Origin of the sequence: Leclercia sp. G3L (assembly GCF_021117075.1) — a bacterium.
Classification (GTDB): domain Bacteria; phylum Pseudomonadota; class Gammaproteobacteria; order Enterobacterales; family Enterobacteriaceae; genus Enterobacter; species Enterobacter adecarboxylatus_C.
Map to the genome: position 1 here is coordinate 2,698,375 of NZ_CP088265.1, position 57,671 is coordinate 2,756,045.

Sequence of the window (57,671 nt, forward strand, 5' to 3'; positions counted from 1 at the left end):
TTTTTCCCGCACCCGTGGGCAGGACGATGGCGGCCGGTTCTTTATGCTGGCGAAAGTGGGCGAGGGTGGCGTCCACGGCTTCCTGTTGATAGGGGCGAAGTGTAAAGGTCATGGTTACTCAGCTTTGTTATCTCGCACATAGTATGCCACGAAACTTTTTCCCTTGAGTGGCGCACAGAGCCCGTTATACTGGGCTGTTGTTAACTGCTTCTTTTCCGGGCGCCCCGTCCGGCTCCCGGCACCTTTAAGGCTAAAATTATTTCATGCGACTTGATAAGTTTATCGCTCAGCAACTCGGCGTAAGCCGCGCTATTGCTGCGCGTCTGATTCGCGGCAGCCACGTTACCGTGGATGACGACATTGTGCGAGACAGCGCGTTCAAACTCCAGCCTGAGCATCAGGTGGAATATGAAGGCAATTCACTGACCCAGCAGAACGGCCCGCGCTACTTCATGCTCAATAAGCCGCAAGGCTATGTCTGCTCGACCGATGATCCCGATCATCCGACCGTGCTCTATTTCCTCGACGAACCCGTGGCGCACAAGCTGCACGCTGCCGGGCGTCTGGACATCGACACCACCGGCCTGGTGCTGATGACCGACGACGGCCAGTGGTCGCATCGTATTACCTCCCCGCGTCACCACTGCGAGAAAACCTACCTGGTGACTCTTGAATCCCCGGTAAGCGACAGCACGGCAGAACAATTCGCCCATGGCGTCCAGCTGCATAATGAAAAAGATCTGACCAGGCCCGCCGTGCTGGAAGTGATCACCCCTACCGAAGTGCGTCTGACCATCAGCGAAGGGCGCTACCACCAGGTAAAACGCATGTTTGCTGCCGTGGGAAACCACGTTGTTGGTCTGCATCGCGAACGGATCGGAGAGATTGCTCTCGACCCGGAACTTGAGCCAGGCGAATACCGCCCGTTGACGGAAGAAGAAATTGCCAGCGTTGGCCTCTCTTCTCGCTAATTTCAGGAGCTAACTGTGACCACCAGGCCACACTCGTCGTTCAGCATTGTCTTTATCCTTGGCCTGCTGGCCATGCTGATGCCGCTGTCCATCGACATGTATCTGCCCGCGCTGCCGGTGATCGCTGAGCAATTTGGCGTACCGGCCGGTAGCGCCCAGATGACCCTCAGCACCTATATCCTCGGCTTTGCCCTCGGCCAGCTGCTGTACGGACCGATGGCCGACAGCCTGGGCCGCAAACCGGTAATACTGGGCGGGACGCTGGTGTTTGCCGGCGCGGCGGCGGCCTGTGCGATGTCGCAGTCCATCGATCACCTGATTGTGATGCGTTTCTTCCACGGCCTGGCGGCAGCGGCGGCCAGCGTGGTCATCAATGCCCTGATGCGTGATATCTACCCGAAAGAAGAGTTCTCCCGCATGATGTCCTTCGTCATGCTGGTCACCACCGTTGCGCCGCTGGTGGCGCCGATGGTCGGGGGCGCGGTGCTGGTGTGGTTCAGCTGGCATGCGATTTTCTGGATCCTGGCGCTGGCGGCCCTGCTGGCCTCGGCGATGATCTTCTTCTTTATAAAGGAAACCCTGCCCGCTGAGCATCGGCAGAAGTTTCATATCCGCACCACGCTCGGCAACTTTGCGTCACTGTTTCGCCACAAGCGCGTGCTGAGCTATATGCTGGCCAGCGGCTTCAGCTTTGCCGGGATGTTCTCCTTCCTCAGCGCCGGGCCTTTTGTCTACATCGAGCTTAACCACGTCTCACCGCAGCATTTTGGCTACTACTTTGCGCTGAACGTGGTGTTCATCTTTGTGCTGACGATGATTAACAGCCGCTTCGTTCGCCGGGTAGGGGCGCTGAACATGTTCCGCATCGGGCTGTGGATCCAGTTCGTGATGGCGATGTGGATGGTGGTGACCGCCTTCTTCGACGTGGGCTTCTGGACCCTGGTAGTGGGTATCGCGGCCTTTGTCGGCTGTATATCGATGGTGTCGTCCAACGCGATGGCGGTGATCCTCGATGAGTTCCCGCATATGGCCGGGACCGCCTCTTCCCTTGCGGGTACTTTCCGCTTCGGCATCGGGGCCATTGTCGGGGCGCTGCTCTCCCTGGCGACCTTTACCAGCGCCTGGCCGATGCTGTGGTCAATTGCCCTGTGCGCTACCGGTTCAATTCTTTTCTGCCTCTACGCCAGCCGACCACGAAAAGCGGTCAAATAAGGCACAAAAAAGGTCCCGCCGGGGCCCTTTTTTGATGCCGGTCAACCAAAACAGGTTTCGTTGACGCCATGTTTGTTTCTTTTATGTAAAATATATTTGTGTAAATAGTCACAGCTTTGTACCTAAAAAGGTTGTGTTAGATCACAGAAACGGGTACATATAGCGCCGCCATCGATCTGAAACACTGACAAAAAGCCCTGAGAAATAAGACGCCAGAGCCCGTGGGAACTGGGTGTAAGCGTTTTCTTACTCAAAATAGAGCAAGTGTTTAATGATGTGTTACTATAAATGTAAATAGATTGTGAAGTATATTTTGCTTCCGGGGAACAAACGTGAATACATTACAGCTCTCCATTATCCATCGCTTGCCGCAGAGCTATCGCTGGTCGGCGGGTTTTGCAGGCTCGAAGGTTGAACCGATTCCGCAAAACGCTGCGAACAGTGACAACTGTCTGGTGGCGCTCAAGCTGCTGGGGCCGGAAGAGGGCAACGCATGGCCAGTGATGGAAAAGCTGAGCCAGGCGCTGACGGATATTGAGCTTTACAGCTCGGTCCTGGAGTGCGAAGGCGAGCCGTGCCTGTTCGTGAAAAGCCAGGACGAATTTGCGGCAACCTGCCGTCTGAAAAACTTCGGTGTGGCGATTGCCGAATCCGTAGCAGGACAGGATCCTGTCTGAGCGTCAGCGTAACGCTAATAGCTGACGCGTGTACTCCTGCGTCGGCGCGGCAAACACGCGCTGACACTCTCCTTGCTCGACCACCTCTCCCTGCCGTAACACAATCACCTGGTGACAAAGCGCCCGTACCACCTGTAAATCGTGGCTGATAAAGATATAGGCCAGCCGGTGCTTTTGCTGGAGCTCCTTCAGCAGCGCCAGAATCTGCGCCTGCACGGTTTTATCCAGCGATGAGGTGGGTTCATCCAGAATAATCAGCTCCGGGCGCAGGATCAGCGCGCGGGCAATGGCGATGCGCTGGCGCTGGCCACCGGAGAAGGCGGCAGGATAGCGATGCCGGGTCTGTGGATCCAGCCCCACTTCGCCCATTACCCGAATCACTTCCTCTTCCCGCGCCTTAAGGCTGAGCTCGGGTTGATGCACCCGCAGACCCTCTTCAATAATTTGCTGCACGTTGAGACGTGGATTCAGGGAGGAGTTCGGATCCTGAAACACCACCTGCATCCGGTGGCGGACGGGCAGCATCTGTCGGCGATCCCAGCGTTGCAGCGGCCGGTCGTCAAACACAATCTCCCCTTTCGAGGCGATCAGGCGCAGCAGCGCCAGCCCGGTGGTGCTCTTGCCGGATCCGGATTCGCCCACCAGTCCCAGAGTTTCGCCGGGGCGTAACGTGAAGCTGACGTTGTTCAGCACCTGCTTGTTGTCCACCACCCGCCGCAGGAGGCCTTTGCGCACCGGAAACGCTACCGAGAGATCTTTTACGCTCAATAGCGGTTGCGCAGCGTCCGGCAGCGGAACGGGATCCCCGGCGGGCTCGCTGTTGAGCAGCCGCTGGGTATAGGGGTGCTGGGGTGCGGCAAGCAGCGTCGCGGCCCGGTTCTGTTCCACGCAGCGGCCGTTTTGCATCACCGCCACCCGGTCGGCCAGCTTTTTCACGATGCTGAGGTTGTGGGTGATAAACAGCAGGCTCATGTTCAGCTCGTCGCGCAGCTCGCGTAACAGCTGCAGGATCTGCGCCTGCACCGTGACGTCCAGCGCGGTAGTCGGTTCATCGGCAATCAGCAATTCCGGGCGGGTCAGCAGCGCCATGGCGATCATCACCCGCTGGCGTTCACCGCCGGAGAGCTGATGCGGAAAATCACCGAGCCGTTTTGCAGCATTGCGGATCCCGGTGCGTTCGAGGCAGTCGAGCATTTCCCCGCGCGCCGCCTCTTTACGCATCCCGCGGTGCAGGGAGAGCACCTCATAGAGCTGTTTTTCCAGGGTATGCAGCGGGTTAAGCGATACCATTGGCTCCTGGAAAATCATGGCGATCTTGTTGCCCCGCACCCCGCGCAGGGTACGCTCGTCGGCATGCAGCAGCGACTGGCCATGGAACAGGATATCGCCCTGGGGATAGACCACCGGCGGGGCGGGGAGCAGGCGCAGAACCGAGAGGGCGGTGACGCTCTTCCCGGAGCCCGATTCCCCCACCAGCGCCAGCGTTTCCCCTGCATCTATTTGCAGGGAGATATCGTTGACCACGGTGCGCAGCTCGCCCTGCTGGCGAAAAGCGATGGAGAGAGCGTCGATGTGAAGCAGAGGCTGGGTCATCTTAAACCGCCTTATTCGGATCAAAGGCATCGCGGACCGCTTCGCCAATGAAAATCAGCAAAGAGAGCAGCACGGCGACGGAGAGAAAGGCGGCGATCCCGAGCCACGGCGCCTGAAGATTGTTTTTGCCCTGTAACAGCAGCTCGCCCAGCGACGGTGACCCCAGCGGCAGGCCGAAGCCGAGGAAATCGAGCGAGGTGAGGGTGGTGATGGAGCTGCACAGAATAAACGGCAGGAAGGTCAGGGTTGCCACCATAGCGTTCGGCAACATATGGCGGAAGATGATCCCGCGATCGCTCACCCCCAGCGCCTGAGCGGCGCGGATGTAGTCGAAGTTGCGGGTGCGCAGGAATTCCGCCCGCACGACGCCCACCAGCGCCATCCAGCCAAAGAGCACCGTAATAGCCAGCAGCCACCAGAAGTTGGGCTGAACCACGCTGGAGAGCAGAATAATTAAGAACAGCGTCGGCATCCCGGACCAGACTTCGATAAACCGCTGCCCCCAGAGGTCAATCTTCCCGCCGTAATAACCCTGAATCGCTCCGGCCAGTACGCCCATCACGCTGGAAAACAGGGTCAGCAGCAGGCCAAACAGAATGGAGATCCGCGTCCCGTAGAGAATGCGCGCCAGCACATCCCCACCGTTGGCATCGGTGCCGAGCCAGTTTTGCGCCGAGGGCGGAGACGGGAACGGCATGGTGGTGGCAAAGTTAATGCTGGTGGCGCCAAAGCGGACCGGCGTCCACAGCACCCAGCCGTGCTCGCTAAGCTGCGCCTGCAACCACGGGTCCTGATAATCCGCTGCGGTGGCAAAAGGACCGCCAAAATCGCTTTCGCTGTACTCTTTCACCACCGGAACGTACCAGCGATCGTTAAAGTGCACCAGCAGCGGCTTGTCGTTGGCAATGAGTTCCGAACAGAGGCTCAGGGCGAAAAACAGGGCGAAAATCCACAGCGACCAGTAGCCGCGGCGATTGTCACGAAAGCGAGCCCAGCGGGCCTGGTTGATGGGGCTTAAGCGCGGCATCAGCGACCCTCAAAATCAATACGCGGATCGACCAGCGTATAGCAGATATCGCTGAGGATATTCAGCAGCAGGCCAATCAGGGTGAAAATATAGAGCGTGCCAAACATCACCGGATAATCCCGCGAGACGGTGGCCTCGTAGCCCAGCAGCCCCAGGCCATTGAGCGAGAACATCACCTCAATGAGCAGGGAGCCGGTAAAGAACATGCTGATAAAGGTGGCAGGAAAACCGGCGATCACCAGCAGCATGGCATTGCGAAAAATGTGTTTCCACAGGATGCGTCGCTCGCTCACCCCTTTGGCGCGGGCGGTGACCACGTACTGCTTGCGGATCTCGTCGAGGAAAGCGTTTTTGGTCAACATGGTCAGGGCCGCAAAGCCGCCGATCACCGTCGCCAGCACCGGCAGGGTGATGTGCCACAGATAGTCGGTGATCTTCTTGTACCACGGCAGGCTGCTGAAATCGGTCGACACCAGCCCGCGCAGCGGGAAGATATCGAAGTAGCTCCCGCCGGCAAAGAAGACGATCAGCAGCACGGCAAACAGGAACGCCGGGATCGCATAGCCAACAATAATGAAGGTGCTGCTCCAGATATCGAACCGGCTGCCGTTATCCATCGCTTTGCGGATGCCGAGCGGGATCGAGACCAGATAGATAATCAGGGTGCCCCATAGCCCCAGGGTGATGGAAACCGGCAGGCTCTCTTTAATCAGATGCAGCACCGAGGCGCTACGGAACAGGCTGTCGCCAAAATCAAAGCGCAGATAGTCCCCCAGCATTTTGAAGTAACGTTCGTGGATCGGCTTATCAAAGCCGTAGCGCTGGGTGATCTCGGCGATCACCTCCGGATCCAGGCCGCGCCCGCCGCGATAGTGGCTCTCATTGATATTGCCGACCCCGGTGCGGGCGTGGCTGGCGCGCATGCCTTCATCGCCCCCGCCGGGCATCGTCCCGCTGTTACCGAATTCGATGGCGGCAATCGCCTGATCCACCGGGCCGCCCGGGGCGATCTGCACGATAAAAAAGTTGATGGTGATGATCGCCCACAGGGTGGGGATCACCAGCAGTAAACGACGAAGTAAATAAGCGCCCATTGCGTATCCTTAACGCCGTTCGGCGGGTAATTTCGCCGCTCTGTTAACGTCATACCACCAGTTTTCAAACCCGAGAGCATAGACCGGGCGCTGGGCAGGAAGGGCGAACTTATCCCAGCGGGCCACCCGGTCCTGGCCCATAAACCACATTGGCAGCATGTAATAGTTCCAGGTCAGGACCCGATCCAGCGCCCGCCCGAGGGGTAGCAGCTTCTCTTTATCGCCCTGCGCGGCAACGATCTGCGCAATCAGGGCATCGACCGCCGGGTTTTTCACCCCCGGCGCATTATAGGTTGAGTCAATGTATTCTGAGGACCATGAGATCTGCAGGTCAGTCCCGGGCCAGGGCATCGCCCGCCACAGGCGCGGCATCATATCGTAATCGCGGTTGCGCATCCGGTTGGTGGCTTGAGAATTATCCACCTGGCGGATGTTCATGGTAATGCCCAGCCGTTCAAGGTTGTGCTGGAACGGCAGCACCCACTGGTTATTGCCGCCGGAGGCCAGCAGCAGTTCAAAGCTGAGCGGTTTACCGGTTTGCTTGTTGACCCGCTGCTTATTTTTGATTTCCCATCCGGCCTCATCCAGCAGCTGGCTGGCCTTCAGCAGGTTGTTGCGATCGTAGCCGTCGCCTCCAGAGACGGGAGGCCGGAAGACGCGGGTAAAGACCTCCGGTAGAATAGCGCTTTTCAACGGCGCGAGAAGCGTCAGTTCTGCGGCATCCGGATAGCCCTTCGCCGCATACTCCGTGTTCTGGAAATAGCTGTTAACCCTGCTGTATGCACCGTAGAACAGCGCCTTGTTCATCCACTCAAAATCAAAGGCGAGGGTAATGGCCTCGCGGACGCGGCGATCGCTGAATACCGGGCGCTGAATATTAAACGCCAGCCAGCGCGTGTCCTGAGCGGAGTCGTTTTTCAGCGCCTCTTTCACGATAAAGCCGCGGTCAAAGTTTTTCCCGGTGTAGCGCGTGGCCCAATTTTTGGCGCTGCTTTCGACCCGCATATCAAAGGCACCCGCTTTAAAGGCTTCGAAGGCCACGTTGTCGTCCAGATAGTAGTCGTAGCGCAGGGTGTCAAAATTCCAGCGGCCCCGGTTCACCGGCAGATTGGCCGCCCAGTAATCTTTCACCCGGGAGTAGATCAGATACTGTCCCATCCGCCAGTGGGTGATGCGATACGGCCCACCCGCCAGCGGTGGGGTGGCGAGCGGATCGCTGAGCTTGTGGTCTTTCCAGAACTTTTCGGGCATCACCGGCAGGGTCAACAGGCTCAGCATGTCCTCTTTATTGGGTTTAGGCAGCGTGATGCGTACCGTCAGCGGGGCGATGGCCGTCACCATCGCCCCTTTATAGACCAGCCGGAACTGCGGCACTCCTTCGGTCATAAATTTATGGAAGGTGAAGGCCACGTCGCTGGCCTTCACCGGCGTGCCGTCATGAAAGCGCGCCAGCGGGTTGATGGTCAGCTCCATCCAGGAAAAATCATCGGCGTAGCGTGCCTGCTCTGCCACCAGCGGATAGTAGCTGCCGGGCTCATCGTCAGAGGTGGTAAAGAGGGTATCGTAGAGGGCGTCGGTGCGCTCGGCCGCCACGCTGCGCAGGGCGTAGCGGTTGAAGTTGTCGAAGGTGCCAATGGCTGCAAGAGTAACGCTGCCCCCTTTGGGCGCGGCAGGGTTGACGTAGTCGTAGCGATCGAAATTGATGGCATATTTCGGCTCGCCAATCACCGCGAACGCGTAGCTCTCTTTGATGGTTTGCGCCTGGCCGAGTCCACTCATCATCGCCATCAGCAGCACTACTATGCGCACAATCATTCCGCTACGTTTTCCTCTTACAGTCTGGCCGGGCCGGATACCTGAATAATAAGTGACGTAGCGGTGGTTGGGAAATTATTCGCGGTCCAGGTGAACATCAGGCTGCCAGATCTGTAGCTGCTCCAGGCGCATCGGGCGGCTGATCCAGTAGCCCTGCAGCATATTGACGCCGTGATCGCGCAGCCACTTCGCCTGCTCGGGGGTCTCGACCCCTTCGGCGATGGTCACCATGTTGAGTCGTTGGGCGAGGGTCAGCACCGTGTCCAGCACCGGGGAGGTGACGGTTTCCATGCCGATGGCGTTAACGAAGCCCCGATCGATTTTGAGATAGTCCATGGTAAAACGCTCAAGGTAGATCAGGGCGCTGTGCCCGGTGCCAAAGTCATCCACCGCGATTTCAAACCCTTCCAGGTGCAGCCACTCAAACAGCTTTGTTGCTTCCCGCTGATTCAGCATATCGCGCTCGGTAATTTCGAGCACAAGCTGGAAATGATCCGGTGGCAGCGAGGCGGCAAACTTACGCATATCGTCCTTGAAGCTGTCGGCGTGCAGGTGACCCGGGGAGATATTAATCCCCAGCTTCGAACCCGGGGGAAGGCGTTTTTTCAGCGCCGGGGCGTCGCGCAGGATCAGGTCGAAGAGATGCAGGGTCAGCGGCACAATTAATTTCTGCGCTTCCGCAAAGCTAATAAAGGCATCCGGCGGGATCTCGCCAGCGCCTGGATGGTGCCAGCGCATCAGGACCTCCACGCCGCCCATTTGCATGTTAGTCGCGTCCACGACCGGCTGATAGACGACGTAAAACTGATTCTGCTTAATGCCGGTGAGGATCTCTTTACGCGGGTTGGCGCGGTTCATCAGCCCGTAGAAACAGAGCACCCCAATGCTTGAGCCGCACATCAGTCCAAACAGCAGCGCAAATTGCAGATCGGCCAGCGTCCAGGTTTCGGCGTACAGATGAATGGTCAGCGGCAGCCCCTCAATCTGGCTGGCGCGTGCAGGGTGTTCCTTCAGGTCCGAAACAGGGATTAACTGGTTTGAATAGGTCGAAAAAGCGGTCTTGCCGATAATAAGGGCAATACCCGCAAATTCATCCTGGCGGGCGGTATATAACAGATAAGGGGTCAGGTTGAGATTAATAGAGGTAAATACCCCGCCGTTATTCAACAGCGGATTTCGGTGCCATAACACAATGGCCGGTTTTTTCGGCATCATCGGGGTACCGGGCAGCAGGGCCATATCGACCTCTTTATCGACGTCGATATCCGGCACCAGATCGCTGAGCGGGACATGCATCGGCCCGGTTGCTGACGAGCAGAAGGCGATTTTATCTTTTACCAGCAGGAAGGCTCGGACGTTAAGACTGAATGCGGCGCGGGAGGTTAATTCGGCGCTGACCTCGTGGCACTGGCTTAAGGTCAACGGCTGCAGTTCATCAACGGAGACGCGCAGCTCTTTGAAATAATCCGCCATGTAGTCATGGAGGTCGGTAATCAGGTTATCGAATTTCACTTCCCGTTTGTGATAACTGAAAAAAAACTGCATACCGCCGCAGAGCAGGGCGACAATAAGACCGACAAGCACGCTGAGCATCAGCACTTTGCGGCGGGTTGATAAACGGCGGGTAAATATAAATGGTATCGGATCCTGATGTGCCGCCCGCGTTATCATGACGGCTAAACTCACGCAACTATCAGACTATAGCCTGGAACGACCAGACCTGATTTCAATGTTGAGGTACAAAAAAAAGCACTGCATAAGCAGTGCTTTTTTACCATGCTGTCAGCCAAGGGAAACGGACAGCACAGGCGGTTAACTGCGAGTCAGTACACGACGCGCTTCATTGTAGCGCTTCTTCCAGTAGGGCTCGTTCATACTGGAGATCGTTACACCACTGCTGGTGGACGCGTGGACAAACTGGTCGTTACCAATATAGATGCCGACATGACGGCCGGTTGAACCCGCACGGAACAGAACTAAATCGCCGGTGCGTAAGCTGCTACGCGAAATCGATTTGCCCATTTCCTGTTGTTCATAGGTTGAACGCGGAAGTTCTAAACCAAACTGTTCGCGGAAAGTACGCTGTACGAAACCGGAACAATCAATCCCTTTACGTGTTTCGCCGCCAAGGCGATAGCGCACGCCTTTCCAGCTAGCATACTGGTCCATTAATCGGGATTTAATATCCAGATTGCTGACCATTTTTTCAAATTCATCCTGAGAAGCTTGCAGTGAAGAGGCGTCTTCCGACCCCACAACACGCGTCTCAGGATGCATATTCTTTGCGGTATTCGATGCGCTACAAGCTGAAAGCAGAACCGCTACTGCAATCGCCGGGATCACCCGTGAGAAGTATCTCAAAATCGGTTGAGATTTGACCATGTTGTTTATTATCCCTTGAAGTCCTTAACGACAAATATCGTTATAAAAAATGCCAAGCGAGACGAGACTAAATACCTGCGCACTATCAGACAATTCTTTATGGTCAAATCTGTGGCGAATCGCACAAATTTATTTACAACGATAATAATTGTAGCGCTGAGGTAAAACGATTCTGAGAGTACCCGATCGGGCCAGCCATTGCGAGCAAAAATATCCAATTTTTTATAAGAAAATGTGATACCGAAAGTTTGCTGCCGGGATAGCAATATCAGGGAGTAATTTAGGTTAAGGATTGTACAACGCGTTAATTTCTAACGTGATTAATATGACAGGAAGATGACAAGAGCGGGGAGAGCAAGCCGATAATCCATCAGAGATCGGCAATGATCCCTGATGGATACTGTTAATTTCGGTGAGTAACTTGTTTTAAGATTGTTGAATTACCCGGGGCAGGTAGCGATCAAAAAAGGTTATTAAGCGCTCACTCAATGGGGTCATCAGACACCATGGAAGCCCAATCAACGCCACCGAAAGGGATCCGACGGCAATATCGCTGAACCAGTGCGCGCCAATCATTACCCGTGGGAAAGAGAAAACCATAAAAATAATCAGGGCTAATGCGAAAGTCTTATGACCAAAATAGCGCCACATAAACGCGGTGAAAATAAGCAGCATCATCCCGTGATCGCCCGGGAAACTGTCCTTCGAAGCGTCCTTTGTCGAAATATGCAGCAATTCACTGACGCGGTAGATATCCGGGAAAAATAGCGTCGGACTCGCGCGTTTTACCGGAATAAGGGCCTGCGCCAGCTGGTTCAGAACCACCGCGGTCAGCAGCATTACCAGGCCAATCATCAGAATGCGTCGCCGTCCGGCAGCGCTTTCGTTGCGCCAGAAGGTGAGCATCAGGTAGCCCATCGCCAGCAGGGAGCAGACGTCAAAGGCGCGGTTGTTGGTGATCGCCACCAGCCACAGGAAGGCGCGACTCTCCACCAGCTGGTGGTTGAAGAAGTGAAATATCCCGCTGTCCAGCGGGAACCAGAAACCGTGGTTGGCCGGCAGATACCAGGTTAAAAAGAGGGCCAGGCCAGCCAGGTTGAGTAATAAAATGGGTAATAGTCGGGTTTTCATTATCATGCCGTCAGCAGTTAAATCAGGGCAACGTTAGTTGCCCGAACTTAAACGAAGCTTCAACAAGCTCGACTGTAAGGCGTTCCAGTCGGTGTTAACCGCACTAATTAACTCTATTCGGCTATCCGGCGGCGCCACGCCCTGCGTCTCGATGTGAAAATCGGCCCCCTGACGATTGACCTGTAAGAGCCCCTCGGGAATACGCATTACCCCTTTCACGCGCTCAACCGGTGCCAGCCGCACCCACTCGAGCAAACCGATAGTGTCGAAGCAGGTGTCGGCGTCGAACACCCAGCCGCAGGCCTGATGCCCCTGGCCGCTGTTCAGGCTGCGACGCCAGCGCTGATGCGCAGGCAGGCTTAGCGCGGCCAGCCCCTGTTTTTCGCCGTGGCTGTGGGTATGGGCAGCGCTGGCGGGCAACGCATTCAGATTACGCCGCGGCAGGTCAAGCAAGGTATTGTTGATATTCCCCTGAGTGGTATACGCGAGCTGACGTTCACCGCCGAAGTGCTGCCACCAGATATCCAGCGCGGCGCGGCTTTCCGCGGTGGCACGATCCTCTTTATTGGCGATGATGACGTCGGCGGCGGCAAGCTGATCGCGGAAATTCTCGTTCTGGACATATTTCTCGTCCAGCAGCTGACGCGGGTCGAGCAGACACAGGGTAGCGCGCAAATCGATCCAGGGCTCATAGACCGGGGCGGTGAGCAGGTCGAGGATCTGCTTCGGATGGCCCAGCCCGGTGGGTTCAATCAGCAGCCGGTCGGGCTTGCCCTGACGCAGTAGGGTGTTCAGCCCCACCTGCATCGGCAGGCCGTTCACGCAGCACATGCATCCCCCCGGGATCTCCTTCACCAGCGCCCCGTTATCGGCCAGCAGCGCGCCATCAATGCCGATCTCGCCAAACTCATTGACCAGTACGGCCCATTTTTCAGCAGGATCTTTATTCGCCAGCAGGTGTAGTATCGACGTGGTTTTCCCGCTGCCGAGAAAGCCAGTAATGAGATTGGTTTTAGTCACAGGTGCTCCAGGGGTGATAAATGTAATGCTATAACAATTATCAGTAATCCTGACGCAAAAGAACAGCCATGGGAAGGGGGAGGGCGAACGGGAGGCTTCCCGCTCGCCTGCAACGCACCGGTTAAAACTGGAGCGTATCGATAATAGCCTGGCGCGCGCCCGTCTGGCGGATGCGCTGGTAAGCCCCGGTGACAGCCGCCACGAACTGCGGATCCTGCGGCAGGTCGGTGCCGAAAATTTCAGTGAGCGTCAGCAGGGCCGCGACGCGCTCCTCTTCGCTGCTGGTTTCGACGATGGTGCGAATTTTATCGCTCAGCGGATCGCGGACATCAATGGCGTTACCCGCATCGTCCACGCCGCTAACATAGCGCATCCAGCCTGCCACACCGAGCGCCAGCAGCGGCCAGGCGGTGTCGCGCTGGCGGTGAAGACGGATACTCTCCAGCATGCGCTGAGGCAGTTTCTGGCTGCCGTCCATCGCAATCTGCCAGGTGCGGTGCTGCAGCGCCGGGTTGGCGAAGCGGTCAATCAGGCTGTCGGCGTAGGCGGTGAGATCCACCCCGGTGATGCGCAGCGTCGGGGCCTGTTCATCGAGCATCAGGCGACGGGCAGCGTCACGCAGCGCGCTGTCCGCCATGCAGTCGTTGATATGGGCGAAACCGGCCAGATAGCCGAGATACGCCAGGAACGAATGGCTGCCGTTGAGCATGCGCAGCTTCATCTGCTCCCACGGCAGGACGTCCTGCACCATCTGTACTCCGGCTACTTCCCACTCCGGGCGGCCAGCGACAAAGTTGTCCTCGATCACCCACTGGATAAAGGGCTCGCAGCTGATGGCGCACGGATCCTCGACACCCACCTCACGGGCGATTTCTGCAAGAGAGTCGTCTGTGGCGGCGGGGACGATCCTGTCCACCATGGTGCCCGGGAAGCTGACGTTAGCGGCGATCCACTCCGCCAGCTCAGGCGAACGCTTGTGGGCCATGCCCAGCACCGCATTTTTCACCACATGGCCGTTATCGGGAATGTTATCGCAGGAAAGGACGCTGAACGGCGAAAGACCCCGCTCGCGACGGCGATGCAACGCTTCGACCAGGATCCCCGGCGCGGAGTGCGGTTCATCGGGATAGTCCAGATCGTGAATGATGCGTTCATTACGGGTATCCAGCTTGCCGGTGGCCGGATCGATGCAGTAGCCCTTTTCGGTAATGGTCAGGGAGACAATCGCCACCTGCGGCTCGCAAAACTTCTCAATAATTGCCGCCAGCGAATCCAGCTTTGCGTTCAGGCATTCATGCACCGCCCCCACGATAATCGGCTGATTACCTTCAGCGCCTTTTTCCAGCACCGTAAACAGATGATCCTGCGCGCGCAGCTGGCTCATCAGCGTATCGCCGCTAAACAGGCTAATCTCACATATCCCCCAGTCGCCGCCTTTGGCGTTCAGCACCCGATCGGTCAGGAGCGCCTGATGGGCGCGATGAAAGGCACCAAAGCCGAAATGGACGATACGGGAGCGTAACGCCTGACGATCGTACTGCGGCTGTAATACATTAGCGGGTAGCGTGGTGGAGGCAATTGTCTTCATGAAATACACACCTGATTAACCATTAATTAACAATGCCAGTGTAAAGTTATATGACAACAAATTGAATTGGTGAGCCGTAATTATCCGGGAACTGTGAGATGGATCAATCAATATAGCGAGACACGTTGACCTCTCTGGTCAGGCATGTATGGTAGTCGTCATCTCGATAGATAATATTGGTATAACAACTTTAGAGGGTGAATCAATGGAACAAACCTGGCGTTGGTACGGGCCGAAAGACCCGGTTTCTCTTGATGATGTGCGTCAGGCTGGCGCAACGGGCGTCGTCACCGCACTGCACCATATTCCCAACGGTCAGGTGTGGCCGGTGGAAGAGATCAAAGCGCGTCAGGCGCTGCTGGCAGAGAAAGGGCTGACCTGGTCGGTGGTCGAAAGTATTCCGGTTCACGAAGAGATCAAAACCCACTCCGGTGATTACCAGACCTGGATTGCCAACTACCAGCAGAGTATCCGCAACCTGGCGGCCTGCGGTATTGATACCGTGTGCTACAACTTTATGCCAATCCTCGACTGGACGCGTACCGACCTCGAATACGAAATGCCGGATGGCTCAAAAGCGCTGCGCTTTGACCAGATCGCCTTTGCCGCCTTCGAGCTGCACATTCTGAAGCGCGAAGGCGCAGCGGCAGATTACACCGCACAAGAGCAGCAGCAGGCGCAGGAATGGTTCAACAATGCCAGCGATGCCGAGATTGAAAAACTGACCCGCAACATTATCGCCGGCCTGCCGGGTGCAGAAGAGGGTTATACCCTCGACCAGTTCCGCGCGCGTCTGGCGGAGTATGGCAACATCGATAAAGCCCAGCTGCGGGAAAACATGGCCGTCTTCCTGCGCGCTATCGTGCCGGTGGCGGAAGAGGTGGGCGTGCGTCTGGCGGTCCACCCGGACGATCCACCGCGTCCGATCCTCGGCCTGCCGCGTATCGTCTCCACCATTGAGGATATGCAGTGGCTGAAAGAGACGGTCGACAGCATCTATAACGGCTTCACGATGTGTACCGGTTCCTACGGCGTGCGTGCCGATAACGACCTGGTGCAGATGATCGAGACCTTCGGCGACCGGATCCACTTTACCCACCTGCGCGCCACCTGCCGGGAAGATAACCCGAAAACCTTCCACGAAGCGGCGCATCTTGGCGGCGACGTGAACATGGTGGCGGTGGTCGATGCGATTCTGGGGGAAGAGCAGCGTCGCAAGCGGGCGGGCGATCTGCGTCCGATTCCGTTCCGCCCGGATCACGGGCACCAGATGCTGGACGATCTGCGTAAGAAAACCAACCCGGGTTATTCCGCGATTGGGCGTCTGAAAGGGATGGCGGAAGTGCGCGGCGTAGAGCTGGCGTTGAAGATGACGAAGTATCCAGAACTCCTGTAGGTTCAGCTGCCGGGTGGCGGCTTCGCCTTACCCGGCCTACAACAGCACGAATAAAAAAACCGGCTCAATGGCCGGTTTTTTTGTAGGCCCGGTAAGCGCAGCGCCACCGGGCAAATGCCACATTAGTCAGCGCGACCCATATAGCGTTTTTCTTCGATATGGATGCGGATTTTCTCGCCTGCGGAGAGGTATTCCGGCACCTGTACGACCAGACCGGTGGTCAGGGTCGCCGGTTTGTTACGCGCGGAAGCGGACGCACCTTTGATGCCCGGTGCCGTTTCCACGATCTCCAGATCGACGGTCTGCGGCAGCTCCAGCGCCAGCAGGACGCCGTCCCAGGTCAGGACTTGCATATCCGGCATCCCGCCTTCCGGGATAAACAGCAGCTCTTCTTCAATCTGATCTTTGGTGAAGATGTACGGGGTGTAGTCTTCTTTATCCATAAAGACGTATTCGTTGCCGTCAACGTAGGAGAAATCGACATAGCGACGGGTCAGGGTAACGGTATCCACGATATCGTCGCCTTTGAAACGCTCTTCAACTTTCAGACCGGTACGCACATCAGCAAAACGCATTTTGTACAGCGTTGCTGCGCCACGGGCGCTTGGTGCCTGAATATCGATGTCTTTCACAATCAGCAGCTTGCCGTTGTAATTCAGCACCATACCTTTCTTAATTTCGTTCGCTCTTGGCATTGCAGTCATCCTGTTTACGGGAAGGTCAAAAATATCGCGTCAAAGTACTCGCGCGCGGCATTTCAGGCAAGTGGATTTCGTGGCTTTTGCTATCAATACGCAAAAGGTGTTACTGTGCGCGTCACGCCCGCGGGAGCGGCTTTCTTTCAGGTAAAGTACGTTTATGGATTGCCGTCCGGACTGCGGCGCATGTTGCACTGCGCCTTCCATCTCCAGCCCCATTCCCGGGATGCCCAACGGCAAGCCTGCCAATACGCCTTGCGTCCAGCTGGACGCACAGCAGCGCTGCAAAATCTTCGGCTCGAGCTCGCGGCCCAAAGTCTGTGCCGGGCTTCAGCCTTCGCTCGAGATGTGCAGCACCTCGCGCGGGCAGGCCATGACCTGGCTGCTCGAACTCGAGGCGCTCACCGCGCCTTAAATGTCCTTAATGCGCGTCAGGCAGAGCGTGGTGAGGATGCACATCCCCAGCGCAATCCAGAATACCGCGTGATAGCTCCAGAACTCGGCCACCACCCCGGCCACAGAACCGGCGATAATCCAGCCCACACGGGTGGTATTGGTGTACAGCGTCGTCGCGGCACCCGCCTGGCCCGGCATCAGATCCTGGAAGTAGAGCATGCCGATCCCGGCGAGAATGCCAATATAAATGGCGTTCAGCAGCTGTAATCCCAGCAGCACCACCGGTGAGTGAGCGGTAAGCATTCCGACGTAAAACAGCAGGCCCGCGACGGCGGCAACGCGCATCAGGAAACGTTTACCGAAGCGTTTTGCGTAGTAGCCCGCAATCAGCATCGTCGGGATCTCCAGCCCGGCGGCGGTTCCCATCATTACCCCCGCCAGCTTCTCGGACAGATGCAGCTCATTAATGATAAACAGCGGCATATTGATGATGTACAGGCTGTTGGTGCCCCACATTAAGGTGCAAACCGTAAACAGCAGCAGGGCATCGCGCCGGTTGCGGCGAGGGGATTCCAGCACTCCGGTCGCCAGCTTCGGCTCTTTGCGCATCGTCGGCAGGAAAAACCACACCATCGCGCCACAGACCACAAAGGCCACGGCGGCGCTGAGATACATCGCCGTGAAACCAAACCCCATCGCCAGGGCGTAGGCCAGCGGCGGCCCGACCACCCATGCCAGGGAGACCTGGGCGCGCAGGATCGAGCTGAACATCACCGCCTCTCGGCCGGTATGGTCGGCATGCTCCCGGGCGAGGGCGAACAGCTGGGGGTTGGCGGTGGAGCCGAAGCTGCTGAGAAACACGCCGACAAACAACAACACGAAATAGTTACGGTTCCAGGCGAACAGCAGGCAGGCAAACACGCCCATCAGGCAGCAAAAGACGATCAGGGATTTGCGGTCGCCTTTCTTGTCCGAACGCCCGGCCAGAAACTGGCTGACCAGGATGCCGATGATGGCGCTTCCGGTAAAGAAGAAACCGACCATGGCCGGACGGGCATGAACCTCGTTAGTAAGGAACAGGCTCAGGGTTGGAGTTTGTAACGCACCGGCAATCCCGGTAAGGAAGGCAACAATCAAAAACGCCGATGAGGTCAAATCAAATGACTTTGGCGAGGCGGCGGCGGGGGTCGTATGCATGTTTCTGTATCAGTGATATGAAGAGAGGCGGAGTTTACGCCGCTTGTCAGAAAATAGACAGCGCGCAAGGCCACTCATCCCACGAAAAATCAAAATCCCCTTTCAGATTGTTATATGCGTTTGCTGAAGTAGCTGAAACACAGCGGTGAAATTCAAAACAGATAAGAAAAAATGCTTTGTCTGGCAATAAAATGTGCTGCACATCTAAATTTTGTATGCTGAATTGTAACTTTACTTGCAAGCTTTTGTAGAAAGAGCAAGACTTCTTGAAACGTTTCAGCGCTATCGGGTACCTCTGATTCAACCGGAATAGCGTATTTTTTTTCATGTTAGCTGAAACGATTCAATTTCAGCAGGAGTGGAGAACCATGTTCCAGTTATCCGTGCAGGACATTCATCCCGGCGAACAGGCCGGTACTAAAGAAGAGGCCATCCGGCAGATCGCTGCCGCGCTGGTGCAGGCGGGCAACGTCGCCAACGGCTACGTTGACGGCATGCTGGCGCGCGAGCTACAGACCTCAACCTTCCTTGGCAATGGCATCGCCATTCCGCATGGCACCACAGATACCCGCGACCAGGTGCTGAAAACCGGCGTTCAGGTTTATCAGTTCCCGCAGGGCGTGCTCTGGGGCGAAGGCCAGGTGGCTTATGTCGCCATCGGGATTGCCGCCAGCAGCGATGAACACCTCGGCCTGCTGCGTCAGCTGACGCACGTCCTGAGCGACGACGCGGTGGCTGAACAGCTGAAATCCGCCACCACTGCCGAAGAGCTGCGCGCGCTGCTGATGGGTGAAAAGCAGAGCGAAGCCCTGAAGCTGGATAACGACACGCTGACCCTCGACGTAGTGGCATCCGATCTGGTGACCCTGCAGGCGTTGAACGCCGGTCGCCTGAAAGAGGCCGGTGCGGTGGATACCGCCTTCGTGGCCCACGCCGTTAACGATAAGCCGCTGAACCTCGGTCAGGGCGTCTGGCTGAACGACTGTGCTGAAGGCAACCTGCGCAGCGCTATCGCGGTCAGCCGTGCGGCCACCGCTTTTGACACCGCCGGGGAAACCACGGCCCTGCTGGTCACCGTCGCCATGGCGGATGACCAGCCGGTTGAGGTGCTGAAGCGCCTCGGCGATCTGCTGCTGAACAAAAAAGCTGAACAACTGCTGAAAGCCGATGCCGCAACCCTGCTGGCGCTGCTGACCAGCGATGATGTGAATACCGATGAACTGCTGAGCGCCGAATTTGTGGTGCGTAACGAACATGGTCTGCACGCTCGTCCGGGCACCATGCTGGTCAATACCATTAAGCAGTTCAACAGCGACGTCACCGTCACCAACCTCGACGGCAGTGGCAAACCGGCCAACGGTCGCAGCCTGATGAAGGTTGTCGCGCTGGGCGTGAAAAAAGGCCATCGCCTGCGTTTTACCGCGCAGGGTGCAGATGCTGAACAGGCGCTGAAAGCGATTGGCGAGGCCATCGCGGCCGGTCTGGGGGAGGGCGCATAATGAGCAGACGTGTTGCCACCATTACGCTGAACCCGGCTTACGACCTCGTGGGCTTTTGCCCGGAAATTGAACGCGGCGAAGTTAACCTCGTGCGTACCACTGGCCTGCACGCGGCAGGTAAAGGGATTAACGTTGCGAAAGTGCTGAAGGATCTCGGGATCGACGTCACCGTCGGCGGCTTCCTCGGCAAAGATAACCAGGATGGTTTCCAGCAGCTGTTCAGCGAGCTGGGGATCGCCAACCGTTTTCAGGTGGTGCAGGGCCGTACCCGCATCAACGTGAAAATGACTGAAAAAGATGGCGAAGTGACCGATCTCAACTTCTCCGGTTTTGAAGTCACCCAGGCCGACTGGGAGCGTTTTGTGAATGACTCCCTGACCTGGCTGGGTCAGTTCGACATGGTCTGCGTCAGCGGCAGCCTGCCGTCCGGCGTCAGCCCGGAAGCCTTTACCGACTGGATGACGCGCCTGCGCAGCCAGTGCCCATGCATCATCTTTGACAGCAGCCGCGATGCGCTGGTGGCGGGTCTGAAAGCCGCGCCGTGGCTGGTGAAACCGAATCGTCGCGAACTTGAGATCTGGGCTGGCCGTAAGCTGCCAGACTTAAAGGATGTCATTGATGCCGCCCATGCCTTACGTGAGCAAGGTATCGCGCATGTGGTGATCTCGCTGGGTGCAGAGGGCGCGCTGTGGGTTAACGCCTCCGGCGAATGGATCGCCAAACCGCCGTCGATGGAAGTGGTCAGCACCGTGGGTGCAGGCGATTCGATGGTGGGCGGGTTGATTTACGGCCTGCTGATGCGTGAATCCAGTGAACACACGTTACGTCTTGCCACCGCCGTTGCTGCCCTGGCCGTCAGCCAGAGCAATGTCGGGATCACCGATCGTACCCAGTTAGCCGCGATGATGGCGCGCGTTGACTTGAAACCCTTTAACTGACAGCAGGAGAGGCATAATGAAAACGCTGCTGATTATTGACTCTGCACTCGGACAGGCCCGCGCCTATATGGCGAAAACCTTGCTGGGTTCGGCGGGACATAAAGCACACCTTGATTTCATCGACAACCCGGGCGATGCCGAACTGGTTATCGTCCTGGGCGACAAGATCCCGGCCGACAGCTCGCTGAACGGCAAAAAAGTGTGGCTGGGCGATATCAATCGCGCGGTCGCTCACCCGGAACTGTTCCTGAGCGAAGCGAAAGGCCATGCGGCGCTGTATACCGCTCCTGTCGCAGAAGCGGCGGCAACGACTGTTACCAGCGGTCCGAAACGCGTGGTGGCGGTGACCGCCTGCCCGACCGGCGTGGCGCACACCTTTATGGCCGCAGAAGCCATTGAAACCGAAGCCAAAAAACGCGGCTGGTGGGTGAAGGTTGAAACCCGCGGCTCGGTGGGCGCAGGCAATGCCATCACCCCGGAAGAGGTGGCGGCAGCGGACCTGGTGATCGTGGCCGCGGATATCGAAGTGGATCTGGCGAAGTTTGCCGGTAAGCCGATGTACCGCACCTCAACCGGTCTGGCGCTGAAGAAAACTGCCCAGGAGCTGGACAAAGCCCAGGCGGAAGCGAAAACCTTCCAGCCGGCGGGCAACACCGCCTCCTCGGCCTCTGAAGGCAAGAAAGAGTCCGCCGGGGCTTACCGTCACCTGCTGACGGGCGTCTCCTATATGCTGCCGATGGTGGTGGCGGGCGGTCTCTGTATCGCGCTCTCCTTCGCGTTTGGTATCGAGGCCTTTAAAGAGCCGGGTACCCTGGCGGCGGCATTGATGCAGATTGGCGGCGGCTCGGCGTTCGCGCTGATGGTGCCGGTGCTGGCAGGTTACATTGCGTTCTCCGTCGCTGACCGTCCGGGTCTGACCCCGGGCCTGATCGGCGGTATGCTGGCCGTAAGCACCGGCTCTGGCTTTATCGGCGGGATCATCGCCGGCTTCCTCGCCGGCTACGTGGCGAAGCTGATCAGCTCGAAGCTGAAACTGCCGCAGAGTATGGAAGCGCTGAAACCGATCCTGATCATTCCGCTGTTCTCCAGCCTGGTTGTTGGTCTGGCTATGATCTACCTGATCGGTAAGCCGGTCGCAGGTATCCTCGAAGGCCTGACCCACTGGCTGCAGACCATGGGCACCGCCAATGCGGTCCTGCTGGGTGCGATCCTCGGCGCCATGATGTGTACCGATATGGGTGGTCCGGTGAACAAAGCGGCTTATGCGTTCGGCGTTGGCCTGCTGAGTACCCAGACTTATGCTCCGATGGCGGCGATTATGGCTGCAGGAATGGTGCCACCGCTGGCGCTGGGCCTGGCGACTATTATTGCTCGTCGTAAGTTCGACAAGGCGCAGCAGGAAGGCGGTAAAGCGGCGCTGGTTCTGGGCCTGTGCTTTATCACCGAAGGGGCGATTCCGTTCGCTGCCCGTGACCCGATGCGCGTTCTGCCGTGCTGTATCGTCGGCGGTGCGGTGACCGGTGCTATCTCCATGGCGGTGGGCGCAAAACTGATGGCGCCGCATGGCGGTCTGTTTGTTCTGCTGATCCCGGGTGCGATTACGCCGGTGCTGGGTTACCTGTTCGCGATTATCGCCGGTACGCTGGTGGCAGGTCTCTCTTACGCGGTGGTAAAACGCCCGGAAGCTGAAGCGATCGCCGCGAAAGCAGCATAATTTCTCTTAAAGATAAAAGGCAGAGGAAACTCTGCCTTTTTATTGTAATAAGACAATCGCCGCGAAAGCGGCGATTTTTTTATACCGTTACTTCTGCCGTCTGCTGTGCCTTCAGCCAGGCGATCTCTTCCGCCCAGATATCCGGGTTGATGGTTTCCAGCACCAGCGGAATGCCGTCGAAACGCGGGTTCTGCATGATAAAGCGGAACGCGTCGTGGCCGATGTTGCCTTCACCCAGGCTGTGATGGCGGTCAACGCGGCTGCCAAAAGCGCTTTTCGCATCGTTGAGGTGCATGCCGCGCAGGTACTTGAAGCCCACAATGTGCTCGAATTCCGCGAAGGTTTTGGCACACTCTTCACTGCTGCGCAGGTCGTAACCCGCCGCAAAGGCATGGCAGGTATCAATGCAGACGCCGACGCGGGTTTTATCTTCCACGCCATCGATAATGGCCGCCAGATGCTCAAAGCGGAAACCGAGGTTGCTGCCCTGTCCGGCGGTATTCTCAATCACCGCCGTTACCCCTTGAGTCTGTTCCAGCACGATATTGATCGACTCGGCGATCCGTGCCAGACAGGCGTCTTCGTCGATCTGCGTCAGATGGCTGCCAGGGTGGAAGTTCAGCAGCGTCAGGCCGAGCTGCTCGCAGCGCTGCATCTCATCCAGGAAGGCCTCGCGGGATTTATCCAGCGCCTCCTGAACCGGGTGACCGAGGTTAATCAGGTAGCTGTCGTGGGGCAGGATCTGGCCGGGGGTGAAATGGTATTTTTCGCAGGCCGCTTTGAACTCATCAATCACCTGAGTCGTTAAGGGTGCGGCGCGCCACTGGCGCTGATTTTTGGTGAACAGGGCGAAGGCGGTCGCCTCGATTTCGGCGGCACGAATGGCGGCATTCGCCAGACCGCCAGCAGCGCTGACGTGCGCTCCAACATATTTCATAAAGGGACTCCTGTTAACCCGCAAACGCTTATGATAGCGGGTTAACAGGAGAAGTTTGAAGTGGTTTATGCCAGCAGGCTATGAACCGCCAGGTTAATGGCACCACCGCCAACAATCAGCCAGACAAAGAGCAGCAGCGCCATCAGCAGCGGTTTCGCCCCGGCTTTTTTCAGGGCGCTGACGTGGGTGGTTAAGCCCAGCGCCGCCATCGCCATCGCCAGCAGCACCGTATCCAGCGTCACCAGCATATCGACGACTGTTTTGGGCAGCAGATGGAACGAGTTAAACACCGCCACCACAATAAACAGGATCGCAAACCACGGAATGGTAATTTTGCTCTTCTCGCCGTTGCCCGCCGGAGCGAGCTGTTTCACCCGCGCCGCCAGGATCAGCAGGAAGGGCGCCAGCATCATTACTCGCAGCATTTTGGCGATCACCGCCGCATTCTCCGCGTCCGGGCTGATGGCATGACCGGCTGCTACCACCTGAGCGACCTCATGCATCGTCGAGCCAATATAAATCCCGTAGGTTTCCGGGCTAAACCAGTGCGCCACCAGGGGATACATCGCCGGATAGAGGAAGATCGCCAGGGTACCGAAGATCACCACCGTCGCGACGGCAACCGTCACCTTGCTGGCCTCGGCCTTGACTACCGGCTCGGTCGCCAGTACCGCCGCGGCACCGCAAATGCTGCTGCCCGCGCCAATCAGCCAACTGGTCTGTTTGTCGAGCCCGAACACCTTCTGGCCGATAAAGCAGGCCAGCAAGAAGGTGCTGGTCAGGGTTAACACGTCGATGGCGATCCCGCTGACCCCAACGTCAGCAATCTGCGCAAAGGTCAGGCGAAAGCCATACAGGATGATCCCGAGGCGCAGCAGGTGCTGCTTAGCGAAGATCACGCCGCTATCGCAGGGCTTGTAGATGTGTGGATAGACCGTATTCCCGACGACCATCCCCAGCAGGATGGCCAGCGTCAGGGCACTGAAGCCCGCCCCGGCTACCGCCGGAATACTGCCGCCCCATAATGCCACGCCGGTGACCAGCGCGCTCAGCGCCAGGCCGGGAATGTAGTGCCACACTGTACGATGATGCTGCAGGGTGAGTGTTGTCATAACCTTCTCCTTTTCTCTGGCTAAAGGTTACGGCGTGCTGGCTTAAAAATAAAATTGATTATATATTTATAATTAATCTTTATAAGTGGTAAGCAGAGTGCTTACCGTACCGGATGGCAACTATGCACATTACGTTACGCCAGCTTGAAGTCTTTGCCGAAGTGCTGAAAAGCGGGTCGACTACCCAGGCTTCCCAGATGCTGGCGCTATCCCAGTCCGCGGTCAGCGCCGCGCTGACCGATCTTGAAGGCCAGCTGGGGGTTCAGCTCTTTGACAGGGTAGGGAAGCGGCTGGTGGTTAACGAGCACGGGCGCTTGCTCTATCCCCGCGCGCTGGCGCTGCTGGAGCAGACCGTCGAGATCGAACAGCTGTTTCGCGAGGATAACGGCGCTATTCGCGTCTATGCCAGCAGCACCATCGGCAACTATATCCTGCCGGAGGTGATTGCCCGCTACCGCCGCGATTTCCCGTCTCTGCCGCTGGAGATGAGCGTCGGCAACAGCCAGGACGTGATCACCGCGGTGATCGACTTTCGGGTGGATATTGGCCTTATCGAAGGGCCGTGCCACAACGCCGACATCATTGCCGAACCCTGGCTGGAGGATGAGCTGGTAGTCTTCGCCTCGCCGGCCTCTTCTTTATTGCAGCAGGAGGTGACGCTGGAGCGGCTGGCGCAGGCACCGTGGATTTTGCGCGAGCAGGGGTCGGGCACGCGGGAGATCGTCGATTATCTGCTGCTTTCGCATCTGCCGCAGTTTCATATGGGCATGGAGCTGGGCAATTCGGAGGCGATCAAACATGCGGTGCGCCACGGTCTTGGCATCAGCTGCCTGTCACGCCGGGTGATTGCTGAACAGCTGGAGAGCGGCACGCTTGTGGAGATCCCCGTTCCGCTGCCGACTAAGCTGGTGCGTACCCTGTGGCGCATCCATCATCGCCAGAAGCACCTCTCCAACTCCCTGCAGCGTTTTCTGCGCTACTGCGAAATGTAAGCCCGCCCGGCGGCGATTTACCCGCCGGGATCTGTTTCGCACACCGGTGTCATTCTCTGCTTTACTTATAATCCCGGCCCGGTCATGAAGCTCTCTTATAACAGGGCATTTGTGCCGGAAGAGCTGGCGATCGTCTGCTACAATCGCGCCTCATTTTTTGAATGGACAGCATTTTCATATGGTTTCCGAAAATAAAACCACAGAAGCGCCCGCGCTACGTCGCGAACTCAAGGCGCGTCACCTGACGATGATTGCCATTGGCGGTTCTATCGGTACAGGTTTGTTTGTCGCCTCTGGAGCGACCATTTCTGCAGCGGGCCCTGGCGGCGCGCTCTTTTCCTATATCCTGATCGGTTTGATGGTCTACTTCCTGATGACCAGCCTGGGCGAACTGGCGGCGTACATGCCGGTTTCCGGTTCTTTCTCCACCTACGGTCAGAAATATGTGGAAGAAGGCTTCGGCTTCGCGCTGGGCTGGAACTACTGGTACAACTGGGCGGTCACCATCGCCGTGGATCTCGTGGCCTCGCAGCTGGTGATGACCTGGTGGTTCCCGGATACGCCGGGCTGGATCTGGAGCGCCATCTTCCTCGGGCTGATCTTCCTGCTGAACTACATCTCCGTGCGCGGTTTTGGCGAAGCGGAATACTGGTTCTCGCTGATCAAAGTCGCCACGGTGATCATCTTTATCGCCGTGGGCGTGGCGATGATCTTCGGTATCTTCAAAGGCACCGAACCGGCGGGCTGGAGCAACTGGGGGATTGGCGATGCGCCCTTTGCCGGGGGCTTCTCGGCGATGATTGGCGTGGCGATGATCGTCGGCTTCTCCTTCCAGGGAACGGAGCTTATCGGTATTGCCGCCGGTGAATCCGAAAACCCGGAGAAGAACATTCCGCGCGCGGTGCGGCAGGTCTTCTGGCGTATCCTGCTGTTCTATGTGTTCGCAATCCTGATTATTAGCCTGATCATTCCGTATACCGATCCGAGCCTGCTGCGTAACGATGTGAAAGACATCAGCGTCAGCCCGTTCACCCTGGTGTTCCAGCATGCCGGCCTGCTCTCTGCGGCAGCGGTGATGAATGCGGTGATCCTGACGGCGGTACTGTCGGCGGGTAACTCCGGGATGTACGCCTCTACCCGTATGCTCTACTCCCTGGCCTGCGACGGCAAAGCGCCGCGTATTTTCGCGAAGCTGTCCCGGGGCGGCGTGCCGCGTAACGCGCTGTATGCCACCACCGTGATTGCCTGCCTGTGCTTCCTGACCTCAATGTTTGGCAACCAGACGGTCTACCTGTGGCTGCTGAACACCTCCGGGATGACGGGCTTTATCGCCTGGCTCGGTATCGCCATCAGCCACTACCGTTTCCGTCGCGGCTACGTGAAGCAGGGTTATGACATTAGCAACCTGCCGTACCGCTCCGGGTTCTTCCCGCTGGGGCCGATCTTCGCCTTTGTGCTGTGTCTGATCATCACTCTGGGTCAGAACTACGAAGCCTTCCTCGCCGACACCATTGACTGGGGCGGCGTGGCAGCGACCTATATCGGTATCCCGCTGTTCCTGATCATCTGGTTTGGCTACAAGCTGGCGAAGGGAACGAAATTTGTCAGCTATAGCGAAATGGAATTCCCGAATAGCTTTAAAAAATAACCGCAACGCTTCTCTTTAACCCGCTCACCCGAGCGGGTTTTTTTATTTCTCCACACTATGCACTCTTGACATAACTTTTAACAATTGAATTGATAATAGTTATCGTTTGCTTTATCATTAGCAAAGTAATCAAAGGGATGAAGGAGTCAGCATCGTCGCCCTGGTCAGGGGAGGATGTTGTGCCCACACCTGCAAAGAATTACCCGGCCGACCTGCCAGAGAAGCGGGCGGCATGCAATGCAATTGTGAGCAGTACATATTTGATTTTGCTGTGTTTACCTCATGGAGATAGGAAATGTTTAGGTTGAATCCCTTCGTTCGGGGAGGGCTGTGCGCGTCTGCTCTGTCCCTGGCCCTGCCGGTTGTTGCGGCGGAATCTGGCGACACCATGGTGGTGACCGCCTCGGCCAACGAGCAAAACCTGAAGGATGCCCCGGCCAGTATCAGCGTCATCACTCAGCAGGATCTGCAGCGCAAGCCGGTGCAGAACCTGAAAGATGTGTTAAAGGATGTGCCGGGCGTGCAATTAACTGACGAAGGGGACAACCGTAAGGGCGTCAGTATTCGCGGTCTGGACAGCAGCTACACGCTGATCCTGGTTGACGGTAAACGCGTCAACTCGCGCAATGCCGTTTTCCGCCATAACGACTTCGACCTCAACTGGGTTCCGGTTGACGCCATCGAACGCATTGAAGTGGTGCGCGGTCCGATGTCCTCCCTCTACGGCTCCGATGCCCTGGGCGGCGTGGTCAACATCATCACCAAAAAGATCGGCCAGAAATGGACCGGCACCCTCACCGCCGATACCACGATTCAGGAGCACCGCGATCGTGGCGACACCTATGGCGGCCAGTTCTATACCAGCGGCCCGCTGGTGGATGGCGTCCTCGGCCTGAAGGCCTTCGGCAGCCTGTCTAAACGCGACAAAGACGATCCGCAGGATTCAACGACCAGCGCTACCGGAGAAACCCCGCGCATTGAAGGCTTTACCAGCCGCGATGCCAACGTGGAATTTGCCTGGACCCCGAACGAGAACCACGATTTCACCGCGGGCTACGGTTTTGACCGTCAGGATCGTGACTCCGACTCGCTGGATCAGAACCGCCTTGAGCGCCAGAACTACTCCCTGAGCCACAACGGCCGCTGGGGCGTGGGCAACAGCGAGCTAAAATTCTACGGCGAGAAGGTTGATAACAAAAACCCGGGCAACAGCAACCCAATTACCTCCGAAAGCAACTCCATTGACGGCAAATACGTCCTGCCGCTGGGGGAGATTAACCAGCTCCTGACCTTTGGCGGGGAATGGCGTCACGACAAGCTGAAAGATCCGGTTAACATCACCGGCGGCAGCAGCAGTAATACCTCGGCCAGCCAGTATGCGCTGTTCCTGGAAGACGAATGGCGGATCTTCGAGCCGCTGGCGCTGACCACCGGCATGCGTATGGATGACCACGAAACCTACGGCGACCACTGGAGCCCGCGTGCTTATCTGGTCTATAACGCCACCGATACCCTGACGGTAAAAGGCGGCTGGGCGACGGCATTTAAAGCGCCATCCCTGCTGCAACTGAGCCCGGACTGGACCACCGGCTCCTGCCGTGGTGCCTGTGAAATTGTCGGTAGCCCGGATCTGAAGCCGGAAACCAGCGAAAGCATCGAGCTGGGTCTCTACTATAACGGGGAAGAGGGCTGGTTAGAGGGCGTGCAGGGCAGCATTACCGCCTTCCAGAACGACGTTGATGACCGCATCAGCATTCTGCGTACCGCGAACGTCAATCAGGCGCAGGGCTACCCGAACTACGTCGGGCTGAATGCCGATGGCGAACCGGTGTTCCGTTACTACAACGTCAATAAAGCGCGTATCCGTGGTCTGGAGACGGAAGTTAAGTTCCCGATTGCCGAAGACTGGCGCATGACGCTGAATTACACCTATAACGACGGGCGTGATATCAGCAACGGCGAGAACAAGCCGCTCTCTGAGCTGCCGTTCCATACCGCGAACGGCACGCTGGACTGGCAGGCAACCCAGGCGTGGTCCTTCTACGTGCAGGGTAATTATACGGGTGAGAAACGCACCGTTACCGATGGCGCCGCAACGCCGGGCGGTTACGTGGTGTGGAACACCGGTGGTGCATGGCAGGCAACCAAAAACGTCAAGCTGCGTGCGGGGGTCATGAACCTGCTGGATAAAGATCTCAGCCGCGACGACTACAGCTATACCGAAGAAGGACGCCGTTACTTTATGGCGGTGGATTACCAGTTCTGATCGAGGGATCGCCGGAGCGGTGCGGTCTGTTTGCCGGGGGCGCTGCGCTTGCCCGGCCTACGGGCTGGTGCGGTCTGTTTGCCGGGGGCGCTGCGCTTGCCCGGCCTACGGGCTGGTGCGGTCTGTTTGCCGGGCGGCGCTGCGCTTGCCCGGCTTACGGGCTGGTGCTATCTGTTTGCCGGGGCGCTGCGCTTGCCCGGCCTACGGGCTGGTGCGGTCTGTTTGCGGGGCGCTGCGCTTGCCCGGCCTACGGGCTGGTGCGGTCTGTTTGCCGGGCGGCGCTGCGCTTGCCCGGCCTACGGGCTGGTGCGATCTGTTTGCCGGGGGCGTTGTGCTTGCCTGGCCTACGGGCTGGTGCGGTCTGTTTGCGGGGGCGCTGCGCTTGCCCGGCCTACAGGCTGGTGCGGTCTGTTTACCGGGGGCGTTGTGCTTGCCTGGCCTACGGGTTGGTGCGGTCTGTTTGCCGGGGGCGCTGCGCTTGCCCGGCCTAGGGGCTGGTGCGGTCTGTTTGCCGGGGGCGCTGCGCTTGCCAGGCCTACGGGCTGGTGCGGTCTGTTTGCCGGGCGGCGCTGCGCTTGCCCGGCCTACGGGCTGGTGTGGGTTTTGTAGGCCCGGTAAGCGAAGCGCCACCGGGCATGAAGGCTGCACTTACTTCAACAACTGCTGCGCATGGAAGCGCAGATGATCTTCAATAAAGGACGCAATAAAGAAATAGCTGTGATCGTAGCCCGGCTGGATACGCAATGTCAGCGGCCAGGCCTTCTGGCGCGCGGCTTCCGCCAGCACCGCCGGTTGTAACTGGCTCGCCAGGAACTGATCGGCATCCCCCTGATCGATAAGCGTCGGGATCGCCTGTTCCGGCTGGCTGGCCAGCATCAGCGCACAGCTGTCCCACGCCTGCCAGGCCTCTGCATCCTCACCCAAGTAATGGGTGAACGCTTTTTGCCCCCACGGCACCTGGGACGGGTTCACGATCGGCGAAAATGCCGATACGCTGACGTATTTACCCGGATTTTTCAGCGCCATCACCAGCGCACCGTGACCGCCCATCGAATGGCCGCTGATTGCACTGCGATCGGATACCGCAAATTCCGCCTGGATCAGCGCCGGGAGTTCATCGCGCAGGTAATCATACATCCGGTAATGACGCGCCCAGGGTTCCTGGGTGGCATTCAGGTAGAATCCGGCGCCTTTGCCCAGGTCGTAACCGGCATCGTCCGCCACCTCGTCACCGCGCGGGCTGGTATCAGGCATCACCAGGGCGATCCCCAGCTCCGCCGCCACCCGCTGGGCGCCCGCTTTGGTCGTGAAGTTCTCATCGTTGCAGGTCAGGCCGGAGAGCCAGTACAGCACCGGCGGTTTTGCTGCGCCGTTAGACGGGGGCAGAAAGATGCTGAACGTCATCGCACAGTTCAGCACCGCGGAGTCATGACGCCAGCGCTGCTGTCGACCTTCAAAACAGTGGTGCTCTTCGAGCAGTTCCATGCAGGGCTCCTTCAGGAAGGTTGTATAGAGAGATGAAGGTCATAATACAGATAATTCAATAACGAGTGAGTAACTTTCACTTCCGCATTAACGACATATCCTGCATCATGAATTTACGAAACTTTAACAACTGGAGTGGTCATGGCGCTGCGTATCGCGCTCAGCGGATTTGTGGTTCTGGTGGTGGCGATGGGAATAGGGCGTTTTGCCTTTACCCCACAGGTACCGCTGATGATTGCGGCAGGGCAACTCACGCTGACCAGCGCCGGGCTGGTGGCTGCCATGAACTATCTCGGCTATCTGGTGGGGGCATGGGATGCCATGCGCGCGCACCGGTTTGTCGAAGGTCGGCTGTGGCTGGGGATTATTGGCGCGGTGGCGCTGACCCTACTTTCGGCGGCCGCAGATAACGCCCTGGTCCACGGGCTGCTGCGCTTTGTGATTGGCTGCATGAGCGGCTGGTCAATGGTGCTGGTGGCCGCCTGGACCAACGAGCGGCTGGCCCATTTCGGCAAACCTGGCCTGAGTGCTGCGGTCTTCGCCGGGCCCGGAGCGGGTATTACCATCAGCGGTCTGCTGGCGGTGTGGATCCAGGCGCACGGGTTATCAGCCGGCGCCGCGTGGCAAATCTACGGCGTGCTGGCGCTGGTGCTGATCGCGCTGGTGGCCCGCTACCTGCCGCGGGCCGGGCAGCTGCATCGTCCGGGCACCACGCCGGAGCCGCTGACGCTGACCCGCGATCTGCGTCGTCTGGTCTGGAGCTACAGCCTCGCCGGGTTTGGCTACATCCTCCCGGCGACATTTTTGTCGCAGATGGCGGCGCTGCGCTTTCCCGGCAGCGCGTTTGCCCAGTTTGTCTGGCCGGTGTTCGGCGTCGCCTCGGTGCTGGGCATTGCGCTAAGTATCGCCCTGCGCCATGTCTCTACCACCCATCGCAGGCTGGCGCTGGTGCTCTGGCTGCAGGCGGTGGGGGTGATTGCCGCCTGGCTGATGCCGGGGATGGCCGGTCTGGTGACCGGTGCGCTGCTGGTGGGCGGCGGATTTTTATGTGCGGTCCAGCTCTCGTTGCTCTACGGGCGTGAACTGGCACCGAATCACACGCGTTATATGGCCGGGTTACTGACGACCGGCTATGCGGTCGGGCAGTTGATTGGCCCGATGACCTCGGCGCTGTCGAGCTGGCTCACCCACCAGCTGGAGCCCGCTCTGGGCCTTGCTGGTATCGCCCTTTTCGTGGCGGGTGGGCTGGTCTGGCAGCGTCAGGTTGAAAGGTAACGGCAATTGGAATAATTATCGCGGTGAATACTGGATTATGCTCGCCGCCTCGCGCACAATGAGTGCACATTTTGCCCCACGGAGGGCAGAAGAGCACCGCACCTGCAGGAGAAAAGAATGTCATCAATGAGTAAAGAAGCAGCTCTCGTCCACGAAGCGCTGGTCGCACACGGTCTCGAAACCCCGCTGCGTCCGCCGGTTCAGGATCTGGACAACGAAACGCGTAAACGTCTTATTTCCGGGCATATGACCGAAATCATGCAGCTGCTGAATCTCGATTTGAGCGATGACAGTCTGATGGAGACCCCACGTCGCATCGCCAAAATGTATGTCGATGAGATTTTCTCCGGGCTTGATTACGCTAATTTCCCGAAAATCACCGTCATCGAAAACAAAATGAAGGTAGATGAGATGGTGACGGTGCGTGATATCACCCTGACCAGCACCTGTGAACACCACTTTGTGACCATCGACGGCAAAGCGACCGTGGCCTATATTCCGAAAGACTCGGTGATTGGCCTGTCGAAGATTAACCGTATCGTGCAGTTCTTTGCCCAGCGTCCGCAGGTGCAGGAGCGTTTAACCCAGCAGATCCTCATCGCGCTGCAAACGCTGCTTGGCACCAACAACGTGGCGGTTTCCATTGACGCGGTGCATTACTGCGTGAAAGCGCGCGGCATTCGTGATGCCACCAGCGCCACCACGACCACCTCGCTAGGCGGCCTGTTTAAATCAAGCCAGAACACCCGTCAGGAGTTCCTGCGCGCCGTACGTCACCACAACTGATCATCAGGGCAGGATACATGGAAAGAAATGTCACGCTGGATTTCGTTCGTGGCGTCGCTATTCTGGGTATTCTGCTGCTCAATATCAGCGGCTTCGGTCTGCCGAAAGCCGCTTACCTCAATCCCGCCTGGTATGGCGATATTACCCTCAGTGATGCCTGGACATGGGCGGTGCTGGATCTCTTCGCCCAGGTCAAATTCCTCACCCTGTTTGCCCTGCTGTTCGGCGCCGGACTTCAGCTACTGCTGAAGCGCGGAAAGCGCTGGATCCAGGCCCGCCTCTCGCTGCTGGTGCTGCTCGGGTTTATTCACGGGCTGCTGTTCTGGGACGGTGACATTCTGCTGGCCTACGGGCTGGTGGGGCTGATCTGCTGGCGCATCATCCGCGATGCCCACGATGTCAAAAACCTCTTTAATACCGGGGTGGTGCTTTTTCTCATCGGCGTTGCCATCCTGCTGCTACTGGGGGTTATCTCGGGCGGCTCTACCAATCGTTCCTGGGTGCCGGATGCGGCCAGTCTCCAGTATGAGCAGTACTGGAAACTGGGCGGCGGAATGGAGGCCATCAGCAACCGGGCCGATATGATTGGCAACAGCCTGCTGGCGCTTGGAGCGCAGTACGGCTGGCAGCTGGCGGGGATGATGCTGATCGGCGCCGCGCTGATGCGTACCGGCTGGCTGAAAGGCGAGTTTAGCCTGCGTCACTATCGGCGTACCGGGCTGTGGCTGGTGCTGGCCGGTTTGGCGATTAATCTCCCGGCGGTGATCGCCCAGTGGTATCTGAACTGGGATTACCGCTGGTGTGCGTTTCTGTTACAGGCACCGCGCGAACTTAGCGCGCCGCTGCAGACGATAGGCTATGCCGCGCTGATGTATGGCTTCTGGCCGCAGCTCTGTCGTTTCCGGCTGGTGATGGCGGTGGCCTGCGTGGGGCGGATGGCGCTTAGCAACTATCTTCTCCAGACCCTTATCTGCACGACCCTGTTCTATCAGTTAGGCCTGTTTATGCATTTTGATCGCCTGCAGCTGCTGGGTTTTGTCCTGCCAGTCTGGCTGGTGAACATCCTGTTCTCGGTTTTCTGGCTGCGCCATTTCCGCCAGGGGCCGCTGGAATGGCTGTGGCGGCAATTGACCGCACGTGCTGCAGGGGTTTCATTAAGTAATACATCCGGATAACGATCTGGATCACAATCATTAACAAAACGGATGTAACCGTTTTCATCCTTGTGAGCTTCTTCACGTAGTCCTCCCTTTCTCGCTGCCAGAATAGTCACCTTGCTAAACACAGGGGGTGTCTGTGAGTTGCTGCAATCTAAATAAGGATGGTGAATATGATCACCATTCGTGACGTCGCGCGTCAGGCGGGCGTTTCTGTCGCCACCGTTTCCCGGGTTCTCAATAACAGCGCGCTGGTCAGTCCGGAGACCCGCGAGTGCGTGATGAAAGCCGTCACGGCGCTCGGCTACCGGCCGAACGCCAACGCCCAGGCGCTGGCGACCCAGGTCAGCGACACCATCGGCGTGGTGGTGATGGACGTGTCGGATGCCTTCTTTGGCGCACTGGTGAAAGCCGTGGACATGGTTGCCCAGGAGCACCAGAAAAATGTGCTGATCGGTAACAGCTATCACGAGGCGGAAAAAGAGCGTAATGCCATTGAGGTGTTGATCCGTCAGCGCTGTAACGCCCTGATTGTCCACTCAAAAGCCTTAAGCGATGAGGAGCTGTCTTCTCTGATGGAGCAGATCCCCGGCATGGTGCTGATCAACCGCATCGTGCCTGGCTATGCCCACCGCTGCGTCTGCCTTGATAACGTCAGCGGAGCGATGATGGCGACGCGGATGCTGGTGAACAACGGACATCAGCGCATCGGCTATCTTGCGTCAAGCCACCGCATTGAGGATGACGAAATGCGTCGTGAAGGCTGGCAGAAAGCGTTGCTGGAGCAGGGCATTACCGCATCGGACAGCTGGATTGGTACAGGCGCGCCTGACATGCAGGGCGGAGAGGCGGCCATGGTGGAGCTGCTCGGGCGCAACCTGCAGCTGACCGCCGTCTTTGCCTACAACGATAGCATGGCCGCAGGCGCGCTAACGGCGCTGAAGGACAACGGCATTGCGGTGCCACAGCATCTGTCATTGATTGGTTTCGATGATATTCCGATTGCCCGTTACACGGACCCTCAGCTGACCACGGTGCGCTACCCTATTGCCTCTATGGCACGGCTGGCCACGGAGCTGGCGTTGCAGGGGGCCGCAGGGAAACTGGATATCACCGCAACACACTGTTTTATGCCGACTTTAGTGCGTCGTCACTCGGTAGCCCTGCGGCAAATTGTGGCACCGATCACTAACTAATAATTCGCCGTGATGTAACCGTTTTCAATTTGTGAGTAAATTCACAGTAAGTTAACAATGCGCTGTCTATGATGTCAGCGTTTTAGTGACTGAAACGCTATGTAACGGTGAATAATCACTTTCACTATAGCCAGGGCACATTAAACATCCAAAAAAACGCATTCTGGAGCGTTACCGACCAAGGAAGATAGAAATTTTATAAGTGGACTTCGGCCGGCATTAACGTTTCATTAACATTTGCCCGCCGATCGTTATTCACACGAACTACCCTGCATAAAAAAAACCGGAGATATCATGAATAAGAAGGTGTTGACTCTGTCTGCTGTTATGGCAAGCATGCTTTTTGGTGCAACCGCGCACGCTGCAGATAGCCGTATTGGTGTGACTATCTATAAATACGACGACAACTTTATGTCTGTTGTGCGTAAAGCCATCGAGAAAGAGGGTAAATCAGCTCCAGAAGTGCAGCTGCTGATGAATGACTCCCAGAATGACCAGTCAAAACAGAACGACCAGATCGACGTACTGCTGGCAAAAGGCGTGAAAGCACTGGCAATCAACCTTGTTGACCCGGCGGCTGCAGGCACCGTTATTGAGAAAGCGCGTGGCCAGAATGTGCCAGTGGTGTTCTTCAACAAAGAACCTTCCCGTAAAGCGCTGGATAGCTACGACAAAGCCTTCTACGTGGGCACCGACTCCAAAGAATCCGGCATCATTCAGGGCGACCTGATTGCTAAACACTGGGCTGCTAACCCGAACTGGGATCTGAACAAAGACGGTCAGGTTCAGTTTGTGCTGCTGAAAGGCGAGCCAGGCCACCCGGATGCTGAAGCACGTACCACTTACGTGATCAAAGAGCTGAACGACAAGGGCCTGAAAACCCAGCAGCTGGCATTAGATACCGCCATGTGGGACACCGCACAGGCGAAAGACAAGATGGACGCATGGCTGTCTGGCCCGAACGCTAACAAAATCGAAGTGGTTATCGCCAACAACGATGCGATGGCAATGGGTGCTGTAGAAGCCCTGAAAGCACACAACAAATCCTCTATCCCGGTATTTGGCGTGGATGCTCTGCCAGAAGCGCTGGCCCTGGTTAAATCTGGCGCAATGGCCGGTACCGTGCTGAACGATGCCAACAACCAGGCGAAAGCCACCTTCGACCTGGCGAAAAACCTGGCAGAAGGCAAAGGCGCAGCTGACGGCACCAACTGGAAAATCGACAACAAAGTTGTTCGCGTACCGTACGTTGGCGTAGATCAGGAAAACCTGGCGCAGTTCACCGGTAAATAAGTTAAAGCATTCCACTGGGCGCAGTTTCTGCGCCCTTTTATCACGCGACGCGAGGCCGAGAAGGTATAATTATGGTCAGCACAACGACTCAGTCGTCCGGTGAATACTTGTTGGAAATGAGCGGTATCAACAAGTCGTTTCCCGGGGTTAAAGCACTGGATAATGTTAATTTAAAAGTACGGCCTCACTCCATTCACGCCTTAATGGGTGAAAACGGTGCGGGTAAATCAACATTATTGAAATGCTTATTTGGGATCTATCAAAAAGATTCTGGCAGCATTCTTTTTCAGGGGAAAGAGATCGATTTCCATTCCGCCAAAGAGGCACTGGAAAACGGTATTTCGATGGTTCACCAGGAACTTAACCTGGTACTTCAGCGTTCTGTTATGGACAATATGTGGTTGGGGCGTTATCCGACCAAAGGCGTATTTGTCGATCAGGACAAAATGTATCGCGACACCAAAGCAATTTTTGATGAACTGGATATTGATATCGATCCGCGTGCGCGCGTCGGTACATTATCGGTTTCACAGATGCAGATGATCGAAATCGCCAAGGCCTTCTCCTATAACGCGAAAATCGTGATTATGGATGAGCCTACCTCTTCGTTAACGGAAAAAGAGGTGAACCATTTGTTCACCATTATCCGTAAGCTGAAGGATCGCGGCTGCGGCATCGTCTATATCTCGCACAAAATGGAAGAGATCTTCCAGCTGTGTGATGAGATTACGGTACTGCGCGACGGCCAGTGGATCGCCACCCAGCCGCTGGAAGGGCTGGACATGGACAAGATCATCGCCATGATGGTGGGGCGCTCCCTGAACCAACGTTTCCCGAACAAAGAGAACAAGCCGGGCGAAGTGATTCTGGAGGTGCGCAACCTGACTTCACTGCGTCAGCCCTCCATTCGCGACATCTCCTTCGACCTGCATAAAGGGGAGATCCTCGGGATTGCCGGTCTGGTGGGGGCCAAGCGTACCGATATCGTGGAGACCCTGTTCGGTATTCGCGAGAAATCCGGCGGGACCATCACCCTGCACGGGAAAAAGATCAATAACCATAACGCCAACGAAGCCATTAACCACGGCTTTGCGCTGGTGACGGAAGAGCGTCGCTCGACCGGTATTTACGCCTATCTGGATATTAACTTTAACTCCTTAATTTCTAATATTCATAATTACAAAAACAAGATCGGCCTGTTGGATAATTCCCGCATGAAGAGCGATACCCAGTGGGTAATTGACTCGATGCGCGTAAAAACCCCAGGACATCGCACGCAAATTGGTTCGCTCTCCGGTGGTAACCAGCAAAAGGTAATTATTGGACGCTGGTTATTAACCCAGCCTGAAATTCTGATGCTGGATGAACCAACCCGTGGTATCGACGTTGGTGCAAAATTTGAAATTTATCAGCTGATTGCTGAATTAGCCAAGAAAGATAAAGGGATTATTATTATTTCGTCCGAAATGCCGGAATTGTTAGGGATCACAGATCGTATTCTGGTTATGAGCAATGGTCTCGTTGCCGGAATTGTTGAAACCAAAACGACAACGCAAAACGAAATTTTGCGTCTTGCGTCTTTGCACCTTTAAGATTAGGGGCTCCTCATGAGTGCGTTAAATAAGAAAAGTTTTCTTACTTATCTGAAAGAAGGCGGTATTTACGTTGTTCTTTTAGTCTTGCTGGCCATTATTATTTTCCAGGATCCGACATTCTTAAGTCTGCTGAACTTAAGTAACATTCTGACTCAGTCTTCTGTACGTATTATTATCGCCCTGGGCGTGGCGGGCCTGATCGTTACCCAGGGTACCGACCTGTCAGCCGGTCGTCAGGTTGGCCTGGCGGCGGTTGTCGCGGCAACGCTTCTGCAATCCATGGAAAACGCCAACAAGGTGTTCCCGGAAATGGCGACCATGCCCATCATCCTGGTGGTCCTGATTGTCTGTGCTATCGGTGCGATTATTGGTCTGATTAACGGCATCATCATCGCTTACCTGAACGTAACGCCGTTCATCACCACCCTGGGTACGATGATCATCGTTTACGGTATCAACTCCCTGTACTACGACTTCGTGGGTGCATCGCCGATTTCCGGTTTCGACAGCGGCTTCTCCACCTTTGCGCAGGGCTTTATCGCGCTGGGTAGCTTCCGCCTCTCTTACATCACCTTCTATGCCCTGATTGCGGTGGCCTTTGTCTGGGTGCTGTGGAACAAAACCCGCTTCGGTAAGAACATCTTCGCTATCGGCGGTAACCCGGAAGCGGCGAAAGTCTCCGGTGTTAACGTGGCGCTGAACCTGCTGGTGATCTATGCCCTGTCCGGCGTGTTCTACGCGTTCGGTGGTTTGCTGGAAGCGGGCCGTATCGGCTCTGCCACCAACAACCTCGGCTTTATGTATGAGCTGGATGCGATTGCCGCGTGCGTCGTCGGTGGCGTGTCGTTCAGCGGTGGTGTGGGTACCGTACTGGGCGTGGTAACCGGTGTTATCATCTTCACCGTTATCAACTACGGTCTGACCTATATCGGCGTGAACCCGTACTGGCAGTACATCATCAAGGGCGCGATCATTATCTTCGCCGTTGCGCTGGACTCCCTGAAGTACGCGCGTAAGAAATAAGATTGCTGATAACAAAAAAACCCGCGTAATGCGGGTTTTTTTATGCCCGGCGGCGCTGCGCTTGCCGGGCCTACGGTATTGCAGGGTTTTGTAGGCCGGGTAAGGCGAAGCCGCCACCCGGCGATGTGGCAGAGGTGCGGCTGATGCCCGGCGGCGCTACGCTTGCCGGGCCTACGGTATTGCGGGGTTTTGTAGGCCGGGTAAGGCGAAGCCGCCACCCGGCGATATGGCCGCGGTGCGGCTGATGCCCGGCGGCGCTGCGCTTGCACGGGCCTACGGTATTGCGGGGTTTTGTAGGCCGGGTAAGGCGAAGCCGCCACCCGGCGATATGGCAGCGGTGCGGCTGATGCCCGGCGGCGCTACGCTTGCCGGACCTACGGTATTGCGGGGTTTTGTAGGCCGGGTAAGGCGAAGCCGCCACCCGGCGAGGTTTATTTCTTCTTCTGCATCTCCAGCAGCTGCTCCGGCGTCACTGCCGGATAACCCTGGGCATCTTCCGGCACTTCCAGCATCGCCGGGATCGGCACCAGCGGGCCTAAGAAGCGCGGTTCGCGTTTGAAGACATAGAGATCGGCCAGCGCCCCCAGACGGGCACCAAATTCACGCACCCGCACGGTGAGCATGTCTTTTGGTGACGGGACGGCATAGCACTGCGCCTGAATGCCCATATGCAGGGCAATAAACAGCGCGCGCTCGCAGTGGAAGCGCTGGGTGATGATGATGAAATCGTTGGTATCAAACACCTTACGGGTGCGGACAATGGAATCGAGGGTCCTGAAACCGGCGTAGTCGAGCACGATATCCGCCGGGTCCACGCCTGCGGCAATCAAGTCTTTACGCATGGTGACCGGCTCATTGTAGCTCTGCAGAGCGTTGTCGCCACTCAGCAGCAGGTAGTTGACCTTGCCGCTGTTGTAGGCGTTGAGCGCACCCTGAATGCGGTAGCGGTAATACTGGTTGATCACCCCGGTGCGGTAATACTTGGCGGTGCCAAGCACCACGCCAACCTGACGGTAGGGCAGATCCTGAAGGTCATCAAAGATATAGGGGGCTGTTTTCCAGCTCATCCAGCGGTCGAGGCCCAGCGCAGTCAACAGCACGATGGCGATCAGGGCAACCAGGCTGTATAACACGCGCTTTAACATACAGATGACTCTTACCAAAGGTGAAATTTCACTCAGGCTACTTTACCCGTCTGGTAAGCGCAAGAAACGGCGGTTTAATTGGGGGGATTTTCATCAATTATGCGGGCATTGCTGCCCGCATCAGAGGCTTACGCCAGCAATACGCGGTCGATGCTGGTGCAACCCAGCGCGCGCAGCGTCGCCGCGGTGGCATCCCACTGGATCAGCGGAGCATCGGCTTTTTCCGCCAGAATGGCGCGCTGAATATCCGGGTAGTCGTAACCGTTGAGGCTGAGGAGGTTGAGTGCGCCCTGCAGCGGCGGCAACGTCGGGTTAAAGGCGGCGTTCTCGGCATAGCTGCCGGTGAAGATGCGGCCATCGCGACACTCCAGCGCCACTCCGCTCGGGGAGTTGCTGTAGGGGGCGTGCGACTGGTTGGCGGCGCGGATAGCGGCCTGGGCCAGCTCGTCCCCGCTCACGGCGTAGCCATGATCCTGCTCATCCATCAGCAGGGATTTTATCTCCAGATCCTTCGGCCCGAAGGCGTCCGGCAGGTAATCCGCCAGCGTATGCGGATCGCGGCCCGGCAGGTTGATGCGCAGCTGCAAACCGCTGTTAAGCTCGTTCATAAACTGACGGCAGTGGCCGCACGGCGTGTAGTTCACGGTGATGGCCTGCAGGGATTTTTCGCCGCGCAGCCAGGCGTGGCTGATGGCGCTCTGTTCGGCATGCACGGTCTGCTGCATGGTCGCCCCGAGAAACTCCATATTGCCGCCGAAGTACCAGGTGCCGCTTACGCCGCGCGCAATGGCACCCACGTTGAAATGGGACAGGTCGGCGCGGGCGCAGGCCGCCGCCAGCGGCAGAAGCGCAAAGGCCAGCGCGTCATCATCCAGATCGGTGGCACGTTTCAGTGCGGTGACCTGTTCAGCCGTCAGCAGGGCGGGGAAGTGTGCATCCGCCAGAACCGGGGCCAGGGCTGACTGCAAATTCTCTGCAAGCTGAGCGAAAGCTGATTGAAAACGTGGATGCATGGCGTTGCCTCATAAAGGTTAATGGATCGGTAGTGTACGGAGCCGCCGAGGCTTTATATGTGACTCAGATCTCATTATGTGTGCAACTTATGAAACTCAAATGAAAAATGCGCGACGCGTCGCAAATTTTAGCCCATTACCGCCAGAATAATCGGGAACAGGAACGGCGCAATCAGCGAGGTCATGATCCCGCAGATCACCAGCGCCAGGGAGCTGAACGCCCCTTCCTGATAATCCAGCTCCGCGCAGCGGGCGGTGCCGAGGGCGTGAGATGCGGTCCCCATCGCCAGACCACGCGCAGATTTGGTGCGAATACGCATGGCGTTCAGCAGCGTATGGCCTAATACCGCCCCGAGAATACCGACATAAATCACGCACACGGCACTGATTGCCGGGATGCCACCGAGGCTGCCGCCCACCGCCATCGCGATCGGTGTGGTGACGGATTTAGGTAATATAGAGGCCGCGATTTCCGGGGTTGCCCCCATCAGCAGCGCCACCGAGGTGCCGGTGATCATCGCCACCACGCTGCCCACCAAGCAGATGGTAATGATTGACTTCCAGCGGGCGCGGATCTGGTGCAGTTGCTCATACAGCGGAAACGCCAGCGCCACCACCGCAGGTTGCAGCAGATCGTTGAGGACCTTGCTGCCCTGGAAATATTTTGCGTAGGGGATGCCGGTCAACAGCAGGAACGGAATAATCACTACCATCGCCACCAGCAGGGGGTTAAGCAGCGGGAACTTCAGGCGCACCGCCAGCTTGCGGGCGGCGAAGAATACCGCCACGGTGAGCGGCAGGGACCACCAGATATTGACCATCATTTTTTCTGTCCTTTTTGCCCAACCACGTTACGTTCCCCGTGCACCAGATGCGTGCTCCAGCTCACCACTAAAAACGCCACCAGCGTACTGATGGTGCAGGAGACAAATATCGGGCCGAACTGCGCGCTCAGCAGGTCGTAATATTGCATTACCCCCACACCGATCGGCACAAACAGCAGCGCCATATAGCGGATCAGCACCGAGCAGCCGGGCTTAACCCATTTTGCCGGAAGGATTTGCAGCGCGAGCAGTACAAACAGGATCAGCATGCCAATAATGCTGCCGGGAATGGTGATCGGCAGCAGGGAGGCGAGAAAAATACCCGCATACAGGCAGGCATAAATCAGGATGAAGGCGCGCAGGTATTGCCAGACAACGATCAGTGATTTCTTCATGGTGAAAGTCCTTAATGGAACGCATTCATCATACAATTAAAACCGGAAACGTGCTACGGATCACATCATGACTTTTGAGCATACCAGACATTACTTTCTGGAACGTTGGGCAATTCCCCAAACCGCAGGAGACAACGCGGCGCTGACAATATACGATCGGCAGATAAAGATAATGATGCCCAAATCCGGCCCTAACCCTTTACTGGAGGTAATCAATGCCATCAATTGTCATTAAAACCGCCGACGAGCTGGCCCGCCAGCGCCACGCGGGTGAACTGCTGGCCTCGGTGTTCACCATGCTGGACGAATTTATTAAGCCTGGCGTATCAACCATGGAGATCAACAATCGCGCCGAGGCGTTTATCGTCGAGGAGCTTAAGTCCCGTCCGGCCAGCAAAGGGCAGTATGACTACCCCTACGTGCTGAACACCTCGGTCAACGACGTGGTCTGCCACGGTATCCCGAAGGAGTCGGAGCATCTCAAATCGGGTGCCATCGTCAACGTCGACATCACCCTCGAAAACGCGGGCATGATCGCCGACTCCAGTAAAATGTATCTTATCGGCGAGGTTTCGCCCCTGGCCCGCAGGCTGGTGAAAGCGACCTACGAGGGGATGTGGAAGGGGATTAAGGCCGTCAAACCGGGCGCCACGCTGGGCGACATTGGCCACGCTATTCAGTCATACGTTGAAAGCCAGGGCTACAGCGTAGTGCGCGAGTACTGCGGGCACGGCATTGGTAAAGAGATGCACGAAGAGCCGCAGATCCTGCACTACGGCAAACCCGGCGAAGGGCCGGTGTTGCAGGAGGGGATGGTCTTCACTATCGAACCGATGATCAATCAGGGCGACAGCCGGATCAAAACGAAGAAGGACGGCTGGACGGTGGTGACCCGTGACAAAAAGCTGTCTGCACAATGGGAACACACTATCGCCGTAACGGCAGACGGTTTTGAGGTGCTAACCCTGCGCCCTGAAGAGACGCTCCCTGAATAAGACCGCAGCCCCACACGCATATCTTCCCTGACGCTTCCCACCTCTCGCGGGAGCGGCTACTATAGCGCGTCTTTTTTTACGGGTACTGATATGCGTGTATTACTGGCACCGATGGAAGGCGTGCTCGATTCGCTGGTGCGTGAGCTGCTGACCGACGTTAACGACTATGACCTCTGCATCACCGAGTTCCTGCGGGTGGTGGATATGTTATTGCCGGTAAAATCGTTTTACAGACTTTGCCCGGAGCTGCATCACCAGAGCCGCACCCCCTCAGGCACTCTGGTGCGCGTACAGCTGCTGGGACAATATCCCGAGTGGCTGGCGGAAAACGCCGCCCGCGCCGTCGAGCTGGGCTCCTGGGGCGTGGATCTGAACTGTGGCTGTCCGTCGAAAATGGTTAACGGCAGCGGCGGCGGGGCCACGCTGCTCAAAGATCCCGAGCTGATCTACCGCGGCGCGAAAGCGATGCGCGAGGCGGTGCCCTCCCATCTGCCGGTCACGGTGAAGGTGCGTCTGGGGTGGGACAGCGGCGACAGGCAGTTTGAAATTGCCGACGCGGTGCAGCAGGCGGGTGCCAGCGAGCTGGTGGTTCATGGCCGTACCAAAGAGGACGGCTATAAAGCCGAGCGCATTAACTGGCAGGCCATCGGCGAGATCCGCCAACGGCTGACCATACCGGTGGTGGCCAACGGCGAGATCTGGGATCGCGAGAGCGCGCTGGCCTGTATGAAAGAGACCGGCTGCGATTCCATCATGATCGGGCGCGGAGCGCTCAACGTGCCCAACCTCAGCCGGGTGATCAAATACAACGAGCCGCGCATGCCCTGGCCGGAAGTGGTGACGCTGATGAAGAAGTACTCCCGCCTCGAAAAGCAGGGCGACACCGGTCTGTACCATGTAGCGCGTATCAAGCAGTGGCTGAGCTACCTGCGGAAAGAGTACGACGATGCCCTGGGCCTGTTTCAGGAGATCCGCACCCTGCAAACCTCGGCGGAGATCGCCCGGGTTATTCAGTCAAAATAGGCCAACGTCGATCTGCGTCACGTTTTTTAGCGGGGCGCATTGTGGCATCGAACGAAACTGGTAAAGTGCGCTAACTGGATTGTTACTGCTGCGGCAGGCAAAACCTGATTTTCTGGCATCTGCCGGAGGTCAGGTTTTTTTGTTTCTGGGGCATGAAATGAAAATCGCCAAAATACTGAATAATAATGTGGTGGTTGTTCTGGATGAACAGGGGCGCGAACAGGTCGTGATGGGCCGTGGGCTGGCCTTTCAAAAGCACCCTGGCGACCTGGTCCCGAAAGCGAATATCGAGAAAGTGTTTGCCCTGCAAAGCGACGAGCTGGTGCAACGGCTGGGGGAGTTACTCAGCCAGATCCCGCTGGAAGTGATGACCACCTGCGACCGCATCATCGGGCTGGCGGCGCAGCGGTTGGGGAAACTGCAGGAGAGTTTGTACATCACCTTAACCGACCACTGCTACTTTGCGATTGAGCGGCAGAAGAAAGGGCTGGCGATCAAAAACGTGCTGCTGTGGGACATTAAGCGGCTCTACCCGAAAGAGTTTGAGCTGGGCCAGCAGGCGCGGGCCATCATCGCTCAACGGCTGGGCGTGGAGCTGGGCGAAGATGAAGCCGGATTTATCGCGCTCCATCTGGTCACCGCCCAGCTGCATAGCGAGATGCCGGAGGTCATGCACGTTACCCGGGTAATGCAGGAGATCCTGCAGCTGGTGAAATACAGCTTACAGCTGGAGTATGACGAGGAGTCGCTAAGCTATCAGCGCTTCGTCACCCATCTGAAGTTTTTTGCCCAGCGGATGCTGACCCGCACCGTGGTCGCGGATGACGACGCCTCGCTGCACTCGGCGGTAAAAGATAACTACGCGAAGGCGTGGATGTGTGCCGAAAAGATTGCCCGGCATCTGCAAAAGAGTTATCAGCGCGAGCTGACCACCGAAGAGATTATGTTTCTCACCATTCATATTGAGCGCGTGAGAAAAGAGGGGCGCTAAGCCCCCGCTACAAACGGATTGTTACTGCACTATGCAGGCAAAACCTGAGCGCGGCTCCCGAAAGGGCGTCGTTCTCGGGTTTTTTTATTTTTACGACTCGGTCAAACCCTGCCTGCGGGCAGTGAAGAAGGAAAAAGAGATGGAATATCAAGCACTGGCGAAGGATATTCTCGGCCACGTTGGCGGCAAAGAGAACATCGTCAGCCTGGTTCATTGCGCCACCCGGCTGCGTTTCAAACTGAAAGATTCTCAACGTGCGGATGCTGAAGGGCTGAAGATCAATCCCGGGGTGATCATGGTTGTCGAAAGCGGCGGCCAGTTCCAGGTGGTGATTGGCAACCACGTTCATGACGTCTGGCAGGCCGTTAGTCAGGAGGCGGGGCTGGCTGATGACGCGGTACTCGCCGCAGAGGATAAAGGCGAAAAAACCAGCCTCGGCGGCCAGCTTATCGATATTGTCTCCGGCATTTTTACTCCCTTTATCGGCGTCCTCGCCGCCTCGGGGATCCTGAAGGGATTGCTGGCGCTGGCGGTGGTGTGCGGCTGGCTGACCACCGACAGCGGCACCTACAAAATCTGGTTTGCCACCAGTGACGCGCTGTTCTTCTTCTTCCCGCTGGTGCTGGGCTACACCGCCGGTAAAAAGTTTGGCGGTAACCCGTTTATCACCATGGTGATTGGCGGGGCGCTGGTGCATCCGACCATGATTCAGGCCTTTGAGGCCAGTCAGCAGGCGGGCGCGGCGGCCAATGCCTTCCTCGCCATTCCGGTGACCTGGTTTAACTACAGCTCGTCGGTCATTCCGATCATTCTTGCCGCCTGGGTCAGCTGCTGGCTGGAGAAGCAGGGCAACAAACGCCTGCCGTCGGCGATGAAAAATTTCTTCACGCCGCTGATCTGTCTCGGCGTCACGGTGCCGCTGACCTTTCTGGTTATCGGCCCGGTGGCCACCTGGCTCAGCCAGATGCTGGCGAACAGCTATCAGTGGATCTACGTGCTTGCCCCCTGGCTGGCTGGCGCGGCGATGGGCGCGGTATGGCAGATATGCGTCATTTTCGGTCTGCACTGGGGGCTGGTGCCGCTGATGATCAATAACCTCGCCGTGTTGGGTCACGATTCGATGCTGCCGATGTTACTGCCGGCGGTGATGGGGCAGGTAGGTGCCGCGTTCGGCGTGTTCCTGCGTACCCGTGACACAAAGCTGAAGATGCTGGCGGGCTCGTCGGTAACGGCCGGGATTTTCGGTATCACCGAACCGGCGGTCTATGGCGTGAACCTGCCGCTGCGTCGTCCCTTCATCTTCGGCTGCGTGGCCGGGGCGGTCGGCGGCGCGATTGTCGGTTTCTTTGACACTCACGTTTACTCCTTTGGCTTCGGTAATATCTTCACCATCGCGCAGATGATCCCTCCTGGCGGGGTGGACGCCACGCTGTGGGGCGGGATTGCGGGCATGGTGGTGGCGCTGGTGCTGAGCTGTGCCCTGACCCTGATTGCCGGAATGCCTGCCAGCCCGGCCGACGCTTCCCCGGTGGTCGCTAACGTCGATGGCGACACGGTGCTCTCCCCGATGCGCGGCACGGTACTGGCGCTGGACCAGGTGCCGGACGCCACCTTTGCCAGCGGCCTGCTCGGTCAGGGCGCAGCTATCGTTCCTGCCGATAACAAAGTGATTGCCCCCTTTGCGGGGGAAGTGGCCTCGATATTTGCCACTAAGCATGCCATTGGCCTGTTGAGCGACAGCGGCATCGAAGTGCTGATCCACGTCGGGATCGACACCGTGAAGCTCGACGGCAAGCCGTTTACCGCCCACGTGAAGGTGGGTGACAAAGTACAGCCAGGCGATCTGCTGCTGGAGTTCGATCGTCAGGCGATTCTCGATGCCGGATACGATCTGGCGACCCCGATTATTATCAGCAATAGCGACGACTACCGTGATGTCGCGACCGTGGCGGCGACTGCCGTTCAGGCCGGCGCGCCGTTGCTTTGCGTAAGCCATCAATAACAGGAGAACCGAATGAAAACTTTCCCGGACGATTTCTTATGGGGCGGCGCGGTTGCCGCGAATCAGGTAGAAGGCGCTTACCTGGACGATGGCAAAGGATTGTCCACCTCTGACGTTCAGCCGCAGGGGGTATTTGGCCCGGTGGTGGAGCGCGTGGCGGGCGACAGCGGCATCAAAGACGTGGCGATCGATTTCTATCATCGTTATCCGCAGGACATCACACTGTTCGCCGAGATGGGCTTCAGCTGCCTGCGCGTCTCCATTGCCTGGACGCGCATCTTCCCGAGAGGCGATGAGCAGGAGCCGAACGAGGCCGGACTGGCCTTTTACGACAAGCTGTTTGACGAGCTGGCGGCCCACAACATCACCCCGCTGGTAACCCTCTCGCACTACGAGATGCCGTGGGGGCTGGTGAAGCAGTACGGCGGCTGGGGCAGCCGTCAGGTGATCGGTTTCTTCGAGCGCTATGCCCGCACCGTCTTTGCCCGCTATCAACACAAGGTGAAGCTGTGGCTCACCTTTAACGAGATCAACATGTCCCTGCACGCGCCGATGACCGGCGTCGGTCTGCCGGAAACCAGCAGCAAGGCGGAGGTCTATCAGGCGATCCACCATCAGCTGGTGGCGAGCGCCCTGGCGGTGAAAGCCTGCCACGCGATGATCCCGGACGCCAAAATCGGCAATATGCTGCTGGGCGGCCTGGTCTATCCGCTGACCTGCAAGCCGGACGACGTGCTGGAAGCCCTGCAGGAAAACCGCGCGTGGCAGTTTTTCGGCGATGTGCAGTGCCGCGGGGCGTACCCGGGCTATATGCTGCGCTTCTTCCGCGATAACGGCATTACGCTTGAAATTACCGACGCCGATCGCGAGGCGCTGAAATCGACCATCGACTTTATCTCCTTCAGCTACTACATGACCGGCTGTGTCACCACCGATGAAGAACTGAACCAGCAGGCGCGCGGCAACATCCTGAGCATGGTGCCTAACCCGCATCTGGCAAGCTCTGAATGGGGCTGGCAGATCGACCCGGTTGGCCTGCGCACCCTGCTGAACGTGCTCTGGGATCGCTATCAGAAACCGCTGTTTATTGTGGAGAACGGCCTGGGAGCAAAGGACAAGCCGGACGCCGACGGTGTGGTGCAGGATGATTACCGCATCAGCTACCTCAACGACCATCTGGTGCAGGTGCGCGAGGCGATTGAGGACGGCGTGGAGGTGATGGGCTACACCAGCTGGGGCCCGATCGATCTGGTGAGCGCCTCCAAAGCGGAGCTCTCCAAGCGCTACGGTTTTATCTATGTCGATCGTGATGACAGCGGTGCAGGCACGCTGGCGCGCAGCCGTAAGAAGAGTTTTTACTGGTATCAGGAAGTGATTGCGACGAAGGGCGCTTCGCTGAAAGCCTGATGACCGCAGGGGCGCCCGGCGGCATATCGGGCGCCTTTTCTGAATATGTAAAGGTATGACAAATTGTGGATTGCCACCGATTCCTAAAAAAATGAAGCGCAGCGGGCGTATTTTGCCCCCTTCTTTTTTATGTGAATAACCTGATGAAACCTTCACGTTTTTACTGTTTCTGCCTGCCTCTTTCTCTTTTTCTGGTTGCCTGCGCCCCTCAACACGATACGGCGGCATCGCTTAATCAACAGCTCCCCGTCGCGAACATAGAGTCCGGACTGGCGACCGGCCAGTGGCCGAAAAATGCATGGTGGGAAGCGTTTCACGATCCGCAGCTGACTGCCCTGATCGTCAAAGCGCAGGCCGACGCGCCGGATATGCAAATTGCCCGTCAGCGCATTGCCCTTGCCGAAGCCCAGGCCAAAATGGCGATGGCCGCCGACGGCCCGGAGGTGGATTTCTCTGCCGATGCCGAGCGGCAAAAAATGTCCGCAGAAGGGCTGATGGGCCCCTTTGCGATTACCGATCCGGCGGCCGGTACCACCGGCCCTTGGTATACCAACGGCACCTTTGGCTTAACCGCTGGCTGGGATCTGGATTTATGGGGCAAAAACCGCGCCCAGGTTGAGGCCCGCATCGGCAAGGTCAACGCCCAACAGGCGGAGCTGCAACAGACCCGCCAGCTGCTCGCCACCAGCGTCGCGCGTCTCTACTGGGAGTGGCAGACTCAGGCTGCGGTCGGGAAGGTATTAACCGCCATCAAGCAGGAGCAGGGGAATATTATTCGTACCGACCGGGAGCTGTACCAGCATGGGATCACTTCGTCCGTGGAAGGGGTCGAAACCGACATCAATGCCAGTAAAACCGAGGAGCGGCTGGCGGAGGTGAGCGGCAATATGAAAGCCATTGCCGCGCGCCTGGAAGCCCTCACCAATACCCCGTCGATAACCCTCACCCCGCAGGCCTTACCCGCCGTCGAGACGAAGTTGCCTGCCTCGCTGGGCTACGAACTGCTGGCCCGACGCCCCGATCTGCAGGAAGCCCACTGGTACATCGAAGCGTCTCTGCATGAGGTCGATGCGGCGAAAGCAGCGTTCTATCCCGATGTGAATCTGATGGCGTTTCTGCAACAGGATGCGCTGCACTTAAGCGATCTGTTCCGCTCCTCGGCGCAGCAGATGGGCGTCACCGCCGGCCTGACCCTGCCGATTTTTGACAGCGGACGCCTGAATGCCAACCTCGATATTGCCCAGGCGCAGAGCAATCTGTCGATAGCGAACTACAACAAAGCGGTGGTGGAGGCGGTGAATCAGGTGACCCGGACCGCAAGTGAAGTCGAAACGCTAATGGCGAAAAACCAGCATCAGCAGAGCGTTGAGGCCGATGCCGCGCGGGTGGTAGCTCTGGCGCAGGCGCGTTACAGAGCGGGGATTATCGCCGGTACCCGCGTCAGCGAGGCCAGAATACCCGCCCTGCAGGAACACCTCGCCGGACTCACGCTGCAGGGGCAGTATATCGATGCCACCCTGCAACTCACCTCGGCGCTGGGTGGCGGCTATCAGCAGGGGTAGAAAACGAGAATTATCTATACTTACCTCTTTGTGGTTTCAGGAGGTGAGTATGGGTTCAACCAATCGTGTGGCTATTGTGACGGCATCGGATTCGGGGATCGGCAAAACCACGGCGCTGATGCTGGCGGAGCGTGGGTTTGATATCGGCGTAACCTGGCATTCGGATGAAGAAGGGGCGATGAAAACCTGTCGTGAGATCGAGGCGCGGGGGCAGCGGGCAGAGGCCATCCAGCTGGATCTCAGCCAGCTGCCGGACGGGGCTAAGGCGATCGAGAGGTTAATTGAGCGCTTCGGACGTATCGACGTGCTGGTCAATAACGCCGGGGCGATGGTCAAAGCGTCGTTTCTGGAGATGGAGTACGACCAGTGGCGATCCATTTTTAGCGTCGATGTGGATGGCGCTTTTCTCTGCTCGCAGATTGCCGCCCGGCAGATGGTTAAGCAGGGCGAGGGGGGACGGATCGTCAACATCACCTCGGTACATGAGCATACCCCGCTGCCGGATGCCAGCGCTTACACTTCGGCCAAGCATGCCCTCGGCGGCCTGACCAAGTCGATGGCGATGGAGCTGGTGCATCACAATATTCTGGTCAACGCCGTCGCACCCGGGGCCATCGCTACGCCAATGAACGACATGGATGACAGCGAAGTGGAGCCGGGATCCATGCCGAATATCCCGCTGGCAAGGCCCGGGCACACCAAAGAGATCGCCAGCCTGGTGGCCTGGCTGTGCGACAGCGACGCCAGCTACGCCACCGGACAATCCTTTATCGTCGATGGCGGTTTTATGCTGGGCAATCCGCAGTTTAAGCCGGCGGAGTAAGTCAGCTGCGATCCCGGCGTTTGAGCCACCAGCGTATCGCGACGACCAGCACCAGCACCAGGATCAGCCAGATCCAGTGGCGCAGGTGCTGGTTGAGCGAATGCAGCCACGGCTCCAGCACTTCACCACCGACGTAGCCTAAGGTGGTGAAGATCAGCGCCCAGGCGATAGCGCCAACAATGTTCAGCGGCAGGAAAATTTTCGGCGGCAGGCGACTGGCGCCGATCAGCAGCGGGCCAATGATACGGAAACCGTACATAAAGCGGGTGCCAATGACAAACAGGTAAGGGTGACGCTGGATCAGCTGTTGGGCGCGGTCGATTTTCTTCTGATGGCGGGAAAAACGGCGCAGGATCGTCGGACCAAACCGCACCCCAACCAGGTAGAGCAGCTGGTCACCGATCATCCCGCCCAGCGCCACGGCGGCCACCACCAGCGGAAAACGTAATAATCCCTGATGCGCCGCCACGCCACCCAGCAGGGTGATGGTTTCGCCTTCCGCTATGCTGCCAATGACCAACGCGGCATAGCCATACTGTGCAATGAGAGTATTGATATCCATAGGTTAAGCGTAGCGCAGGATACACTATTTCAAAAACAGGTAGCCGATAAGCCCCAGAACGGGGACGATCAGTACCGTAAACACAGCCCCTGTCGCCCAGGCAAGAGGGGCAATCTCTTCTTCTTTTTTGATATCGGCCAAACGGGCCAGTGCGCGCTGGCTGTCCGGGGCAATAATCTCTTCAAACTGCTTTTTATAACCCTGTTCGCACAACAGCGACGCCCCCTGCACGTCGGACTTATCAAGTGCAATGATTTTGGTGCCTTTTTGGAAAAAAATGTACTCCGGCATCAGAGACTCCCTCCTGTAAAACCCTGTTTAACATACCAGAACCCCGAACGTTCAGCGGCATTTTTGTACTGTACAAAAAATAATCTCGGGCCTGCATTATACTTGAGTTATCGCTAGCGGGCCGACAACAAGGGGGCGTTATGAACCATGTCTGGGGACTCTTTTCCCATCCCGATCGTGAAATGCATGTGATCAGAGGCGAAAACGAAACGGTCAGTCATCACTATACCCACCACGTGTTGCTGATGGCCGCCGTGCCGGTGATTTGCGCGTTTATTGGTACCACGCAAATTGGCTGGGATTTTGACGACGGCAACATCGTAAAACTCTCGTGGATGACCGGCCTGGCGCTGGCGGTCGTGTTTTATGCCCTGATGCTGGCAGGTGTGGCGGTGATGGGCCGGGTGATTTACTGGATGGCGCGCCGGTATCCGCAGCGGCCTTCGCTGACGCACTGCATGGTGTTCGCCGGTTACGTGGCGACGCCGCTGTTTCTGAGCGGGATTGTGGCGCTTTATCCGATAGTCTGGCTGTGCGCGCTGGTGGGGACGCTGGCACTCTTTTATACCGGCTATCTGCTCTATATCGGTATTCCTACCTTCCTGAGTATCAACAAAGAAGAGGGCCGAAGCTTCTCCGGCTCGACGCTCGCCATCGGCGTGCTGTTGCTGGAAGTGCTGCTGGCGCTGACGGTTATTCTTTGGGGTTATGGATACCGTCTCTTCTGACGTCACTGCATTGCTGGCGTAATTGCCAGCAATGCAGCATCTGTTCACGATTAACTACTGGTAGCAAGGCATCCGGACGGCTATGATGCCTTAGCCAGCCCGCGTTCGCGCCATGACCCGGGCGGTGTACGTTATTACGTGCATGAATAATTATCAGAAATCTCACCATGCTGAAATTCCGCGTTTCTTTACTGAGTCTTGCGCTGTTGCTGGCTGTGCCAGTGGCGACCCCGGCGATCGCCAAACCTGCCGCTGTGGCTACGGCGGCACAGCCGGAGATTGCCTCCGGTAGCGCTATGATCGTCGATCTGAATACCAACAAAGTGATCTATTCCAGCCACCCGAATCTGGTGCGCCCGATCGCTTCGATTACCAAATTAATGACCGCGATGGTGGTGCTGGATGCCCGACTGCCGCTGGATGAAAAACTGCGCGTCGATATCAGCCATACGCCGGAGATGAAAGGGATCTACTCCCGCGTGCGTCTGAACAGTGAAATCAGCCGCAAAAATATGCTGCTGCTGGCGCTGATGTCCTCGGAAAACCGCGCCGCGGCAAGCCTCGCGCACCACTATCCGGGCGGCTATGACGCGTTTATCCGGGCGATGAATGCGAAGGCGAAGGCGCTGGGGATGGTGCAGACGCACTTTGTGGAGCCAACCGGCCTGTCGATTCATAACGTCTCGACGGCGCAGGATCTGACGAGACTGCTGATTGCCACCAAACAGTATCCGCTGCTCGGTCAGCTCAGCACCACCCGCGAAGAGATGGCAACCTTCTCGAACCCGGCGTATACCCTGCCGTTTCGTAATACCAACCATCTGGTCTACCGCGACAACTGGAATATCCAGCTGACCAAAACCGGCTTTACCAATGCCGCGGGCCACTGTCTGGTGATGCGTACGGTCTTTAATGGCAAGCCGGTGGCGCTGGTGGTGATGGATGCCTTTGGCAAATATACCCACTTTGCCGATGCCAGCCGTCTGCGTACCTGGATTGAAACCGGGAAGGTGCAGCCGGTACCGGCCGCGGCCCTGAGCTATAAAAAGCAGAAGGCCGCCCAGATGGCGACCGCGCAAAACGATTGAGTCGTTTGTAATCGCCCGGCGGCGCTTTGCTTGCACGTGCCTACGGGTTGTGTAGGCCGGGTAAGCGCAGCGCCACCCGGCACATACCACATGTTACTCCGGCAGCGTCCAGTCACCGTCGTTGAGGGGGCGCTGCAAAATCAGCGTATCGCGCCAGTCACCTTTCTTGTATCCCACGCTTCTTAGCTGTCCCGCCACTTCGAATCCGTGCTTTTTATGCAGGCGTAAGGAACCGGCATTGTTGGGCCCGTCCCCGACGATAGCGATCATCTGCCGCCACGGCCCCTCTTCACTGCGGGCAATCAGGGCGCTCAGCAGCGCGCTGCCAAAGCCGCGCCCGGGCGTGCTGGCCTCGACGTAAATCGACTCCTCAATGGTGTAACGGTACCCGGGACGGGGGCGATAGTGGGTGGCATAACAGTAGCCCACCACAATCCCCCGATAGAGCGCCACCAGCCACGGCAAACCCTGGCTGGTCACCGCGTTCATACGCTGGCGCATTTCGTCTACGGTAGGGGGAACCTCTTCAAAGGATGCGCGACCGTGAAGGACGTGCCAGGCGTAAATACCAGCAATGGCATGCGCGTCCTCCGCCTCAGCATCGCGAACCTGTACGTCAGTTTCAGAGAAAGTTTCAACAGCCGACATAATATGTCCGCTCCTCATCAAAAAAAGCCAGAGAAAAAGTTTCTCTGGCGACCCGTGGCTACTCTAGTACGATTTGTATGGGCTTAACAGCGGGCCCAATCTGGCTAACTGGTTTGATCAGTAGCTTGCAGGTCATTACTCACTGTTTCAGGTTCCCCTTCCCAGTTTTTATGCTTGGTTGTTTTGCCAATGCCCGGGTTCATGCTGTTTGTCGGGTCGTTGGCGCGATAAAACTGCTTTAATGCGGGCGGGGCTTCGTAAATGTGACCGACATTATGTTCCGCCGGATATTGCGCGCCGCGCGCCTGTAGCAAGGCCAGCATCTGCGCCTTCAGGGCGTGTGCATCGACCCCTTTTTTGACGATGTAATCCTGATGGAAGACGTAACACATAAAGTGGCCGTAATAGAGCTTATGCACCAGCTGGCTGTCGATCTCCGGCGGCAGCTTCTCGAACCAGTCGGTGTCGTTGCGGCGCAGGGCGATGTCCAGGGCCAGAATGTCCTCCACCTCGTCGGCGTGCACCGCCTGATAGCGGATCGCGGCCCCGGCAGCGGCAAAGCGGTGTAAAAAGGCCTTGCTGCCCTCTTCAGGCGTACAGGCGAAGAAATCGCCCTCGGCGCTTTTAAAGAATTCGCTCAGCCAGCTCTGCGCTTCGGCAATACCGTCGCCCGCCATCTTCAACAGCAGGTGATGCTCGTACTTATCCCGCCAGCTTTTCATCCGCGGCGGCAGGTGCGCCGGGAAGGCGTTGCCCAGCTTTTGCATAAAGCGGTCGGTAAAGTGCGGCTTAAACAGCGACACCTTCTCCAGCATCGCATCGGTGCGTCCCTTCATGGTGAAGAAGAAAGGCATCTTGTCGGTGCCGAGCTTGTCGATCATCAGGAAGGTATCTTTGCCGTAGCGTTCGGCAATGTCGTAAATATCCCGGTGCATATACTCACCCGCGACCGGCAGGTGGGTAAACTCCCCGAGAATATGGCGACGGATGGTGGTCAGCACTTCAGGCTGGTTGGTGCCGATGTAGAACACCTGCTGGCGTTTCTCGGCCGGGAAGGTGTCGAGGCGCACGGCGAAAACTGCCAGCTTGCCCGCGCAGCCGGACGATTCAAACAGGCGATCCGGGTCGGCGTTATAGCGCGCCGGGGTGTCGGCGTCGATTTCGCGCACGCGGGTAATGTAGTCATGGTCGTGGGCGTGGCGTCCATCGTGCAGCACATCGCTGTCCTTGACGCGATCGTCATCCAGCTTGCTGAGGATCTGCTCCGGCGTGACGCCCAGATCGATACCCAGATGGTTCACTAAAGTCAGCTTGCCCTGCTCATCAATGCGGGCGAACAGCGACATTTCAGTGTAGGCCGGGCCGCGCTGTACCAGCGAGCCGCCGGAGTTGTTGCAGATCCCGCCGATCACCGAGGCGCCAATACAGGACGAGCCAATCACCGAATGCGGCTCCCGGCCCAGCGGCTTCAGCGCCTTCTCCAGGGAGTAGAGCGTGGTGCCCGGATAGGCCAGCACCTGCTCGCCCTTGTCCAGCAGATGCAGCTTGTCGAGGCGCAGGGTGCTGATAATCACAATGTCGCGGTCGTAATCGTTGCCGTTCGGCGTGGAGCCTTCGGTCAGGCCGGTATTCGCCGCCTGCATCAGAATAATTTTGTCCGCCGCCACGCAGGCGCTGAGCACCCGCCACAGCTCCAGCAGGGTGCCCGGGAACACCACCGCCAGCGCGTCTCCTTGTCCGGAGCGAAAGCCCTTGCGGTAGCGGGCGGTTTTCGCGGCGTCGGTCAGCAGGTGCGCAGGCCCCACCAGTCGCGTCAGGTCATTAATAAAGTCGGTGTTATTGTGCGGTTGTTCAAAAGACATCATCCACCCCTTGTGGTCAGTCGAATACGTCGTCCAAAATCATAGCGCGATTAATGTTTAAGCGAACCAGTATTCACCAGAAAAATCAGAGAATAAACCCTGCAAGGTTCACAGGGTTTATGGCACACTGCGCTTTTCGTACGGTCTGGCCGCGACTATCCGGCGGTTATTGATGAGAGAGTAAACGAGATGAAATGGCTTTGTTCTGTAGGTGTAGCTGTGAGTCTGGCGCTGCAACCCGCGCTGGCTGACGACCTGTTTGGCAATCATCCGCTGACGCCGGAAGCCCGCGACGCCTTTGTCACCGATCTGCTTACGAAGATGTCGGTCGATGAGAAAATCGGCCAGCTGCGTCTGATCAGCGTCGGGCCGGATAATCCGAAAGAAGCCATTCGCGAGATGATTAAAAACGGGCAGGTGGGGGCGATCTTCAACACCGTCACCCGTCAGGACATCCGCAAAATGCAGGATCAGGTGATGGAACTCAGCCACCTGAAAATCCCGTTATTCTTCGCCTATGACGTGGTCCACGGCCAGCGTACCGTCTTCCCGATTAGCCTTGGCCTGGCCTCCTCCTTTAACCTCGAGGCGGTGAAAACCGTCGGCCGCGTTTCAGCCTATGAAGCGGCGGACGACGGTCTGAACATGACCTGGGCGCCAATGGTAGACGTCTCCCGCGATCCGCGCTGGGGCCGCGCCTCGGAAGGCTTCGGGGAAGATACTTACCTGACCTCGACCATGGGTAAAACCATGGTTGAAGCGATGCAGGGCAAAAGCCCGGCCGATCGCTACTCGGTGATGACCAGCGTTAAGCACTTCGCCGCCTATGGCGCAGTGGAGGGCGGGAAGGAGTACAACACCGTCGACATGAGCCCGCAGCGCCTGTTTAACGACTACATGCCGCCGTACAAAGCCGGTCTTGATGCCGGGAGCGGCGCGGTGATGGTGGCCCTGAACTCCCTGAACGGCACGCCTGCGACCTCGGATTCCTGGCTGCTGAAAGACGTGCTGCGCGACCAGTGGGGCTTTAAGGGCATCACCGTTTCCGACCACGGGGCGATTAAAGAGCTGATCAAGCACGGCACGGCCTCTGACCCGGAAGACGCGGTGCGGGTGGCGCTGAAGTCCGGCATCAACATGAGCATGAGCGACGAATACTACAGCAAGTACCTGCCGGGTCTGGTGAAGAGCGGTAAGGT

Annotated in this window: 51 protein-coding genes (2 of these 51 only partly in view); 28 read left to right on the forward strand and 23 right to left on the reverse strand. The window is 57.6% G+C overall.

Annotation, left to right across the window (positions count from 1 at the left end; translation table 11 throughout):
- Positions 1–112 carry the 5' portion of a DEAD/DEAH box helicase gene (locus tag LRS40_RS14255; protein WP_231311864.1) on the reverse strand. 1,649 nt of this gene lie to the left of the window's left edge, so the window shows 112 of its 1,761 coding nt (coding positions 1–112); it begins with the start codon at positions 110–112; the stop codon falls past the left edge of the window.
- 151 nt (positions 113–263) lie between these two features.
- On the opposite strand from LRS40_RS14255, the gene rsuA reads away from it, so the two are divergent.
- From rsuA to LRS40_RS14270, 3 genes are all read left to right on the forward strand, one after another.
- Complete coding sequence (gene rsuA, locus LRS40_RS14260) at positions 264–971, forward strand: 16S rRNA pseudouridine(516) synthase RsuA (RefSeq protein ID WP_142486505.1); 708 nt, start codon at positions 264–266, stop codon at positions 969–971.
- Positions 972–986: 15 nt separating this feature from the next.
- A complete protein-coding gene (locus tag LRS40_RS14265) occupies positions 987–2,183 on the forward strand; it encodes a Bcr/CflA family multidrug efflux MFS transporter (RefSeq protein ID WP_142486504.1) in 1,197 nt (398 codons plus the stop codon).
- A gap of 332 nt (positions 2,184–2,515) precedes the next feature.
- Positions 2,516–2,860 (forward strand): YejG family protein, encoded by a 345-nt coding sequence (locus tag LRS40_RS14270; protein WP_142486503.1) that lies wholly within the window; start codon positions 2,516–2,518, stop codon positions 2,858–2,860.
- A 3-nt stretch (positions 2,861–2,863) separates the two neighbouring features.
- Here LRS40_RS14270 and yejF read toward each other — a convergent pair whose 3' ends face one another.
- From yejF to LRS40_RS14315, 9 genes are all read right to left on the reverse strand, one after another.
- Positions 2,864–4,453 (reverse strand): microcin C ABC transporter ATP-binding protein YejF, encoded by a 1,590-nt coding sequence (gene yejF / locus LRS40_RS14275; protein WP_231311865.1) that lies wholly within the window; start codon positions 4,451–4,453, stop codon positions 2,864–2,866.
- Position 4,454: 1 nt separating this feature from the next.
- Positions 4,455–5,480 carry an ABC transporter permease gene (locus tag LRS40_RS14280; protein WP_231311866.1) on the reverse strand — a complete coding sequence of 342 codons (1,026 nt, stop codon included), beginning with the start codon at positions 5,478–5,480 and terminating at the stop codon, positions 4,455–4,457.
- Positions 5,480–6,574 (reverse strand): microcin C ABC transporter permease YejB, encoded by a 1,095-nt coding sequence (locus LRS40_RS14285; protein WP_156264260.1) that lies wholly within the window; start codon positions 6,572–6,574, stop codon positions 5,480–5,482. The genes LRS40_RS14280 and LRS40_RS14285 overlap by 1 nt, the downstream gene beginning before the upstream one ends.
- Positions 6,575–6,583: 9 nt before the next feature.
- On the reverse strand, positions 6,584–8,389 hold the full coding sequence (locus LRS40_RS14290) for an extracellular solute-binding protein (protein ID WP_231311867.1): 1,806 nt from the start codon (positions 8,387–8,389) through the stop codon (positions 6,584–6,586).
- Between the two features lie 75 nt (positions 8,390–8,464).
- Positions 8,465–10,021 (reverse strand): cyclic di-GMP phosphodiesterase, encoded by a 1,557-nt coding sequence (locus tag LRS40_RS14295; protein ID WP_231313896.1) that lies wholly within the window; start codon positions 10,019–10,021, stop codon positions 8,465–8,467.
- Between the two features lie 180 nt (positions 10,022–10,201).
- Positions 10,202–10,771: a bifunctional murein DD-endopeptidase/murein LD-carboxypeptidase gene (gene mepS / locus LRS40_RS14300; protein ID WP_039031038.1), complete on the reverse strand. Its 570-nt coding sequence runs from the start codon at positions 10,769–10,771 to the stop codon at positions 10,202–10,204.
- A 426-nt stretch (positions 10,772–11,197) separates the two neighbouring features.
- On the reverse strand, positions 11,198–11,902 hold the full coding sequence (locus tag LRS40_RS14305; protein WP_231311868.1) for a phosphatase PAP2 family protein: 705 nt from the start codon (positions 11,900–11,902) through the stop codon (positions 11,198–11,200).
- Between the two features lie 33 nt (positions 11,903–11,935).
- Complete coding sequence (locus LRS40_RS14310; protein ID WP_231311869.1) at positions 11,936–12,922, reverse strand: GTP-binding protein; 987 nt, start codon at positions 12,920–12,922, stop codon at positions 11,936–11,938.
- A 121-nt stretch (positions 12,923–13,043) separates the two neighbouring features.
- Complete coding sequence (locus LRS40_RS14315) at positions 13,044–14,510, reverse strand: mannitol dehydrogenase family protein (protein WP_231311870.1); 1,467 nt, start codon at positions 14,508–14,510, stop codon at positions 13,044–13,046.
- Between the two features lie 205 nt (positions 14,511–14,715).
- Here LRS40_RS14315 and uxuA point away from each other — a divergent pair, with 205 nt between their 5' ends.
- Complete coding sequence (uxuA, locus tag LRS40_RS14320; protein ID WP_156264254.1) at positions 14,716–15,906, forward strand: mannonate dehydratase; 1,191 nt, start codon at positions 14,716–14,718, stop codon at positions 15,904–15,906.
- 122 nt (positions 15,907–16,028) lie between these two features.
- Here uxuA and yeiP read toward each other — a convergent pair whose 3' ends face one another.
- A complete protein-coding gene (yeiP, locus tag LRS40_RS14325; RefSeq protein WP_014884579.1) occupies positions 16,029–16,601 on the reverse strand; it encodes an elongation factor P-like protein YeiP in 573 nt (190 codons plus the stop codon).
- Between the two features lie 163 nt (positions 16,602–16,764).
- Between yeiP and LRS40_RS14330 the strand changes: the two genes are divergently transcribed.
- Positions 16,765–17,019: a YkgJ family cysteine cluster protein gene (locus LRS40_RS14330; protein WP_156264253.1), complete on the forward strand. Its 255-nt coding sequence runs from the start codon at positions 16,765–16,767 to the stop codon at positions 17,017–17,019.
- Here the strand turns inward: LRS40_RS14330 and setB are convergent.
- On the reverse strand, positions 17,016–18,197 hold the full coding sequence (gene setB, locus LRS40_RS14335) for a sugar efflux transporter SetB (RefSeq protein ID WP_156264252.1): 1,182 nt from the start codon (positions 18,195–18,197) through the stop codon (positions 17,016–17,018). The two genes, LRS40_RS14330 and setB, sit on opposite strands and share 4 nt — an antisense overlap.
- Positions 18,198–18,565: 368 nt before the next feature.
- On the opposite strand from setB, the gene fruB reads away from it, so the two are divergent.
- The 3 genes from fruB to fruA are packed head-to-tail and all read left to right on the forward strand — an operon-like array spanning position 18,566 to position 22,348.
- Positions 18,566–19,696, forward strand: a complete 1,131-nt coding sequence (gene fruB / locus LRS40_RS14340; protein WP_142486492.1) for a fused PTS fructose transporter subunit IIA/HPr protein — start codon at positions 18,566–18,568, stop codon at positions 19,694–19,696.
- On the forward strand, positions 19,696–20,634 hold the full coding sequence (gene fruK / locus LRS40_RS14345) for a 1-phosphofructokinase (RefSeq protein ID WP_142486491.1): 939 nt from the start codon (positions 19,696–19,698) through the stop codon (positions 20,632–20,634). The genes fruB and fruK overlap by 1 nt, the downstream gene beginning before the upstream one ends.
- A 16-nt stretch (positions 20,635–20,650) precedes the next feature.
- Positions 20,651–22,348, forward strand: a complete 1,698-nt coding sequence (fruA, locus tag LRS40_RS14350) for a PTS fructose transporter subunit IIBC (RefSeq protein ID WP_231311871.1) — start codon at positions 20,651–20,653, stop codon at positions 22,346–22,348.
- Between the two features lie 79 nt (positions 22,349–22,427).
- On the opposite strand, the gene nfo is transcribed toward fruA, so the two are convergent.
- Both nfo and LRS40_RS14360 read right to left on the reverse strand, forming a co-directional pair.
- Complete coding sequence (gene nfo / locus LRS40_RS14355; protein ID WP_231311872.1) at positions 22,428–23,285, reverse strand: deoxyribonuclease IV; 858 nt, start codon at positions 23,283–23,285, stop codon at positions 22,428–22,430.
- Positions 23,286–23,350: 65 nt separating this feature from the next.
- Complete coding sequence (locus LRS40_RS14360) at positions 23,351–24,397, reverse strand: YeiH family protein (RefSeq protein WP_156264247.1); 1,047 nt, start codon at positions 24,395–24,397, stop codon at positions 23,351–23,353.
- A gap of 122 nt (positions 24,398–24,519) precedes the next feature.
- On the opposite strand from LRS40_RS14360, the gene yieE reads away from it, so the two are divergent.
- From yieE to cirA, 3 genes are all read left to right on the forward strand, one after another.
- Positions 24,520–25,389, forward strand: coding sequence for a DNA-binding transcriptional regulator YeiE (gene yieE / locus LRS40_RS14365; RefSeq protein ID WP_142486487.1), 870 nt, complete (start codon positions 24,520–24,522; stop codon positions 25,387–25,389).
- A gap of 178 nt (positions 25,390–25,567) precedes the next feature.
- Positions 25,568–27,037: an amino acid permease gene (locus LRS40_RS14370; RefSeq protein ID WP_142486486.1), complete on the forward strand. Its 1,470-nt coding sequence runs from the start codon at positions 25,568–25,570 to the stop codon at positions 27,035–27,037.
- A 295-nt stretch (positions 27,038–27,332) separates the two neighbouring features.
- Positions 27,333–29,303, forward strand: a complete 1,971-nt coding sequence (gene cirA / locus LRS40_RS14375) for a catecholate siderophore receptor CirA (RefSeq protein ID WP_231311873.1) — start codon at positions 27,333–27,335, stop codon at positions 29,301–29,303.
- A gap of 648 nt (positions 29,304–29,951) precedes the next feature.
- Here cirA and fghA read toward each other — a convergent pair.
- A complete protein-coding gene (gene fghA / locus LRS40_RS14380; protein ID WP_231311874.1) occupies positions 29,952–30,788 on the reverse strand; it encodes an S-formylglutathione hydrolase in 837 nt (278 codons plus the stop codon).
- A 141-nt stretch (positions 30,789–30,929) separates the two neighbouring features.
- Between fghA and LRS40_RS14385 the strand changes: the two genes are divergently transcribed.
- The 7 genes from LRS40_RS14385 (at position 30,930) to mglC (ending at position 39,113) form a co-directional block, all read left to right on the forward strand.
- Positions 30,930–32,063: a YbfB/YjiJ family MFS transporter gene (locus tag LRS40_RS14385; protein WP_231311875.1), complete on the forward strand. Its 1,134-nt coding sequence runs from the start codon at positions 30,930–30,932 to the stop codon at positions 32,061–32,063.
- Between the two features lie 117 nt (positions 32,064–32,180).
- Positions 32,181–32,849, forward strand: coding sequence for a GTP cyclohydrolase I FolE (folE, locus tag LRS40_RS14390; protein WP_032612616.1), 669 nt, complete (start codon positions 32,181–32,183; stop codon positions 32,847–32,849).
- A gap of 17 nt (positions 32,850–32,866) precedes the next feature.
- On the forward strand, positions 32,867–34,024 hold the full coding sequence (gene yeiB / locus LRS40_RS14395) for a DUF418 domain-containing protein YeiB (RefSeq protein WP_156264243.1): 1,158 nt from the start codon (positions 32,867–32,869) through the stop codon (positions 34,022–34,024).
- 155 nt (positions 34,025–34,179) lie between these two features.
- A complete protein-coding gene (galS, locus tag LRS40_RS14400) occupies positions 34,180–35,202 on the forward strand; it encodes an HTH-type transcriptional regulator GalS (RefSeq protein ID WP_142486481.1) in 1,023 nt (340 codons plus the stop codon).
- Positions 35,203–35,496: 294 nt separating this feature from the next.
- Positions 35,497–36,495 carry a galactose/glucose ABC transporter substrate-binding protein MglB gene (gene mglB, locus LRS40_RS14405; protein WP_142486480.1) on the forward strand — a complete coding sequence of 333 codons (999 nt, stop codon included), beginning with the start codon at positions 35,497–35,499 and terminating at the stop codon, positions 36,493–36,495.
- A gap of 71 nt (positions 36,496–36,566) precedes the next feature.
- Complete coding sequence (mglA, locus tag LRS40_RS14410; RefSeq protein WP_142486479.1) at positions 36,567–38,087, forward strand: galactose/methyl galactoside ABC transporter ATP-binding protein MglA; 1,521 nt, start codon at positions 36,567–36,569, stop codon at positions 38,085–38,087.
- Between the two features lie 15 nt (positions 38,088–38,102).
- Positions 38,103–39,113, forward strand: coding sequence for a galactose/methyl galactoside ABC transporter permease MglC (gene mglC, locus LRS40_RS14415; RefSeq protein ID WP_142486478.1), 1,011 nt, complete (start codon positions 38,103–38,105; stop codon positions 39,111–39,113).
- A gap of 431 nt (positions 39,114–39,544) precedes the next feature.
- Here mglC and sanA read toward each other — a convergent pair whose 3' ends face one another.
- The 4 genes from sanA to LRS40_RS14435 form a co-directional block, all read right to left on the reverse strand.
- On the reverse strand, positions 39,545–40,258 hold the full coding sequence (gene sanA, locus LRS40_RS14420) for an outer membrane permeability protein SanA (protein ID WP_231311876.1): 714 nt from the start codon (positions 40,256–40,258) through the stop codon (positions 39,545–39,547).
- Positions 40,259–40,386: 128 nt separating this feature from the next.
- Positions 40,387–41,271 carry a cytidine deaminase gene (gene cdd, locus LRS40_RS14425; RefSeq protein WP_142486476.1) on the reverse strand — a complete coding sequence of 295 codons (885 nt, stop codon included), beginning with the start codon at positions 41,269–41,271 and terminating at the stop codon, positions 40,387–40,389.
- Positions 41,272–41,399: 128 nt separating this feature from the next.
- On the reverse strand, positions 41,400–42,095 hold the full coding sequence (locus LRS40_RS14430) for a CidB/LrgB family autolysis modulator (RefSeq protein WP_231311877.1): 696 nt from the start codon (positions 42,093–42,095) through the stop codon (positions 41,400–41,402).
- A complete protein-coding gene (locus LRS40_RS14435; protein WP_142486474.1) occupies positions 42,092–42,490 on the reverse strand; it encodes a CidA/LrgA family protein in 399 nt (132 codons plus the stop codon). Before LRS40_RS14435 ends, LRS40_RS14430 begins: the two co-directional genes overlap by 4 nt.
- 215 nt (positions 42,491–42,705) lie before the next feature.
- Here LRS40_RS14435 and map point away from each other — a divergent pair, with 215 nt between their 5' ends.
- The 7 genes from map (at position 42,706) to LRS40_RS14470 (ending at position 51,293) form a co-directional block, all read left to right on the forward strand.
- A complete protein-coding gene (gene map / locus LRS40_RS14440) occupies positions 42,706–43,485 on the forward strand; it encodes a type I methionyl aminopeptidase (protein WP_156264241.1) in 780 nt (259 codons plus the stop codon).
- A 90-nt stretch (positions 43,486–43,575) separates the two neighbouring features.
- Positions 43,576–44,508, forward strand: coding sequence for a tRNA dihydrouridine(16) synthase DusC (gene dusC, locus LRS40_RS14445; protein WP_231311878.1), 933 nt, complete (start codon positions 43,576–43,578; stop codon positions 44,506–44,508).
- Positions 44,509–44,665: 157 nt separating this feature from the next.
- Complete coding sequence (licT, locus tag LRS40_RS14450; protein ID WP_231311879.1) at positions 44,666–45,499, forward strand: BglG family transcription antiterminator LicT; 834 nt, start codon at positions 44,666–44,668, stop codon at positions 45,497–45,499.
- Positions 45,500–45,638: 139 nt separating this feature from the next.
- The gene (gene bglF / locus LRS40_RS14455; RefSeq protein ID WP_231311880.1) at positions 45,639–47,501 is read left to right on the forward strand and encodes a PTS beta-glucoside transporter subunit IIABC; all 1,863 of its coding nucleotides are present in this window, start codon (positions 45,639–45,641) and stop codon (positions 47,499–47,501) included.
- A 12-nt stretch (positions 47,502–47,513) separates the two neighbouring features.
- Positions 47,514–48,908 (forward strand): glycoside hydrolase family 1 protein, encoded by a 1,395-nt coding sequence (locus LRS40_RS14460; protein WP_231311881.1) that lies wholly within the window; start codon positions 47,514–47,516, stop codon positions 48,906–48,908.
- A gap of 143 nt (positions 48,909–49,051) precedes the next feature.
- A complete protein-coding gene (mdtQ, locus tag LRS40_RS14465; RefSeq protein WP_231311882.1) occupies positions 49,052–50,470 on the forward strand; it encodes a multidrug resistance outer membrane protein MdtQ in 1,419 nt (472 codons plus the stop codon).
- A gap of 49 nt (positions 50,471–50,519) precedes the next feature.
- Entirely contained in the window at positions 50,520–51,293 is a 774-nt protein-coding gene (locus tag LRS40_RS14470; protein ID WP_142486467.1) for an SDR family oxidoreductase, read from the forward strand.
- Position 51,294: 1 nt separating this feature from the next.
- On the opposite strand, the gene LRS40_RS14475 is transcribed toward LRS40_RS14470, so the two are convergent.
- Both LRS40_RS14475 and LRS40_RS14480 read right to left on the reverse strand, forming a co-directional pair.
- Complete coding sequence (locus tag LRS40_RS14475; protein ID WP_156264237.1) at positions 51,295–51,855, reverse strand: DedA family protein; 561 nt, start codon at positions 51,853–51,855, stop codon at positions 51,295–51,297.
- A gap of 24 nt (positions 51,856–51,879) precedes the next feature.
- Positions 51,880–52,146, reverse strand: a complete 267-nt coding sequence (locus LRS40_RS14480; protein ID WP_156264236.1) for a hypothetical protein — start codon at positions 52,144–52,146, stop codon at positions 51,880–51,882.
- A 140-nt stretch (positions 52,147–52,286) separates the two neighbouring features.
- On the opposite strand from LRS40_RS14480, the gene LRS40_RS14485 reads away from it, so the two are divergent.
- Both LRS40_RS14485 and pbpG read left to right on the forward strand, forming a co-directional pair.
- Positions 52,287–52,874, forward strand: coding sequence for a Yip1 family protein (locus LRS40_RS14485; protein ID WP_142486465.1), 588 nt, complete (start codon positions 52,287–52,289; stop codon positions 52,872–52,874).
- Positions 52,875–53,041: 167 nt separating this feature from the next.
- Positions 53,042–53,962: a D-alanyl-D-alanine endopeptidase gene (pbpG, locus tag LRS40_RS14490; RefSeq protein ID WP_142486463.1), complete on the forward strand. Its 921-nt coding sequence runs from the start codon at positions 53,042–53,044 to the stop codon at positions 53,960–53,962.
- A gap of 93 nt (positions 53,963–54,055) precedes the next feature.
- Here pbpG and LRS40_RS14495 read toward each other — a convergent pair whose 3' ends face one another.
- Together LRS40_RS14495 and dld are read right to left on the reverse strand one after the other, a co-directional pair.
- Positions 54,056–54,610 carry a GNAT family N-acetyltransferase gene (locus LRS40_RS14495; protein ID WP_142486462.1) on the reverse strand — a complete coding sequence of 185 codons (555 nt, stop codon included), beginning with the start codon at positions 54,608–54,610 and terminating at the stop codon, positions 54,056–54,058.
- Positions 54,611–54,714: 104 nt separating this feature from the next.
- Positions 54,715–56,472: a D-lactate dehydrogenase gene (gene dld, locus LRS40_RS14500; protein ID WP_231311883.1), complete on the reverse strand. Its 1,758-nt coding sequence runs from the start codon at positions 56,470–56,472 to the stop codon at positions 54,715–54,717.
- A gap of 189 nt (positions 56,473–56,661) precedes the next feature.
- Between dld and bglX the strand changes: the two genes are divergently transcribed.
- Positions 56,662–57,671, forward strand: the 5' end (the start) of a protein-coding gene (gene bglX / locus LRS40_RS14505) for a beta-glucosidase BglX (protein WP_231311884.1). The gene runs 1,288 nt beyond the window's last position; the window shows 1,010 of its 2,298 coding nt (coding positions 1–1,010); its start codon is at positions 56,662–56,664; the stop codon falls past the right edge of the window.

What these genes read in the sequence shown, in the direction of transcription:
- LRS40_RS14385 (WP_231311875.1), top strand. Translation starts at nt 30,930, where the DNA reads ATGGCGCTGCGTATCGCGCTCAGCGGATTTGTGGTTCTGGTGGTGGCG.
- LRS40_RS14495 (WP_142486462.1), bottom strand. Translation starts at nt 54,610, where the DNA reads ATGTCGGCTGTTGAAACTTTCTCTGAAACTGACGTACAGGTTCGCGAT.
- LRS40_RS14435 (WP_142486474.1), bottom strand. Translation starts at nt 42,490, where the DNA reads ATGAAGAAATCACTGATCGTTGTCTGGCAATACCTGCGCGCCTTCATC.
- mglC (WP_142486478.1), top strand. Translation starts at nt 38,103, where the DNA reads ATGAGTGCGTTAAATAAGAAAAGTTTTCTTACTTATCTGAAAGAAGGC.
- bglF (WP_231311880.1), top strand. Translation starts at nt 45,639, where the DNA reads ATGGAATATCAAGCACTGGCGAAGGATATTCTCGGCCACGTTGGCGGC.
- LRS40_RS14280 (WP_231311866.1), bottom strand. Translation starts at nt 5,480, where the DNA reads ATGCCGCGCTTAAGCCCCATCAACCAGGCCCGCTGGGCTCGCTTTCGT.
- LRS40_RS14315 (WP_231311870.1), bottom strand. Translation starts at nt 14,510, where the DNA reads ATGAAGACAATTGCCTCCACCACGCTACCCGCTAATGTATTACAGCCG.
- yeiB (WP_156264243.1), top strand. Translation starts at nt 32,867, where the DNA reads ATGGAAAGAAATGTCACGCTGGATTTCGTTCGTGGCGTCGCTATTCTG.
- LRS40_RS14330 (WP_156264253.1), top strand. Translation starts at nt 16,765, where the DNA reads ATGGATTGCCGTCCGGACTGCGGCGCATGTTGCACTGCGCCTTCCATC.
- setB (WP_156264252.1), bottom strand. Translation starts at nt 18,197, where the DNA reads ATGCATACGACCCCCGCCGCCGCCTCGCCAAAGTCATTTGATTTGACC.
- LRS40_RS14475 (WP_156264237.1), bottom strand. Translation starts at nt 51,855, where the DNA reads ATGGATATCAATACTCTCATTGCACAGTATGGCTATGCCGCGTTGGTC.
- fruA (WP_231311871.1), top strand. Translation starts at nt 20,651, where the DNA reads ATGAAAACGCTGCTGATTATTGACTCTGCACTCGGACAGGCCCGCGCC.
- LRS40_RS14290 (WP_231311867.1), bottom strand. Translation starts at nt 8,389, where the DNA reads ATGATTGTGCGCATAGTAGTGCTGCTGATGGCGATGATGAGTGGACTC.
- sanA (WP_231311876.1), bottom strand. Translation starts at nt 40,258, where the DNA reads ATGTTAAAGCGCGTGTTATACAGCCTGGTTGCCCTGATCGCCATCGTG.
- map (WP_156264241.1), top strand. Translation starts at nt 42,706, where the DNA reads ATGCCATCAATTGTCATTAAAACCGCCGACGAGCTGGCCCGCCAGCGC.
- LRS40_RS14370 (WP_142486486.1), top strand. Translation starts at nt 25,568, where the DNA reads ATGGTTTCCGAAAATAAAACCACAGAAGCGCCCGCGCTACGTCGCGAA.
- cdd (WP_142486476.1), bottom strand. Translation starts at nt 41,271, where the DNA reads ATGCATCCACGTTTTCAATCAGCTTTCGCTCAGCTTGCAGAGAATTTG.
- LRS40_RS14460 (WP_231311881.1), top strand. Translation starts at nt 47,514, where the DNA reads ATGAAAACTTTCCCGGACGATTTCTTATGGGGCGGCGCGGTTGCCGCG.
- fruB (WP_142486492.1), top strand. Translation starts at nt 18,566, where the DNA reads ATGTTCCAGTTATCCGTGCAGGACATTCATCCCGGCGAACAGGCCGGT.
- nfo (WP_231311872.1), bottom strand. Translation starts at nt 23,285, where the DNA reads ATGAAATATGTTGGAGCGCACGTCAGCGCTGCTGGCGGTCTGGCGAAT.
- LRS40_RS14480 (WP_156264236.1), bottom strand. Translation starts at nt 52,146, where the DNA reads ATGCCGGAGTACATTTTTTTCCAAAAAGGCACCAAAATCATTGCACTT.
- LRS40_RS14360 (WP_156264247.1), bottom strand. Translation starts at nt 24,397, where the DNA reads ATGACAACACTCACCCTGCAGCATCATCGTACAGTGTGGCACTACATT.
- mdtQ (WP_231311882.1), top strand. Translation starts at nt 49,052, where the DNA reads ATGAAACCTTCACGTTTTTACTGTTTCTGCCTGCCTCTTTCTCTTTTT.
- mepS (WP_039031038.1), bottom strand. Translation starts at nt 10,771, where the DNA reads ATGGTCAAATCTCAACCGATTTTGAGATACTTCTCACGGGTGATCCCG.
- mglB (WP_142486480.1), top strand. Translation starts at nt 35,497, where the DNA reads ATGAATAAGAAGGTGTTGACTCTGTCTGCTGTTATGGCAAGCATGCTT.
- yieE (WP_142486487.1), top strand. Translation starts at nt 24,520, where the DNA reads ATGCACATTACGTTACGCCAGCTTGAAGTCTTTGCCGAAGTGCTGAAA.
- cirA (WP_231311873.1), top strand. Translation starts at nt 27,333, where the DNA reads ATGTTTAGGTTGAATCCCTTCGTTCGGGGAGGGCTGTGCGCGTCTGCT.
- pbpG (WP_142486463.1), top strand. Translation starts at nt 53,042, where the DNA reads ATGCTGAAATTCCGCGTTTCTTTACTGAGTCTTGCGCTGTTGCTGGCT.
- LRS40_RS14305 (WP_231311868.1), bottom strand. Translation starts at nt 11,902, where the DNA reads ATGAAAACCCGACTATTACCCATTTTATTACTCAACCTGGCTGGCCTG.
- yeiP (WP_014884579.1), bottom strand. Translation starts at nt 16,601, where the DNA reads ATGCCAAGAGCGAACGAAATTAAGAAAGGTATGGTGCTGAATTACAAC.
- LRS40_RS14430 (WP_231311877.1), bottom strand. Translation starts at nt 42,095, where the DNA reads ATGATGGTCAATATCTGGTGGTCCCTGCCGCTCACCGTGGCGGTATTC.
- dusC (WP_231311878.1), top strand. Translation starts at nt 43,576, where the DNA reads ATGCGTGTATTACTGGCACCGATGGAAGGCGTGCTCGATTCGCTGGTG.
- LRS40_RS14485 (WP_142486465.1), top strand. Translation starts at nt 52,287, where the DNA reads ATGAACCATGTCTGGGGACTCTTTTCCCATCCCGATCGTGAAATGCAT.
- LRS40_RS14470 (WP_142486467.1), top strand. Translation starts at nt 50,520, where the DNA reads ATGGGTTCAACCAATCGTGTGGCTATTGTGACGGCATCGGATTCGGGG.
- folE (WP_032612616.1), top strand. Translation starts at nt 32,181, where the DNA reads ATGTCATCAATGAGTAAAGAAGCAGCTCTCGTCCACGAAGCGCTGGTC.
- uxuA (WP_156264254.1), top strand. Translation starts at nt 14,716, where the DNA reads ATGGAACAAACCTGGCGTTGGTACGGGCCGAAAGACCCGGTTTCTCTT.
- licT (WP_231311879.1), top strand. Translation starts at nt 44,666, where the DNA reads ATGAAAATCGCCAAAATACTGAATAATAATGTGGTGGTTGTTCTGGAT.
- galS (WP_142486481.1), top strand. Translation starts at nt 34,180, where the DNA reads ATGATCACCATTCGTGACGTCGCGCGTCAGGCGGGCGTTTCTGTCGCC.
- fruK (WP_142486491.1), top strand. Translation starts at nt 19,696, where the DNA reads ATGAGCAGACGTGTTGCCACCATTACGCTGAACCCGGCTTACGACCTC.
- dld (WP_231311883.1), bottom strand. Translation starts at nt 56,472, where the DNA reads ATGTCTTTTGAACAACCGCACAATAACACCGACTTTATTAATGACCTG.
- yejF (WP_231311865.1), bottom strand. Translation starts at nt 4,453, where the DNA reads ATGACCCAGCCTCTGCTTCACATCGACGCTCTCTCCATCGCTTTTCGC.
- rsuA (WP_142486505.1), top strand. Translation starts at nt 264, where the DNA reads ATGCGACTTGATAAGTTTATCGCTCAGCAACTCGGCGTAAGCCGCGCT.
- fghA (WP_231311874.1), bottom strand. Translation starts at nt 30,788, where the DNA reads ATGGAACTGCTCGAAGAGCACCACTGTTTTGAAGGTCGACAGCAGCGC.
- LRS40_RS14285 (WP_156264260.1), bottom strand. Translation starts at nt 6,574, where the DNA reads ATGGGCGCTTATTTACTTCGTCGTTTACTGCTGGTGATCCCCACCCTG.
- mglA (WP_142486479.1), top strand. Translation starts at nt 36,567, where the DNA reads ATGGTCAGCACAACGACTCAGTCGTCCGGTGAATACTTGTTGGAAATG.